This is a genomic window from Xenorhabdus lircayensis, from assembly GCF_016306625.1.
Classification (GTDB): Bacteria; Pseudomonadota; Gammaproteobacteria; order Enterobacterales; family Enterobacteriaceae; genus Xenorhabdus; species Xenorhabdus lircayensis.
Genome location: NZ_JACOII010000020.1, coordinates 1 through 57,671 on the forward strand (window position 1 = coordinate 1; position 57,671 = coordinate 57,671).

Annotated in this window: 39 protein-coding genes, 1 tRNA gene and 2 pseudogenes (1 of these 42 running past the window's edge); 10 read left to right on the forward strand and 32 right to left on the reverse strand. The window is 49.1% G+C overall.

Annotated features, from left to right (window positions below; translation table 11 throughout):
• From H8A87_RS02615 to tssB, 18 genes are all read right to left on the reverse strand, one after another.
• A partial coding sequence (locus H8A87_RS02615; RefSeq protein ID WP_198688450.1) for a PAAR domain-containing protein occupies positions 1-3,806 on the reverse strand: 3,806 nt, incomplete at its 3' end.
• Positions 3,807-3,818: 12 nt separating this feature from the next.
• A complete protein-coding gene (locus tag H8A87_RS02620; protein ID WP_198688451.1) occupies positions 3,819-4,238 on the reverse strand; it encodes a DUF1795 domain-containing protein in 420 nt (139 codons plus the stop codon).
• Positions 4,239-4,363: 125 nt separating this feature from the next.
• The gene (locus tag H8A87_RS02625; protein ID WP_198688452.1) at positions 4,364-6,352 is read right to left on the reverse strand and encodes a type VI secretion system Vgr family protein; all 1,989 of its coding nucleotides are present in this window, start codon (positions 6,350-6,352) and stop codon (positions 4,364-4,366) included.
• Between the two features lie 16 nt (positions 6,353-6,368).
• Complete coding sequence (locus tag H8A87_RS02630) at positions 6,369-7,748, reverse strand: VasL domain-containing protein (protein WP_198688453.1); 1,380 nt, start codon at positions 7,746-7,748, stop codon at positions 6,369-6,371.
• 119 nt (positions 7,749-7,867) lie between these two features.
• Positions 7,868-11,383, reverse strand: coding sequence for a type VI secretion system membrane subunit TssM (gene tssM, locus H8A87_RS02635; protein ID WP_232370045.1), 3,516 nt, complete (start codon positions 11,381-11,383; stop codon positions 7,868-7,870).
• An 89-nt stretch (positions 11,384-11,472) separates the two neighbouring features.
• Complete coding sequence (gene tssA, locus H8A87_RS02640; RefSeq protein WP_198688455.1) at positions 11,473-12,906, reverse strand: type VI secretion system protein TssA; 1,434 nt, start codon at positions 12,904-12,906, stop codon at positions 11,473-11,475.
• A 5-nt stretch (positions 12,907-12,911) separates the two neighbouring features.
• Positions 12,912-13,580: a type VI secretion system-associated protein VasI gene (gene vasI, locus H8A87_RS02645; protein ID WP_198688456.1), complete on the reverse strand. Its 669-nt coding sequence runs from the start codon at positions 13,578-13,580 to the stop codon at positions 12,912-12,914.
• Positions 13,577-14,374, reverse strand: a complete 798-nt coding sequence (locus H8A87_RS02650) for a Fis family transcriptional regulator (protein WP_198688457.1) — start codon at positions 14,372-14,374, stop codon at positions 13,577-13,579. Before H8A87_RS02650 ends, vasI begins: the two co-directional genes overlap by 4 nt.
• Entirely contained in the window at positions 14,374-17,136 is a 2,763-nt protein-coding gene (gene tssH / locus H8A87_RS02655) for a type VI secretion system ATPase TssH (RefSeq protein ID WP_198688458.1), read from the reverse strand. Before tssH ends, H8A87_RS02650 begins: the two co-directional genes overlap by 1 nt.
• A gap of 9 nt (positions 17,137-17,145) precedes the next feature.
• Positions 17,146-17,913, reverse strand: coding sequence for a type IVB secretion system protein IcmH/DotU (gene icmH, locus H8A87_RS02660; protein ID WP_232370039.1), 768 nt, complete (start codon positions 17,911-17,913; stop codon positions 17,146-17,148).
• A gap of 2 nt (positions 17,914-17,915) precedes the next feature.
• The gene (gene tssK / locus H8A87_RS02665; protein WP_198688459.1) at positions 17,916-19,268 is read right to left on the reverse strand and encodes a type VI secretion system baseplate subunit TssK; all 1,353 of its coding nucleotides are present in this window, start codon (positions 19,266-19,268) and stop codon (positions 17,916-17,918) included.
• 2 nt (positions 19,269-19,270) lie between these two features.
• Positions 19,271-19,825 (reverse strand): type VI secretion system lipoprotein TssJ, encoded by a 555-nt coding sequence (gene tssJ / locus H8A87_RS02670; RefSeq protein ID WP_198688460.1) that lies wholly within the window; start codon positions 19,823-19,825, stop codon positions 19,271-19,273.
• Positions 19,809-21,104: a type VI secretion system-associated FHA domain protein TagH gene (tagH, locus tag H8A87_RS02675; protein WP_198688461.1), complete on the reverse strand. Its 1,296-nt coding sequence runs from the start codon at positions 21,102-21,104 to the stop codon at positions 19,809-19,811. Before tagH ends, tssJ begins: the two co-directional genes overlap by 17 nt.
• Before the next feature lie 5 nt (positions 21,105-21,109).
• A complete protein-coding gene (gene tssG / locus H8A87_RS02680; RefSeq protein WP_198688462.1) occupies positions 21,110-22,162 on the reverse strand; it encodes a type VI secretion system baseplate subunit TssG in 1,053 nt (350 codons plus the stop codon).
• Entirely contained in the window at positions 22,126-23,958 is a 1,833-nt protein-coding gene (gene tssF, locus H8A87_RS02685; protein ID WP_198688463.1) for a type VI secretion system baseplate subunit TssF, read from the reverse strand. Before tssF ends, tssG begins: the two co-directional genes overlap by 37 nt.
• The gene (gene tssE / locus H8A87_RS02690; RefSeq protein ID WP_198688464.1) at positions 23,959-24,399 is read right to left on the reverse strand and encodes a type VI secretion system baseplate subunit TssE; all 441 of its coding nucleotides are present in this window, start codon (positions 24,397-24,399) and stop codon (positions 23,959-23,961) included.
• A gap of 2 nt (positions 24,400-24,401) precedes the next feature.
• Positions 24,402-25,880 (reverse strand): type VI secretion system contractile sheath large subunit, encoded by a 1,479-nt coding sequence (gene tssC / locus H8A87_RS02695; protein ID WP_198688465.1) that lies wholly within the window; start codon positions 25,878-25,880, stop codon positions 24,402-24,404.
• Positions 25,881-25,900: 20 nt separating this feature from the next.
• Positions 25,901-26,398 (reverse strand): type VI secretion system contractile sheath small subunit, encoded by a 498-nt coding sequence (gene tssB, locus H8A87_RS02700; RefSeq protein WP_198688466.1) that lies wholly within the window; start codon positions 26,396-26,398, stop codon positions 25,901-25,903.
• Between the two features lie 917 nt (positions 26,399-27,315).
• On the opposite strand from tssB, the gene H8A87_RS02705 reads away from it, so the two are divergent.
• The 6 genes and pseudogenes from H8A87_RS02705 to H8A87_RS20385 all read left to right on the forward strand — a co-directional run.
• Positions 27,316-27,834, forward strand: coding sequence for an Hcp family type VI secretion system effector (locus H8A87_RS02705; protein WP_198688467.1), 519 nt, complete (start codon positions 27,316-27,318; stop codon positions 27,832-27,834).
• A gap of 631 nt (positions 27,835-28,465) precedes the next feature.
• Entirely contained in the window at positions 28,466-30,136 is a 1,671-nt protein-coding gene (locus H8A87_RS02710) for a ShlB/FhaC/HecB family hemolysin secretion/activation protein (protein WP_198688468.1), read from the forward strand.
• A gap of 98 nt (positions 30,137-30,234) precedes the next feature.
• Positions 30,235-34,683 carry a hemagglutinin repeat-containing protein gene (locus tag H8A87_RS02715; protein ID WP_198688469.1) on the forward strand — a complete coding sequence of 1,483 codons (4,449 nt, stop codon included), beginning with the start codon at positions 30,235-30,237 and terminating at the stop codon, positions 34,681-34,683.
• A 176-nt stretch (positions 34,684-34,859) separates the two neighbouring features.
• Positions 34,860-35,837 carry an inner membrane protein YhjD gene (gene yhjD / locus H8A87_RS02720; RefSeq protein ID WP_198688470.1) on the forward strand — a complete coding sequence of 326 codons (978 nt, stop codon included), beginning with the start codon at positions 34,860-34,862 and terminating at the stop codon, positions 35,835-35,837.
• Between the two features lie 113 nt (positions 35,838-35,950).
• Positions 35,951-36,157, forward strand: coding sequence for a 2-hydroxymuconate tautomerase family protein (locus H8A87_RS02725; protein WP_198688471.1), 207 nt, complete (start codon positions 35,951-35,953; stop codon positions 36,155-36,157).
• 523 nt (positions 36,158-36,680) lie between these two features.
• Positions 36,681-36,814, forward strand: a pseudogene (locus H8A87_RS20385) (RHS repeat domain-containing protein); the annotation flags it as partial.
• Between the two features lie 100 nt (positions 36,815-36,914).
• On the opposite strand, the pseudogene H8A87_RS02730 reads toward H8A87_RS20385, so the two are convergent.
• The 11 genes and pseudogenes from H8A87_RS02730 to glyQ all read right to left on the reverse strand — a co-directional run.
• Positions 36,915-37,131 (reverse strand): annotated as a pseudogene (locus H8A87_RS02730) (IS982 family transposase); the annotation flags it as partial.
• Positions 37,132-37,243: 112 nt separating this feature from the next.
• Positions 37,244-38,713: a M16 family metallopeptidase gene (locus H8A87_RS02735; protein ID WP_198688472.1), complete on the reverse strand. Its 1,470-nt coding sequence runs from the start codon at positions 38,711-38,713 to the stop codon at positions 37,244-37,246.
• A gap of 106 nt (positions 38,714-38,819) precedes the next feature.
• Positions 38,820-39,527, reverse strand: a complete 708-nt coding sequence (locus H8A87_RS02740) for a HAMP domain-containing protein (protein WP_198688473.1) — start codon at positions 39,525-39,527, stop codon at positions 38,820-38,822.
• Between the two features lie 201 nt (positions 39,528-39,728).
• Positions 39,729-40,745: a dipeptide ABC transporter ATP-binding subunit DppF gene (gene dppF, locus H8A87_RS02745; RefSeq protein WP_198688474.1), complete on the reverse strand. Its 1,017-nt coding sequence runs from the start codon at positions 40,743-40,745 to the stop codon at positions 39,729-39,731.
• Positions 40,742-41,722 carry a dipeptide ABC transporter ATP-binding protein gene (dppD, locus tag H8A87_RS02750; RefSeq protein WP_198688475.1) on the reverse strand — a complete coding sequence of 327 codons (981 nt, stop codon included), beginning with the start codon at positions 41,720-41,722 and terminating at the stop codon, positions 40,742-40,744. Before dppD ends, dppF begins: the two co-directional genes overlap by 4 nt.
• A gap of 12 nt (positions 41,723-41,734) precedes the next feature.
• On the reverse strand, positions 41,735-42,637 hold the full coding sequence (gene dppC / locus H8A87_RS02755) for a dipeptide ABC transporter permease DppC (RefSeq protein WP_198688614.1): 903 nt from the start codon (positions 42,635-42,637) through the stop codon (positions 41,735-41,737).
• Between the two features lie 10 nt (positions 42,638-42,647).
• Positions 42,648-43,667: a dipeptide ABC transporter permease DppB gene (gene dppB / locus H8A87_RS02760; protein ID WP_198688476.1), complete on the reverse strand. Its 1,020-nt coding sequence runs from the start codon at positions 43,665-43,667 to the stop codon at positions 42,648-42,650.
• Positions 43,668-43,813: 146 nt separating this feature from the next.
• Positions 43,814-45,424, reverse strand: a complete 1,611-nt coding sequence (gene dppA / locus H8A87_RS02765) for a dipeptide ABC transporter periplasmic-binding protein DppA (protein WP_198688477.1) — start codon at positions 45,422-45,424, stop codon at positions 43,814-43,816.
• A 679-nt stretch (positions 45,425-46,103) separates the two neighbouring features.
• Positions 46,104-46,180, reverse strand: a tRNA-Pro gene (locus tag H8A87_RS02770).
• A gap of 167 nt (positions 46,181-46,347) precedes the next feature.
• Complete coding sequence (glyS, locus tag H8A87_RS02775) at positions 46,348-48,417, reverse strand: glycine--tRNA ligase subunit beta (RefSeq protein WP_198688478.1); 2,070 nt, start codon at positions 48,415-48,417, stop codon at positions 46,348-46,350.
• 9 nt (positions 48,418-48,426) lie between these two features.
• Entirely contained in the window at positions 48,427-49,350 is a 924-nt protein-coding gene (glyQ, locus tag H8A87_RS02780) for a glycine--tRNA ligase subunit alpha (RefSeq protein WP_198688479.1), read from the reverse strand.
• 195 nt (positions 49,351-49,545) lie between these two features.
• Here glyQ and H8A87_RS02785 point away from each other — a divergent pair, with 195 nt between their 5' ends.
• Both H8A87_RS02785 and H8A87_RS02790 read left to right on the forward strand, forming a co-directional pair.
• Complete coding sequence (locus H8A87_RS02785) at positions 49,546-50,109, forward strand: DNA-3-methyladenine glycosylase I (protein ID WP_232370040.1); 564 nt, start codon at positions 49,546-49,548, stop codon at positions 50,107-50,109.
• A gap of 242 nt (positions 50,110-50,351) precedes the next feature.
• Positions 50,352-51,608: a valine--pyruvate transaminase gene (locus tag H8A87_RS02790; protein WP_198688480.1), complete on the forward strand. Its 1,257-nt coding sequence runs from the start codon at positions 50,352-50,354 to the stop codon at positions 51,606-51,608.
• Positions 51,609-51,969: 361 nt separating this feature from the next.
• Here the strand turns inward: H8A87_RS02790 and H8A87_RS02795 are convergent, their stop codons facing one another.
• On the reverse strand, positions 51,970-53,631 hold the full coding sequence (locus H8A87_RS02795; protein ID WP_198688481.1) for a putative transporter: 1,662 nt from the start codon (positions 53,629-53,631) through the stop codon (positions 51,970-51,972).
• Positions 53,632-54,172: 541 nt separating this feature from the next.
• Here H8A87_RS02795 and H8A87_RS02800 point away from each other — a divergent pair.
• Positions 54,173-54,505, forward strand: coding sequence for a YceK/YidQ family lipoprotein (locus H8A87_RS02800; protein WP_198688482.1), 333 nt, complete (start codon positions 54,173-54,175; stop codon positions 54,503-54,505).
• 125 nt (positions 54,506-54,630) lie between these two features.
• Here the strand turns inward: H8A87_RS02800 and H8A87_RS02805 are convergent, their stop codons facing one another.
• Positions 54,631-55,920: a DUF3748 domain-containing protein gene (locus H8A87_RS02805; protein WP_198688483.1), complete on the reverse strand. Its 1,290-nt coding sequence runs from the start codon at positions 55,918-55,920 to the stop codon at positions 54,631-54,633.
• 135 nt (positions 55,921-56,055) lie between these two features.
• Here H8A87_RS02805 and H8A87_RS02810 point away from each other — a divergent pair, with 135 nt between their 5' ends.
• Positions 56,056-56,673, forward strand: a complete 618-nt coding sequence (locus H8A87_RS02810; protein ID WP_198688484.1) for a trimeric intracellular cation channel family protein — start codon at positions 56,056-56,058, stop codon at positions 56,671-56,673.
• 38 nt (positions 56,674-56,711) lie between these two features.
• On the opposite strand, the gene ligB is transcribed toward H8A87_RS02810, so the two are convergent.
• On the reverse strand, positions 56,712-57,671 hold the 3' portion of the coding sequence (ligB, locus tag H8A87_RS02815) for an NAD-dependent DNA ligase LigB (protein WP_198688485.1). Its footprint extends 807 nt past the window's final position; 960 of the gene's 1,767 nt are visible here — the last part of the coding sequence; the start codon falls outside the window, past its right edge — the gene reads right to left on this strand; the stop codon is at positions 56,712-56,714.

Consider the following 57,671-nt stretch of genomic DNA (forward strand, 5'->3'; position numbering starts at 1 on the left):
AATTTCAGCCCCGGGTTCAGTTCCGCATTTTCCCCCAACACACCCAGACGCAGCCCGTACAGGCTTTGCGGCGGCTGACGCCAGACCCGGTGCCCGGCGGTATCAAACAACGCCAGCGGTTCGCCCGTCGGAGCACAAACAGCATAGTGTGTCTGCACGTCCCCCGCCATCAGTTCATGGCGGCTTTCCGGGTTGGGCGTAAAGAACTGGATTTGCTGCGCCAAAAGCTGCCAGCCATCAAACACCAGATGGCGGATGCTGTACAGCCGATTGTGCCGGTATTCGCGGATTTCCGCCGGCACATCGCCGTCCCACAGGTACGTCGTCCGGCTGCCCGCCCGTTCGCACACTTTTTCCGTCCGCCGCCCGAAGGCATCGTAGCGATAGTCCCACTGCTGGCCGCCCGGGGTCTGCACCCCGATAAGCTGGTTCTGGCTGTTCCAGCGGAACCGGGTCAGTTGCGGGCGGTGGCCTTCCTGCCAGAGCTGCATGGCGGTCATCCGTCCGGCCTCGTCGTATTCGAACAGATGCTGACCCGCCTGCCGCAGCCGATGCCCTTTCTGGTACAGCCGCTCGCCGTCGATATCATTGACGCCGTCAAAACGGCGGGACGGGTAGCCGGACGCATCATACTGATAGTGCTCCCGCAAGCGCTCACCATCGCTGACGGAAGTCACCTGACCATTGCCATTGACCACATAGCGCAGCCACTGCCGTTCATCATTCGCCGCCACCAGATTGAGGGCTGCATCGTAGCGATATTCCCGGTCCAGACCGGCCAGCATCGGTTGCGGGATATCCGCCACTTCATGCGCCGCAAAAAACTCCGTATTGCGTCCCGCACGCTGGGCGGTCAGTTGCCCCATCAGGGAATGCGCCTGCCGCAGAATAAACCCTCTGTCTGACTGGCGGTGCCATTCGTGTCCGTCTCCGTCCCGTTCAAGGCTGAGGGTATGCTCGCCGTTGATGCTCAGCAGTTTGAGTTCACCCACGTTGTTGGCTTGTGTGCTTACCTGCCAACATCGGCCATCCGGAGTCTGGAGAGTTCTTTCTGCCGTGGCTCTGTCCGGGTAATCACGCTGGATTTCCCCGTAAGGCTGAACTTCTTTGACCATACGGTCTTTGTCGTCGTATTCAAACGTCAGCAGCTCACTGTCTGGTGCGGTGACTTCCAGCAGACGGCCGAGGATATCGTAACGGTAGGTGGTCGTGCCTTCCGGCATGTGCATCGCTGTCATCCGGCCTGCCGCATCGTATTCATAGCGGGTAATATTGTTCAGCGCATCGCGTTTTTCAATGCAGTTACCGTTGCCATCATACGCATAATGCCATTGTGTGCCCGCGTAGTCGGTTTCCGTTACTACCCGCCCCTCTGCATCCAGTGTATAACGATAACTTTCTCCCTGCGGGTTAATCACTTCCAGCAGTTGCAGGCTGTTGTGGTCATAGCGGTACTGCCAGCGGTTACCTTCACCATCCACACGAGCTATCGGCAAGTCAAACGGCCCGTATTCGATATGCCATTTCACACTGCGGGCATCGGTCCATTCAGTCAGGTTACCGTGGCGGTCATGGCGAAAACGTTCAAGGCTGTTGTTAGGGCGGTCACTTAAGGCCAGCCGGTGATGACGGTCATAATCCCACAGCCACAGCGCGCCGCCCCCCGAAGCAAGCCGCTGCAATCGGTCATGGCTGTCGTAGCCCAGCCGCAGGCTGCGGTTCTCTTCATCAAAAAGTTTAGTCAGCCGCTGATGGCTATCATATTCCCACGTCCGTTTGTGTCCCTCATCGTCTTCGGCGGCGATAACCAGCCCAAATTCATTACGGGTCAGGATAGTCTTGCTGCCATCGGGGGCAGTAAAACATTCCGCGTTGCCCTTGTCATCATACTGTTGCCACCAGACACGACCGAGCGGATCCGTCATGCTAATCAACAGATCTGCCTCATCATAGTGGTACTGCCACATGGCTCCGCTGGCATCTGTAAAGACCGTCACCAACCCCGTATCCGCCAGATAATCCAGCGTCAACACCTGCCCTTCCGGCAAAATCTGTCGCCGCAGGTTACCCCACTCGTCATATTCATAACGGGTGACATGACCACATGGGGTTTCCACCTGCGTCACCTGCTGCGCGTCATTATAATTCCAAGTGGTGGTATGGCCCTGCGGCGTGGTGGAACGGGTGATACCCGGTTCATAGGTCAGGTGAACGGGATAAAAGCCGCCACTGCCCACACTATCGGTACAGCGCCCCTGCGCATCATAACGATAATCCACCGCCGTCTGGTCACCATCGGACCAGCGGCTAATCAGCCCCTGTTCGTTATAGTCATAGAACAAGTGAAACTGCTGTAGACTGTCCGCATCCGCCAGCCAGCCGTTGTCATGATAACCATACCGCGCCATCACTTCATTGAGGCCATTGTCGCTGCGGCGGATGTCTGCCAGCAGCCCATCTTCACGGTATAACAACACCAGTTCAGGACCGTCGCTGTGAGTCACGTTCACCAACTGATACGTGTCATTATAGTGAAAACGCACCGCATTCCCGTTGCGGTCACGGTGTTCCGTCAGCAGCCAGCGCGGGGTGCCCGTTGACTCAGCTTTCTCCGTCAGGGCAGGCAAGGCAAAATATTTTCGCACCGGATTATTGCGTTCCGTCAGCACATAACCTTGTGTCTCACGACTCAGGGTAAAGTCGGGATGTTCCGGGTTGATGCTGTGGTCAACACTCTCCGGCAGGGCAAAATGCAGCGACGCCCCTTCTGTGGTGAGGATTTCTATCCGGTCCCCGGTCACTATCGCACAGTCCGAGAAGCTGTCCGTCCAGTTTTCTCCCAGCAGCCCCCGTTGTCCCGGTGACCAACTGCGTATAAATTGCAGCGGGACCGTTTGCCCCAGCTCAATATCCGTGCGCTGGTCAAACAAGACACCGGTTGTCACATCAATCGGGTCCCCGCTAAAGAATTTTTTCGTGCTGGCCCAGTAACGCTTCAAGCCCTTGGTTTCCTTGAAGGCGATTTTAGCGCAATTCAGCGTCTTGCCCCGCACGACATCACCAACTTTTTTCGCCCCCTTAACCGCGCCCCTCACGACAGCCTGACGGCCTGTTTTGGTCAGCAGTTTTCCAATCCCCTTTACCAGTCCCCGTGAAGGCGGCACCACAAATTCGACCGCGATCAACAAAGCCCGCTGCCAGCCTGAAAATTCTTCCTCAACTTCAAGGTAAGTCCCCTGACCGGAACCAATAAAGACGGTGCTCGCGCCCCCCTTAATGGTCGCACCGCAGACCAGTTTGTCATCCACCCGTGCCGCTGGCTGGTCGTTGATAAAGACCGATTCACTGCCCTGAGCTATCAAAGGCGGCGGATGTTTGCTACACACGGCTAAGTCCACGGTGGTTCGGGCCGCTGGTTTACCCTCAATGATGACATTCGGCGAACCACTGTCTATTGCCCCATCTGGGGGGCCGAAACTGTTCACCATATTCGTCACCGCCGAGCTGACATCACTGATAAGGCCCCCCAATGCCAATGTTCCCGCGGTACCGAGTGCCAGTACTGCCGCTGTTGCCAACCCTCCTGTGCCGACGACCAATGCGGACGCGGCGGCAAAAACGGCCGCACCAATCAGTGCACCGGCAATGACGCCCGCCAACGCGCCCAGAAAACTCGAATGCTGAATCGGATCCCCTTCGCGAGCTGCCGCCGGGCCTCTTGGCTGTGAGGGCGGCATCAGTTTCGTGCCTGCGTGAGTGGCACCCACGCGGGCAATCCGCGTCACAATTTCATCACTCAGTCCCATATTGGCCTCCCATTACACAACCTGAAAACTGGTGACCACCACCAGCAGGGCATCACGTTGCCCTTCATCAAACGGCTGGGGAGATGTCAGGTTAAAGGCCAGCAACTGGCTGCCCCGGATTTGTAACACCACGGTCTGGTGCATTTCTCCTTCCGGACTCTGCCATTGGTAATCCAGCCGCCAGGCAGGTTTGCCACTGAGTGTCATTTCAAGACGCTGATGCTCCTGATAACCCGGCAAGTGGGTACGAAACTGTTCTAAAGTCTGTTCATAATAGGCCACGGTATCGGTTCCCATAGGAACGGGCGTACGGTTAATCACTAGGTTGATTCCGCTGTCATCCGGCAACACAAAAACGTGCATGGATTCGTCACGCCAGTTGGCAGGAATGGTCAGGGTGCCTTCGTTCATCTGGTAAGGTTGTGCGCTCATGCTGTTTCCTTTTCGTTCTTTTTAACGTATTCAGTTCATTAGTTTGTTCGTTCAGCCCGGGCGTAATAAAATTTACCTAGCTGACTTCATTATTGTTATCGGTATGTTCGCCATCATGGACGACATCAGTTCAGGGTGATGACCTTCTGACCATTGATAATCACCGAGACCCCCGTGATATGGATATTTCCTTCCTTGTCTATCGAAATGCTCCCCTTGGTATTGCTAATACTGATACCGTCTTCAACAGACTGGAGGGTGATTTCTCCCTTGGCACTGAGCACACTCGTTTTCTCCACCGTTATTTGCCGCTCACCAATACTGCTCACTTCCTTGCCGATCACCTCCTTATGCCGCTCCTCACGCACGGTGATGACTTGATTGTGACCAACACTTTCGGTGTGGTCGTGTATCACACGGGTGGTACGATCATTGAGAACCGTCGTTTCCATATCCTTTTGCGCATGCAGCGACAGCTTTTCGCCGCCCTTCGCATCCTCAAACAGCAGTTCGTTGTACCCCTCCCCCTTGTGGGTCTTGGAGCGGAACGCCATCTGGGTCTTGCTGCCCGGCAGTTTCCCCGGCGGGATGTTGCTGGCGTGGTAGGTGCGGCCCGTCACTATCGGCTGGTCCGGGTCGCCGTGCAGGAAATCCACCACCACTTCTTGTCCGATGCGTGGAATGGCGAGCATGCCCCAGCCCTGACCCGCCCACGGCTGGCTGACGCGTATCCAGCAGGAGCTTTGGTCGTCGCTCTTGCCGTATCGATCCCACGGGAACTGGAGGCGGATGCGCCCGTACGGGTCACAGAAAATTTCTTCCCCGGCCGGACCCACCACTTTGGCAATTTGCGGGCCGTCCACCACCGGCTTCGGCAGCGGCGCCGGGCGCCAGCTCTGGTTATGGCGGATAAAGCTGAACTGGCTGTGCAGCGTGGTGCCGCTGTCGCCGCCGCCGGTTTCCCGCGCCTGCGGCTGGCTGCCGGTGTGGCTGGCACTGACCACCTGCCACGGCTGGTTCAGGTCCGGGCGCGGGTGGTTGGTCAGGGTGAATAATTTGCCCGGCTGCACCGCAATCGCCTGGCCGCTGCCCTGGCCCGTCACCGCGTCGTTGCGCAGGGCCTCTAACCGGTAGCGGGTAAAGGCTTTGCCGTGGGCTTCGTCCTTAAACCGGCCCGGGTAGTCGTAGTGCTCGTAGTACTGTTCCTGCAACGTCTCTTCTTTCATCTGCGCCCGGAACTCCGCCGCCCAGGCTGGGTTTTTGAAGGTGTAGTCCTTGAGCTCGACCTGCGCCGGACGTACCTGTGCACTGCAGGTCAGGCTGCCCACCGACGGCTCACCCAGGGTGCTGCCTTCCCCCGGCTGGTACGGGATAACCATGCCCGGCGGCACGGAGCCGGCGTCATCGGCAAACACCAGTGTGTTGCGCCCGTTGCCGCATTCAAAGAAGTAGAAAATGCCCTCTTCCGCCGTTAACCGTTGCAGGAAAGCAAAGTCACTTTCCTGATACTGCACGCAGAATTCGCGCGCCGGATGAGGATGGCGCAGGCTGAAGATCACATCGCGGATGTTGTGTTCTTTCAGAAGGGTGGTGGTGATGGTGGCGATATCCTGCTGCTGGAAAATACGCGAGTTCTGTCTCAGGGTCGTGCGCCACAGGTCAGGGCGGATAGTCATCTGGTAGGTGGTCTGGTGCAACCCGGTGTTGCCCTGCTCAAAACGCGCCACCATGCCCGTGAGGCTGCGCTGTTCGACCCCGTCCTGCAGGATGGTCAGGGTCGCGCTGCGGTCCAGTACCGCCGGAAAGTCGATGGCCGGGTCGGCACTGGCCAGCCCGACCGTCAGGCTGAACGGCTGGGAAAAACCTTCCGTCAGGGCGAAGTCGGTGACGACAAAGGTCTGCGGCGGCAACCCGCCCGCCGTCAGGGTAAATTGCAGGCCGCTCGGGGCCGTGAGCCCGCCGCCGCCCGGGATGACGCCCGGGGCACCTGCCACGCTTTTCCCTGCGCTGCCCAACATGCCGGCGGCCTGTTTCGCTATTTGGGCGGACTGCTGTCCCTGCTGAACCAAGGCCTGCCCTTTCTGAAGTTTCGCCATGCTCTTTTTCATTGACATACGAATGTCTCCCTGATTAATGCCCGCCGTCCGGTGTGACGGCTGGTTCATGGTGTGGGGTCTGGTGGCCCGCCTGATGTTCTGTCGCCTGACGCAGCCGGTCATAACGGCCGAGCAGGGCGTTAAAGCGGTCATCGATGCCTTTCAGCAGCACCGGCGGCGCGCTGTCCCCTTTTGCCGCGTAGACGCTCAGCTGGCGCAGCAGTTCTTCCAGCGGCACGTCGCTGCCGTGGCTGCGCTGGAGGTTATAGATGGCGGTTTTCAGGTAGGACAGCGTGAAGCTGCCCCGGGTCCGCTCCTGCAACAGGATTTTGTCTGACAGTTGCTGCAGCTGGTCGCGGGTGGTGTCCCAGCTGCCGCTCAGGGGCACGCTGTCAATGCGGGCCGCCACCTGCTGCTGCCATTGGCGGGTGGCCTGGCGCTGGGCCGCGGAGGCGGGCCACCACTGTTCAGCCGTGTCCGTCAGTTGACGGGCGGCATCCCAGGTCGCCAGGGGGGATGTCTCCGCCAGCCGCTCAAGCTGGTACGGATAGTTCTCCAGTTCTGGCCGGTAAAGCCAGGCCAGCCGGGCACCCGCCGGTTGCTCAGTCAGGGCGTTGAGCTGTTGTTGCACCGGCTTATAGAGCAACAGCCAGCCCCCCACCCAGGCCAGTACGCCCAGCAGGGCGCCGAGGCCAAAGCCCTGCCACGCACTGAAGCCGCGCGGGGGCGGGTCAGGCGGAAACTGCACCCGTACCCGCGGCGGGCTGTCGCCCGCCGGCTGGGGGTCATGACGCGGCGGCGGCGGGGTGTCCGGCTCGGCCTCCGACTGGGACAGGTAGACCAGCGGAGGCATCTGCACCGGTTGCACCACCGGCTTGGCAGCCTGCCGCGGTTTTTCCAGTTTTTTCGCCGCGTTCTGGAAGAACCACAGCAGGTTTTCCACCCGCGGCAACCGTTTCAGGTCGGATTGCTGCAACCGGTCGATAATCAGCTGGAGCGCCCGTTCCGCGCGGTAAATCATCCGCAGGTCGCCGGCGGCAAACTCCAGCTGACGCAGCACGCTGCCGGTCCGGGTGTGGAACCACTCCAGCAAATCCGTGCGCACCTGCGGCTGGAGCGGCCACAGAGTGTCCCATTCACTGACGATGACCCCCGCCAGCAGTTCGCAGCCCTCGGTGAATCCCGCCAGCCCGTTCAGCTGCATCCGGGCCAGGGTATAGTAAATCGCCGTCTGCAAATCGACGCCGTGGGTTTTGAACACCGTCAGGGACAGGGATTCCACCAGTGGCCAGTTCACTTCCGGCTGTGCCGGATGGCTGATTTTGTTGATTTCATCGCGGATAACGGCGAATTCCGGCAGGTTCAGCGGACTGCCGCCCGCCCGGATGATGAGATTTTCAGGGTGCCCGCTCATGGCTGGTTTTTCTCCTTAAAAAACCCCCGGCCCGAAGGCAGGGGGAGGTTTTGCTTGCAAGACTGACCCACTATTTTCCTCTCAATAGAGGCTCTTCCCCTCACCAGAGGCTTTTCACTTCAATAGAGGGTGTCCGGCAGTTTGAACTGGCTGAACAGCCCGCCCGCAAACGGGTTGTCCGATTCGTCCACGTAGATGCGGTAGGTCATTTCGCCGCCGTCCACACCAAAGCGCACGTCAAAGAAGCCCGGCTGGACGTGGGTCAGCTTGCCGCTGTTAATCAGCCGCAGCTGTGCCCACGGACCGGTGAAGCTGAGGGCGCGCGGGGCCAGATTGCTGCGGTCCGGCATCAGGGTCAGCTTGCTTTCGGTGCCTGCCCGCATGGAGTTCGGCCACACCAGACGCGCCACGGGGCTGCGTCCGTGGGCGTAATCCACCAGCTGGCCGTCGAGGTTCAGCAGGGCCCGGCGTTTGTTGCCGGTCAGGCTGACCGGTTCAATGGCAAACTGGGTGCCCAGCCCGTTTTGCGGCGTAAAGAAGGTGGTGCGGATGCGGTTCGCCACGCCCAGCTGTTTCATCACGTCCGGCCGGATGAGCTCCCGCCCGTCAGTGCCGGTGGTCAGGTTGTTCTCCACAAACGGTTTCAGGCTTTGCTGGTAGAAGGCATCCAGGGTGCCGCCCGGCCGGAAGAAGCGGTCAAACTCACTCAGCGGCACGTCTTCGGTGGCATTCGGGTTGAACGGATAACGGCCCGCCAGATAGGTCTTGTACTGTTTGACCACCGAGTCGTTCCATTCCACTTCCAGTGAACGCACCGCTTCCATCATCACCACGCGCCAGGCCTGCTCTGCCAGATCACCGACCCAGCGGTTCAGCGGCTCCGGCAGGTTTTTCGCCATCTGCTGCACTTCAAAAATCGCGTCACTGTTGTTTTTGTCCAGCCGCATCTGTACCGCCTGCAACGCCGCCTTGCCCGGCACCGGCGAGTTCTGGATCGCCAGCAGGTAACGGTGCAGCGCCATCAGTTTCTGGTAGACGCTTTGCAGCGTGCTGCCCTTGTCACCGTGCTCAACCAGCACCCCGGTTTCCGGCGCAAAGTCCCGGCTGATGCGGTTTAACAGTTTGTAATCTTCCTGCTGCAACAGCCCCTGTTTTTCCTTGTCGCTCAGTGAGCCGCCCATTATCGGCGGAGTTGTGTTGTCACTCAGGATTTGCAGGGCCCGCTTGATCGGCTGTTCGCCACTGATCACCTGTTCGATGGCACTGATGGCCTGCGGCAGATCCTCAAAGTCACGCACTTCCAGGTTATTCATCGCCGCCCGCCAGTTCGCGGTGTAGTCCGCCACGTACAGTTCGGTGATTTCACGCTGGATCCGCGCCTGATCCGTTTCACTGTAATTGTCTTTATTCGGCGACGGCGCGGCCTCGCGGGGTTTATCCTGACGCGCCTGCTTCAAGTTCAGCACCCAGCTGTCCATCTCCGTCAGTTCCACCAGTGCATTGCCCTGCCGGACGAAGTAATCCATCAGGCCGTGGCGGGTCAGGAACTGCGGGATCACCAGCCGTTTCTCGTTGCCGGCAATAAATACGCTGTCAAAGCTCGGGCCAATCTGGTCACGCAGGTTGACCGGCGCTGACAGCGCATCCTGGGCCTTGATACGCAGGTTCTGGTACACCCGCTGCTTGACGGAGAGGGTTTTCAACTCTTGCTGGGCCTGCCGGACCGGTTTGACAAACGGCGCGAAACTGTCAATGGCGTCCTTATTCCCCTTGTCACGCTGCGCTTTCCAGTCGGTACGATCGAGGGCGTAATCCAGATGGGTCAGCAACGCATCCTGCACATCACGCTGACCATTGAATGCCTGACTCCAGCGATCACGCATGTACTGGGCCACCAGGCCGCTGTTGCGCTGGCTCTTGTCTTCCATCATGCGCATGACCCGCAGGATTTCGAGTTTCTCCTCACTGCCCGCCGGGGCCTGATTCAGGTCATCCAGCAACCCCTGCATCAGGGACGGCAGGAAACGCTGTTCCAGCAGTTTCAGGTAGGTGTTCTCCACATACGGCCCGACACCGCCGCCCTGATACAACGCCATGTCCGTCAGGAAGGATTTATTCTCATGGTAGTTGCCGTAAGCCAGGGTCGCGTCCCGGATCGGGTTCAGCAGCGGCAACTGGAGATTGCCGTAGCGGTCATCGCCTTTCGGGGGCGGCACGGACAGGAAGTTTTTCGCCTGCGCCAGCACTTCTTCGCCCGCCCGGTAGTTTTTCTGGTAGAAGTAATGCCAGCCGCCCCACATCGCCATGATGACCAGGGCACTGACGGTGGAAAAGGTGTACAACTGACGGCGGTTACGGCTCAGCCAGAGTCGGTTTTCGGCCGCCAGATTGGGCTCTGCCAGCAGGACATCTTCGAACAGGGACTGGGTAAAGTACGGCAGGGTATCCCCCGCCGGCCAGGTGGGGAACGCCTGAGAGCCCAGGTGATACTGCGCCGAGGCGGACTGGGTGAACAGGTCATCCATCTGCCCCACCTGATGCGCCGAGGTCAGGTAGACCCCGCGCAGGGTCGGGCGGTGATGCTCGTCGTTATACAGGATATCGTCCAGCATCTGGACGATATAGCTGTACAGACCCTGAACCTGACGGGTGAAACTGAACAGGGCGCTGCGCTGGTTGGCATCCACGTTGTTCAGCATCATGTCGGGCATCGCCGCATTCAGGTTGTTCATCCACTGTTTCCAGAACTGCTCCAGCTCACTGCGCCACGCTTTTTCATCGCGGTTGTTGAGGCTGAAGGTGACCCCGAGGATCTGATCACGCAGTTTGCGATCCAGCGACTGGTACAGGGCGTCAAAACCGTGCAGCAGGTCAATTTTAGTCATCACCAGATAGAGCGGCAACTGGCTGTGGAAGGTCAGACGAATGTCTTGCAGACGCTGGTGAAGCTCCCGTACGTAACGTTCGCGCTGTTCGCGGTTATCCGTCATGAGACGCAGGATATCCACGGTCAGAATAATGCCGTTGAGCGGCTGGCGCTGACGGTTTTCGGTCAGCCAGTTCAGCAGCGCTTCCCACAGGCGGGGGTTGATTTGCGGTTTGTCACTGTTGAGTGGAACCGGCTGGTCAATCAACTGGCCTCTCGGATCGATGATGACCGCTTTTTCCCCCAACCAGCAGCGCAGCATCAGGGGCATATCCTCGTCCTGACGCAAATATTCCGGTGCCGCAATTTCAGACAGCTTATAGCCTTCCTTAATCAGTGAGGTTTTGCCGCTCTTCTGGCTGCCGATCACCATGTACCACGGACGTTCGTACAGGTAATTGTACGAGTCCAGATGGCGTTGTAACTGGGATTTCCAGTGATCGAGGTAACGATCCTGATGCTCAATATCCACCCGTACCGGATCAACGACTTTCAGTTCAACGTCAAGGTTAAGTTTTTCCAGTGTCCGCAGACGACGCCACGCTTTCATGCCAATCCAGAACAGCACCCCCATAATGATGATGGCGGTGGCCAGCCAGCGTGCCGCGAGGCTTTCCAGCGGATAGTCGTTGCGGATTTTCCATTCCGGCCCCCACCACCAGACGGCGATCAGGAGCAGGCAGGGGATAAGCGCCAGCACCAGTGCCATCGCTGCCTTGAGGCGGGGCAGGGACTTAAACTTCGCCAGCGCCGGTAAGGCCGATTTCAAGGGCGCCAAAGATGACAAAGAGGGCCATTTCATGGGTTAACGCTCCTGTTTGAAGCCGTATCCTTGAGAGGAGAAGGCAGTTTTTCAGCCAGTAAAGTCAGCAGGCTGGGTTCCCATTGAGTGAGTAACATGTGTTGTCCCGTGTGTAACAAGTTCCGGTAGTGCTGTTGGGCCAGCGCTGTCATGCCCGCTTCTTCAAGCAATTGGGCATTGAGCAACTGGCCGTAGAATTGATCCCGTGGCTCGGTAAGCTGTTGCTGATACGCTTCCAGCATTTTCAGGGCGGCTTCTAATCCCTGTTGCTGGAAACATTGCCAGAGTGCTTCCTGATCCGCGGAAACAGCCCCGTTGCCGGTTGCCACGGGTTCAGGGGCGAGCCAATCCAGGGTGTCTGGCGAAATAAACGGACTCATGTCGGAAAAACGTAAGGTTTTCAGCACGGGCAACCGATCCAGAAAGGCATTCAGTTCATCACGAATGGCCTGTGCGACGTTTCCATACCCCAATTGCGCCGCGGCCTGTGCGGCAATGGCATGCCCCTCCAGCCAGTAAGGGGCCAGTGTCAGGCTTTGCTCAATTTGTTGAAGCAATGTGTTGTCCGCCACCGGCAATCGCGCCAGATAGTCAGCGGTGCGATCCGCGGAAGCCGGTGCCAACGGCGTTTTGCCCGTGGCATTCGCCATCGGTGCGGTGGTGAGAGTGTGCCAGACCGCGTGACGGCGCAGGGAATAACCGAGGGGCGCTTCGGGATGCCGTTCACACAGCAAATCGGCGACGGTCATCAGGGTCTGTTTCCACGCTTTTTCGCTCGAACTGTTGACGTCCACGTCCGGCATCGGGGCCGCCTCAACGGTCTGAGATGTGGGTGTCGCGGCGTCGCCTGTGGATGTCGGCGCAGCCGGTTTAGGTGCCGCCGCGACGGCTTCTGGCTGACGGTTATAACGGGTACGCAGTTGATCGACTTCTTTGGCCAGATCCGGTTCATTGGCATGCCAGCATTGCGCGAGATGGGCTAACGCCCCTTGTGCCTCATCCCGTTCATTTTTGCTCGCCTGTTCGGTGAAACTGCCTTGCGCTGATTCAAAACGCTTGAGAACCTGCTGCGCCAGTCGGCGCTTTAACAGGGGCTTGGTCGGCCACGCACTTTCCCAGTAGTTTTTGACATACTCGGTCAGCAGTTCCAGGGCGAGGATCAACTCAGCGGCGTGGCCGGCATGTTGCAGGGTACGCAGCAGATGCACCATCAGGCGAAAGTCCTTGCTGTTTTCATTCAGCAGTTGCAAGGCCTGCCGCTGGATGGCTTCAACATCCAGCGAGCCATGCGACAGCGAGCCAAATTTGATCATTTCGCCGTCAATGTATTCCCATGCAGGTTCGCCGTCTGCCAGCGCCTTGCCAATCTGTTCGTCGGACAGGGGGGCCAGCAGGGCGCCGAACCAGTCGAATTGTGTTCTGATGTCCATGTCGATTACCAACGGCAGGCAGCGCGCAATGGCTTCGCCGCCTGCTCCAACTGAGAAAGGTTAAAGGTTATCGGGCTGCCATTGCTGCCGGTAATGCTCACCCGCTCGCTGTCCATCAGGCGCTTGATTTCCTCAATGCCCGGTAAGCCACGGCTGGATTCCCATAAATAACCGTGTTCCCGCACAAACCATTCGGTGCGGTATTGGGTTCTATCTGTCGCCACAGTGACAGCCCCTGATTCCACGGCCTTAGGCAGTGCCACCTGCAAACGGGTGATACTGTCAATGCAACTCAGCATTAATACGGGACGCGGGGGTGGCACCCCAATCGCAGGCGTGGTCAGAATAATGGGCGCTGCACCGTTCTCTCCCTGCGTGACAATGAAGCCGGTAGAGTAATCGGTGCGTTTCATCTCCTGTTCCATCGCCTGACGCCATAACGGCCCCATGTTCTCGATGGGAATGTGTACCGTTTTGAATCTAAGGTTATTCAACGCACTGTCATAACACGCCAGCCGGATAAGCGGAGACGGCTCAAAGCGGCATTTTTGCAGTTCATCTAAATTTTGCTCTTCCTTTACCGCGACCGAGTTCTGGGGGTCTACCCCCTCCGCAAGCGTGGGGTTTCCTGCCAATGACGCAAGCAATGAACTGATAATTAAAACAATATTCATAATCTACACCCGTATTTAGCCAGCTTGTAAACCAACGTTCGCTGGGGAATCCCCAGACTCTGCGCAATCAATCTGGTGTCGTTGCCAAACTGACGCTGACGTTGAACCAACACGGCGCTTTCAAATTCTTCTATGGCCTTCGGCAGATTATCGATATGACTGTAATCCACGGAGATACTGCTGACCGCCGCGGGGTTTTTCGATTCACTCAGCGAAGCCAGCAGTTCATCCAATTGTTTTTCTTTCTGGCGTTGAACCTGAAATACCTGACGGATTTGGCGTAACTGTCCGCGCAGTTGTTCGAGTTCCTGCAATTTTTTCAGGCGATGCTGCATAACGTGGCAATAGATGCCGAACATGTTTTCATTGTGGGTGAAAGGGGTAACATTTTCGGCAAAGATGGCGATCACGCCGCAAGCCTGCCCGTTGCAGTCAAACAGGGGAATGCCGTACAACCCGCAGTTATGCGGCAATTCCGCAATGAACGTGCGGAATTGGGGATCGTCAATGCGTGCCCCGTGATTAAGGGAATCCCAGACGGTCGGGGTTCCCTTGCGCAATACCTGTATCAACGGGTGATTGACGTCATCAATGTCCACATGCAGCCGGCGTGAGCTGGCTTGCTGAGATGCCGGCAGGTTGTAGCATTCCAGCCTGTTTTCGTTGATGTTAAGCAGAAAAACCAACAGGGCATCAAAACGCGAGCTATGGCTGACCAGCAAAAAATGGCCAACCAGGTGTTCTATAGTGTCATCTTCCAATAACGCTAACGCGCTTTTCAGCCGCTGTTTCATTATTCTGCCTCCTCAACCTCTGCCTGAAACGCGTGTTCTGCCACGGTTAAGCGAATAGCCCTGATGGATGTACCCTTGGCCATTTTCTGCAACAGCAGTAAGGAAACGGGGGGTAACAGTGCACCATCAATGATGGACTCCAACATACGGGCGCCGTTTTCCGCACGGGTAGCCCGTTGCAGGATCTCTTCCGAGACCTCATCGCTGATGGTGACTTCGGCATTGAAGCGTTGGGTCAGCAGCGTATCCAGTCGAGCCAGTTTGCTCTGAATAATGGTTTTCAGCGTTTCATAGCCCAGTGGCAGATAAGGGATCACTTCCATACGTGCCAGCAGTGCCGGTTTGAAGAACGCCGCCAGTTCTGGGTAAAGCAGGTCGTTGAGCTGATCTGACTGTTCAGCATTATCTACAATGGTTTGATAGCCCAAGTTCGAGGTCAGGAAGAACACGACGTTTTTACAGTCGATGGTGCGCCCTTCTCCATCCGCCAGTTCCCCTTTGTCAAAAGCCTGATAGAACAGGTTCAGTACATCAGGGTGAGCTTTTTCCACTTCATCCAGCAAAACGACGGAATACGGTTTCTGGCGGATGGCTTCGGTCAGCACACCCCCTTCGCCGTAACCCACGTAACCCGGAGGTGAACCAATCAGGCGGGAAACGGTGTGTTTCTCCTGAAATTCAGACATGTTGATGGTGGTGAGGTATTGGCGGCCACCAAACATCAGTTCTGCAATTTGCAGGACGGTTTCGGTTTTACCGACGCCACTTGGCCCCACCAACAGGAATGCCCCCAGAGGGCGCCCCGGACGGCGCAAGTCTGCGCGGGCGGTCAGCAGGTGTTTGTGCAGGCACTGGATCGCAATTTCCTGCCCTTTGATGCTTTGTCCCAAATGGATAGGCAGTTCGGTGACGATGGACAGTTCGCTCTGTGACAGACGGTTCAATGGAACCCCCGTCCACTCAGCGATCACCGCAGCAATCTGGGTTTTATCCACATGTGGTGAAACCAGCGTTTGCTTCTGCTGTAGCTCTGCTAATTGCGCGTTGAGTACCGTCAGTTTTTCGATCAAAGTCTGTTCGTCATCAATTGCAGATTCAGCTTGCTCAATAGCTTCATTTTCTTCTGCATTTTCGACAGTGTGTTCAGCCGTATTTTCCACCGCATCTTCCGCGATATCTTCAACCACTTTCTCGGCTGTTTCGGATTTCACTGATTCGGCTTCAACTGGCACATCGTCAGACAATAATTGGCTGCGCAGTCCGATGATTTGCGTCACCAATTCCTGCTGCTGTTGCCAACTACTTTCCAGTGCTGTGAGTTGCTCCTGAACCTCTTGTTGCTGATTTTGCAGTTCTGCCAATCGCTCCACATGGACGTTCAGCCCCATGCGCTGCTCTCTCTCCAACACGTCGATTTCCATTTGCATCTGGTGCAGTTCGGTAGTCAGCGAGGAGATCTGGCGTGGCGGCGAAGTCAGGTTAATGGCAACGCGGGCACAGGCGGTATCCAGCACGTCAATCGCTTTGTCCGGCAGTTGGCGACCGGAAAGATAACGGTCACTCAATACCGCCGAAGCTTTCAGCGCTTCATCATCAATCAATACGCCATGTGCCTGCTCGTAAATGGCACGCAGACCACGCATGATGACAGTCGCTTCATCCGCCGTTGGCTCAGAGACTTTCACCAGTTGGAAACGACGAGACAGTGCGGCGTCTTTTTCGAAATATTTTTTGTACTCGCTCCATGTGGTCGCAGCGATGGTTTTCAGTTCACCACGTGCCAGTGCGGGTTTCAGCAGGTTGGAGATATCCAGCCCACCTGCCTGATTACCTGCACCAATCAGAGTATGGGCTTCATCGATAAATAGGATGATTGGCTTTGGCGACTGGCTAATTTCAGCCATGATGCCTTTGAAACGTTTTTCAAACTCGCCCTTCACTGCCGCACCTGCCTGCAATGCGCCCAGATCCAGTGTCATCAATTCGCTGTTGCGCAATTTATCCGGTACGCGATCGTTAATGATGCGCAGTGCCAGACCTTCAATCAGGGCACTTTTACCCACGCCCGCCTCACCAACGACGATGGGATTGTTTTTGCGACGACGGCAGAGAATGTCGATCATCAGATCGATTTCGTTATCGCGGCACAGAACGGGGTCGAGTTTGCCCTGACGCGCCTGTTCGGTCATGTTCTGGGTAAAGCGAGCCAGCAGGCTGTCGCCATTTGCCGGATACCCATTTGCCGAATCCCCCCCCTGTCCATCTTTATCGCTGACGGCAAAAGGCTGCTCGGCAGAGCCATTTGTCCATTCTGCAAAGTTTTGGCGCAGTAATTCGCGGTTGATGCCTGCCAGCATGCGCGCAGTTTGTGGCGCCAGATAACGCAGCGGGCTGAACAGCAACGTAATCAACAGAACCCCACTGCGCAATTCGGTATGCTGCATCTCTGTGGTAGCCAGCAACCAACTATCCTGCAACCACTCCACCAGCATGGGGGAGAAATTTGGGTAAGTCTGCACAATCGACTGATGATGAGCCATCACTTGATCCAGTTGTTCTTTCAGCAGATCTTTATCGATGTCTACTTTATTCAGGATCAGTCGCACGTCACTGAGTGGCGTGTCGATCATGTGGAGCAGCAGTTGCGCAACGGTGATTTCAGGCTGTTGCTGGCTGACACAAGATGCTGCCGCCGCTTCCAGTGCATGGCGGGTCATCGGGTTTAAACGATTTACAAGAGTGGGCAGATCAATCTGAATCATGGCGACGTCCTATCTCAATAAGTTACTTAGCTGCTTTAATATGTCTTGGGTCTGATCACCGAGGCGAATGGCATAGAAGCTGTAAATAGCAACAAGCAAGCCCGCACTGATAAAGAACAGGTGCTTGATAGTCCACCGTCTGTTCAGACGATAACGCGCATCACTCTCGTTGATATTGACATACAGCGTGGTTGGCGGAGCGTCTCCGCGCAATGAGTGAAGCTGTTGCTGCAAACGGCGGAACAGGCGCTCAAAGTCATCGCTTTTCTGGGTGCTGACTTTGTAGCGTCCGCGATACCCCAGACAAAGGCTGAGGTAAATGAACTCCAGCAGATGCTGATAGCGCTGTGCCTCTCCCATCAAGCGTTCGAGCAATACGAAGACTTTCTCCCCTCCCCAAGTTTCATTGTGGAAGTGCACCAACAGTGATTGCTTCAACCAACCATTCTGACTGTTCCAGCCGTGCCCCAACGCGGTTTCATCAATGAAGGTGCACAGTACGTAACGGAATGAAACAATCGCGCCGGGTTCATAACCCTTGGTTTGCAGAAACTGCTCAATGGCACGAATATCAGTAACAACCTGTTGGTAAAGCTTGTCTGGCAGTGCCTGATCATTCATGTCCTGCAAACGCAACACCATCCCCAATAAAGGGGTGGCGGCATCAATCATTGGGTTGAGGCTTTCACCACGCAACGGTAGCTGGTACTGGTGCTGAAACGTTTTCAGCGTTTCAGACTTTTCCAGTGACAGACTGTCAACATTGATATCACTCATGATTATTCCTTACCGCCCCTGATAGCCCAGAGCTGCATATCTAAGTCAGGGAAATCCCCTGATACGTGGAACGCGATGGAATTTCCTTGCTGGATCTCTTTCCATGCCGGACTCTTCTGATCCAGACGGAAGTAGGTATATCCAGAATGATATGGCAACTGGCGAGGCGCTGCGGACAGTGCAATCAGTGGCACACCCGGCAACTGAACGCTGACCAGATCGCGGATTCTTTCCATCGAAGTGACTTTGGTTTGCTGGACGAACTGACGACGCAACTGTTCCTGCGGCGTACTGGCGCTGATTGCCAGTACGAATTCGGCTTTGCGCAGCAGATCGTTGTCGTGGAGCGTTGCCACACGAATGCCACCTTCGTTCTGTTTCAGCGCAATCGACGTTGCACGTGGTGTCAGAACGACGTTCAACGCATCACGGATTGCGTGCATTACGTCTTGGAAGGTGTCCGTCAGGTTATTGTGATCGTATGCGAGCACATTCCCCGGCAGGCGGCTTGCATCGGTGAAAGTTCTCAGTTCACCACAAGTCTGGAGTAGCTCGGTATATAAATACAGTGGGTGCAGGACGGTCTGTTTTGCATAATGGTTGTACAGAGGTTGAACGCGGTTGAGCAATTGCAGCATCATGAATTCTGCCACATCGGCAACGCCTTGCTGACCCGGTGAACCGATACGTTTAGCCAGTGTTCTTGAGCGCTCTGTCAGCAGACCATCGATTTCCACCATGAAACGCTTGAGTTTGTCGGCCACGAAGATCGACAAACACGTCGGAATAAATTCGTTATCCAGAACGATGGTGCCATCTTTTTGCTTTTCTTTGATGCGGCATAGTGGGATCGCAGTGTAAGCGCTCATGTCCTCAGAGCCTTGCATCAGGACTGGCGTCAATTGGGCAAGGTTGAGAGCGAAGGAATCACCGCCCTTGGTATGCAGGTCACGGATATCGGTAGGCAGTTCCCGATAACGCACGGCGCTCTGGATTTCGGCATCCCGATCAGCAATTTCCCGAATGGTGTCGCTGGACATCGGCAACGCCAGATAGATATCTTTGCTTTTCAGATCATTGATGTTTTCGATATCCAGCGGTTTTGGCAGCAAATCTTGGCTAGGCGCAGAAAATAGGGTGCCATCAGGCATAATGCCACTGGCTTCGGTAATCCCGATGCGCCCCAGTTTGAGCAAGTCATCATTGATGCTCAAAGAGCTGAAACCGTGAGCATAAGGTGTCAACACGGAAACCAGGCTATGTGCCAGATAATCAATATGTTTCTGTTGTTGCTGAAAATGTTGTGGTTTGATGAATAATCCTTCGTGCCAAATCACCCGATTTTTACCCGGCATGATTACTCCTCCTCTTTTCTAAGTTCGACGTCGTTATTTCTGACATGCACCAAGATGTTGTAATGGCGGCCGATGTCTTTTACTCGGATGATCTTTTTCCATTCAGATTGATTTGCATCTGCATAATGAACGATGACACCGATGTAGCGGTTCTTCTTTTCCAATGTGATTGTTTCCAGAGGCTTGTATTGCCCCGGCAACAGGGTGTAATCCTGATGATCTATGTAGTTTTTCCCCAGCGCTTTTTCGAGTTTGTCGCTTTCAAGCTGGTCGTAATCGGCAGCCAGAAAACGCGAGTCTTCACTGAGGTAAACCAGATTCATTTCAACAGGAGCCGCTTCACCACTTTCATTGGGGTTGATGTCGGGTTCGGCCAGCAATGTAATGTTGGCAACAGAGGCCTGATCATCAGGTTTACCTACCGGTGTGGAAGGATCCCAGATAACCTGGCCAACTTTCTTTGTTGCATTCCATGCACTGCTACAGCCGTTCAGCAACATCACTGACAGCAATAAAATCCCTACAGCCCATATACGGCGACTAGCGGAATGTGTCATTGCTAGATTCCTCTAAGCCCTGACGCAGTGCGCGGTCATAGGCCTGCTCATACACCTCACGGAACAACTTCTCGAACCCTTGCTGGCGGCTGGAAGCTAATTCGCGGTAATAGTTGGTGTACATTTCCCATGCCCAGGATTCATCTTTATTCTTGACTTCGTTGCTACGGCGATAATGTGAAAAACGGCGAAGCAATTGCTCTGGAGAAAAGGCTTCCAGCATCGTGTCCAGCGCGGCAGAAATAGCCGTACGGTTAGCCTGATAATGCAGTTGCAGGTTTTGCAGACTTTCCGCTACTGCCGACGGTGCGGACAGGTGAACCGGGCTTTTCTGATCCGAGAACATCACCTGCATGGTGGTGTCATAATCCATATTCAGGCGCAGTGGATTATCTTCGATAGGACGAAGTTGTTTATCACGCAGTCCATGCTGTTCGCGCTGGAGAGCCAATAGCCCTTCAATGGCGGCTTTCATGGTTTTGCCCATCTCTTGCAGAAAGTCATTCGCCTGCTGGCTATCGTGCAGGGGCAATCGAGCTTCCAGCCCACGCATGAGAGGAGTAATGGCAACATGATCAACATCCATATCTTCGTACTGCCGATCGGAAGCGATATCCGGTAAATCAAGGAACTCCTGATCCATAACACTGCCTCGGTTATCAGAAATAGGGTTGGCAAATGGGGGTGATTGGTGATGATCCGGCGGCAAAAGCTGTTCCGTATCATCAGCCTCAACCTGCGGTTTCAGCGTGGTCAGACTCTCGCTATCAAGTACCCTGAGTGGATCATCACTGAAACGGTGCATAACAGTCGGAGCAATGCTTTCATCGTGGGCAAACACGGATTTTTGTACCGGTACGCCTTCCATCATGGCATCCAGTGGATTGCTATAACTGGAAACCAATGATTCAGGCGATACGGTTGAAGGATCAACGCGATCTGCCTCAGAAAAGCTGATGTGGATCTTGACGGACAAATTGCCCACCTTGATCTGATCGCCTTGCTGTAAGCGGATCAAACTTGACTGAGGTGTTAATACTGCATTGTTGATCTTAACGGACTCAGTAAGCACTTGCAGGCAGAATGCCCCATCCTGCCACTTGATGGCGAATTGTGATGGGTGGATATTGCCCTGCTGATCTTGCACAGACCAAAGGTGGCTTTCACTGCTACCGACCGTACCGCCCTGTGTCGAGAACTGACCACCGGCTGCTTTACCACTTTCCAGTTGCTCGCTGTTAAGAACCCGCAACGAAAGGGTTGGTTGATGTGTTTCCATAGTCGTTATTCCATAACTGAAATTGTGACAAAGGGTTTCTTTTCCGGTTCGCCGAGAAAACTGGTCCACCCCAGATGGTTATTCTGCTTCGCCCCCAACACCATGCCGCTGACCTGATTTTCAGCCAGACCAAGACGCAGTTCCCAGGCAAACTGACTGCGCATGACGAAAGAAATGAACATCACCAAAGGGAGATAGTTCTTTCCCTCAGGCAGGAATGACAGGAACCGATCACGTGTCAGGTTATTGATACTGAGCAGGAATTTCCCGCTGTAATCGCCAACCCATGAACCGATGGTGAAGTTATGACCCAACACGGACAGCTCGGTGTCGCCAATTTTCTGCCCTTTATTGGTTCCCCCCAGACGGTTCTGCTGATCCATTGGGATCGTGACCTTCCGGAATTGCCAGCCGTGCAGCGTAACGTCCTGCAAATCAAAACAGTGGGAAACAAGGCTGCATATCACTTCCGGTGAACGGCCGGGACTTGCCAGCAATCCGGCATACGCCAGCATTTTGCTGTGATTGATGTTCAACATCCGGCGGTTGACTTCACTGCCCAAACCGACGAGAGAGAACATACGCTGGGAAAAGTTATCTTCCCCACTCTGCTTGAAGCAGATGTAATAGCGATATTTCCGCCAGATCTGATGCAGGATCGTGATTAAGCGATGGTTGAAAATGTTGAGAAAATCCGTCAGACGGTTTTCTCCCTGAGCATCTTCCCATGCCAGTGAATCCAGATAGTAGCCTGGCATCGGAGACTGGCTGCCGTGCAATCCCATAAAGGAAACTTCCAACTCGAAGTATCCCCGTTTAGACTGCGCAAGCGAGATGACATCACGAGTCGGAAATGCCAGACTGGCACTGGATCGGAAACGGACAGACTCCAGATCGGGACGATCTGTCTCTCCGGTGTTCTCCCACGCTACCGCCAGCCGGTTAAGCAACTCAACCAGCTGGTAAAAGTTGTATCGTGAGATGTCCAATGCCAGCGGTGTGGCAGGATCCTGCTCAGTGATTACATCAACGAGTGTTGACCTATCTGTACCGGCCATTCATAACATTCCTGATTATCTAAATTGATTACCTTCAACATATGAAAAGCATTGACGCTGGCATACAGTGAGAAAAATCGTGACAGAATCGTACTGAACAGATAAAGCTCGCCTTCTGAGCTGAATGCCTGTTGCCGGATATATAGCGTTGAGCGCAACCCACGCACAGGCTGCCCACGGAACAGACGATCTGTCGGCTCTGTTTCAATCTTTTCAATGGCATCGAGCCTTTTCTGCGATGAGCGCTTAGACTGCCGGTTGTGGATACTTGGGAAATCGTAGGTACGCAGTACCTGTTTCAACGCGTCCCTATCCAGCAATGACATATAGTTCAGCGACATATTTGACAGCAGTGACCAGTGCAAACCACCATCCAACAGAGGATAGAGAGGCACTGACGGCCGAGTGATATTGCGGAATGTCGCAAACGTCGGACTGCCGATGGAAGGGTAATTAATGTCGCCGACACGCAGCTCCAACGGTAATTCGCGGTTGGTACAGGTCAGGCTGATAGAGACATTCTCTTTCAGCTTGAGTCTGAGCAAATCTGACTCATCTCCCCGAACGAATGAGATGAAATGTTCCAATCCTCGGCGGAAAGGGGATTCTTTCACCCGAAGGCGGTAATAACGCATTGAACGTTCGTCTTCGTTATCAATCTGGTGATTGAAACTCTCAAACGGGGTATAAACCCTCGCACCAATACGTGCGCGGCTACGTTCACCATTTTCTCCGGTCAACCAACTTTCTACGCCATCAACGGAGAAAATATCGTAGTTATCCGGCAAACTGTAACTGGCTTTCAATGGGTATTCAGTCTGGCTACCATTGAGTTCGATCGCTTCACTGTCCATTGAGAACAGGTTGATCGCCGGTGTGCAGTGCAGACGGAAAGTGTCATGACGGATCTTCGCTTCTGGTGGAAGCGCCTGAGAAAAATGTAAATTCAGTTTGAAATCTTTGGTCTTGAGATCTTCAGGCAGTTTCGGGAAGCCTTTCACATCAAAAAACAAGAAGCTTTCTGCAAAACAGAAATATTCCTGCAAAATGCGATAGCCCATATAGGCGTTTTTCGGGTAAGGCAACAGCGCATCTTCCCGCTCAAATCCCACTGGCACAAAATCAAAATCCGGCAGAGGGATCACCATATCGCCCACCACCAATTCCGCTTTTCTAAAGTAATAGCAGAGCCAGAAATAGAGCTGGGACGTGGTATAGTCATCACCACTCAGATAAAAGCGCAGCTTATCCAGTTCCAATTCATGCAGGTTCAGCTCAGTTTTCGATGCAAAATTCAGGCCGATAATCCCGTTTTCATTACTGTTATTGACGGAGATGTCACGGATGGAAAACGGAAACAGCCAAACATCACGGCAGAGCGTGAAAGTACAGCGGCCGTGATCGTCTTTTTTACCACCCGATTTTTCGTTCGAATAAATATCATCTTGAGTGGATAGCGTGTGGCTCATAATCTGTGTGCCACGCTTGACCTGTGTCGCTTTCGTCACAACGCTCTCATCGGGGGTATACTCGATGATAGTCATGCTTGGGGTTGGACGCAGATAGTTCGGCCAGAGCATATTGAGCAGGCCGTGGGTCAATTCAGGGAACTGATCATCAATCTTTGCCCGCAGGTTGCCGGTCAGAAATGCAAAACCTTCCAGTAAACGCTCAACGTCGGGGTCAGAACCTTGTTCTGACAGAAATGCGGCAAGATGAGGGCGTTCAACTGCGGCTTCTTTCCCCAGTTGTCGCAGATAGTTCAACTCATCTCTGAAATATTTTTCAAATGACATTTATTGAGTTCGCTCCAGGCAATAGCGCCGGTTGTTATCCAACTGGATGCTAAATTCCACAAGGTCGTTGATATCATCCAGAAAGATTTCAGCGCTGATATGAAAGCTCAACAGCAACGGATCTGAGTCATCATTGATAGCGCTAACAGAAACCGCTGATATTCTGGGTTCGTAATTTCTGATGCACTCTTCAATCGCCCATTCGATACTTTGCTTGAAATCCACCGATGTCGCGGTTGCGTCATTGAGATCAATGACACCCAATTCAATGGCACTTTGACTGGCACCGGGACGGGAATTCAGCACTTCATTCAAATGCTTCTTGATAGAATCAAGCAGCCCACGCATCCTTGACTGACGGGAAGAGCCGGAGCCCTTCCCTTGAATGCGCTCGAACAGACTGGCAGAGCTGCCTCTGTTCCAACTGTACAGCGCAGCCATGATTATTCCTTATCCAAACGCCCGACCAGAGACAGCTCGAAGCTTGCACCCATGTACTTGAAGTGTGGGCGAACTTGCATCGCAACCTGGTACCAGCCTGGATCGCCTTCAACATCCAGAACCTTGATTTCCGCTGCACGCAGAGGACGACGGCTACGAACGTCAGTTGGTGGGTTTTCCTGATCAGCAATGTACTGTTTCAGCCACATGTTCAGTTCGCGTTCCAGATCCTGACGCTCTTTCCAAGAGCCGATCTGTTCACGCTGCAATACTTTGATGTAGTGAGCCAGACGGTTAATGATGAACATGTACGGAAGCTGCGTACCCAACTTATAGTTGGTTTCCGCGATTTTCCCTTCACGGGTATTTGGGAAAACTTTTGGCTTCTGAACCGAGTTTGCAGAGAAGAATGCTGCGTTATCGCTGCCCTTACGCATAGTCAGGGTGATGAAGCCTTCTTCTGCCAGTTCAAATTCACGGCGGTCAGTAATCAGAACTTCAGTTGGGATCTTCGCCTGAACCTGACCCATTGCTTCGTACAGGTGAACAGGCAGGTCACTCACGGCACCGCCGCTCTGTGGACCGATGATGTTTGGACACCAGCGATATTTAGCGAAGCTGTCAGTCAGACAACTTGCCAGCAAGTACGCAGTGTTGCCCCACAGGAAGTGCTCGTGGTCACGGCTGACATTTTCCTGATAGTTGAAGTTTTTGATTGGGTTTTCAACATTGGAATAAGGCAGACGCAGCAAGAAACGTGGTGCAGTCAGACCTAAGTAACGTGAATCTTCCGATTCGCGCAGCGCACGCCATTTAGTGTGTGAAGGGCCTTCGAAGACAGACTTCAGATCCTTGATGGCTGGCAGATCGGTAAAGCTATTAACACCAAAGAATTCAGGTGAAACAGAAGACAAGAATGGTGAGTGAGCCATTGCACCAACGGCACTGACGTACTGCATCAATTTAATGTCAGGTGAGGTATTGCTGAACGCATAGTTACCGATGACTGTAGCAACCGGTTCACCACCGAACTGACCGTAGCCTGTGGAGTAAACGTGCTTGTAAAAACCGGACTGAATAATTTCAGGCGAGAATTCAAAATCTTCCAACAGTTCATCTTTAGTGGCATGAATAATGTTGATTTTGATGTTTTCACGGAAATCAGTGCGATCCACCAGAATTTTCAGTGAACGCCAGGAAGATTCCAGTTCTTGGAATTGCTTAGCGTGCAGAATTTCGTCCATCTGCTCACTCAGCTTTTTATCCAGCTCAACGATCATTTTATCAACGAGAAGTTTGTTGATAGGTTCTTCGTTAGAGCCGGTATCCAGAATGCTACCGATAAACGCGGCAACACCTTGTTTAGCGATGTAGTAGCCGTCATTTTCCGGAGTCATTCTCGCTTGAGACATGATCTCATCAAGCAAGGAGGTCGTTGCGCCAGAAGCAATCGCTGTGCTGTTTTCTTCGTGCTGAGCCATTTAAAAATTCCTTTAACCAGTTATTTTTTATTGATGATTTCAAGTTCTTTCAGGAGTTGCTCACGAACGGATTCATCATCCAGCAGTGACTGCAAGCGAGTACGAAATGCTGGGATATTGCCCAATGGACCTTTTAATGCAACTAATGCCTCACGCAGTTCGAGAAGTTTATTTAATTCAGGAACTTTCTTTGCTACATTATCCGGTGAAAAATCACTCAGTGATTTTATTTCCAGATTAACTGGCAGATCTTCTTCACTTTTTTCATCGAGGCGGTTAGGAACGTTAAAAGTCAGGTTGATGTTCGCTTCATTCATTACGGCATTAAAGTTGTTCTTATTGACAGAAACAGTTTGCCGCTCTTCAATTGGCGTATCTTCTTTTTTTCCTTTCAAGTCACCCACAACCAGAAGATTCAGAGGTAATTCGACTTCTGCGGTCTGATCACCGGTATTAGGAACATACTTAATATTAATTCTTTCTTTCGGAGCTACGCTACCTGGACTATTCTTACTCATATTTGAATCCTTTGGCTAATACAACCATGAACTGTCTAACAACCCATTATTGGTGAGAGAATGATTCCAATGTTTACCCATATAACAAATACGGAAGATCTCCCTAAAAAAATAGGCTAAAGAAGACAACTATATTTGTAGATACGAATAGTTTTATATCAATATATAGTTAAATAATCAGATATACCCTATCCAGTTGTGGAAGTAACATCGATATGAAAAATCGTCAAGTTCGAGTTTGACACTTTATTTTTTTGATGTAAAGCCAAAACACAAATTGATAAAGTCCTCTATTCAAGCTTTTAAACTCTTTATGTCAACTCATAGCCAGTTATAAACAAATTTTTATTCTAAAATAGAGAAAAGTTTGGTTTTACTCTCTGTAAGAGTATGCAGACCTATTACCTATCAATTGTATAAAAAGGAACATTTTTCATCTTAACCTGAATAAAATATAACCTGCTAATGGTGACTGATAATTATCGTCAATATTATTTTTTATTTTATTTTGATTAATTATGTATCATTACCACCAGAATTATTTTCATTTTTTTGATCTAGATAACACTTTGCAAATGATCATAGAAAACATTTAAATAAAAAATAAAAAACCATTAAATATCAATAAATTAAAACAAAACAAAAATCGAAGCTCATTTTTAAACCAGTTAAACAAGCTTATTGTTTATGAAAAATCAGCTATAAATTTCACAACGGCAATGATTATAAAATTTTTATTTGTCATTGAATTAGAGCGTGTGTTGCATTTTTCAAATGACTTTGCATTAGACAATTTCAGCTTTATTATTCGCTCCGAGTGTTTGGCAAGCGATAATTTCATTTGATTTATAAATGGGATAATCACGCAAGGAACGAACACTTACACTTATATTGGTAAAATTTTATAGGATATTCATATGCCAACTCCATGTTATATTTCCATCAATGGTAAAACTCAAGGCAATATTACCGCTGGCGCATTCACTGCTGAATCCGTAGGTAATATCTTTGTTCAAGGTCACGAAGACGAAATGCTGGTTCAAGAATTTGACCACATCGTAACTGTTCCAACTGATCCACAGTCTGGACAACCTTCTGGCCAACGTGCACATAAGCCATTCCGCTTTACCGTTGCATTGAATAAAGCCGTTCCTCTGCTGTACAACGCACTGGCTTCTGGCGAAATGCTGCCTACCGTAGAATTGAAATGGTACCGTACTTCAATCGAAGGTAAACAAGAGCATTTCTTCACGACTAAACTGGAAGATGCAACTATTGTTGACATCGACTGCAAAATGCCACACTGCCAAGATCCAGCAAAAGCAGAATTCACTCAGTTAATTCGTGTTTCTCTTTCTTATCGTAAGATTAACTGGGAACACACTACTGCCGGTACTTCTGGTGCTGACGACTGGCGCGCACCAATTGTTGCTTAATATCTTATTCATTAAGTATTAAGTAATAACCTTTCAGCCAATGAATATTATTCATTGGCTGAATCAATCAGATATATCTTAAAATTTACGTCAATTTACTTTAATTCCTATTTTTCTCTTTTATATTTGTTTTTCTGATCTTTTCCCACTGTCAGATTTTTATATAGTAATTATTTTAATAATGAATAAAGATAAACCAGTGCATAATAACATGAGTGATTAACGCGCAAGAAAGCGTCTAACTAACAAAATACTCTATCTCGTGTTTTACATCTCCTTCTCTCCAAATCATTTCATCAAGATGACATAAGTAAAACTTTTAAATAAAAAATACAAAGTAAAAACAGATTCTAATCCCCCCTCATTATTCTGCTGAAATTTTAATTAAACCTAAATTCAATTTGATTTGGTTACTTAATAATAAGGTAGAAAATAATCAAAATTTGTTATTATAAGTCACTAAAGTAAATTAATAACTTCAAATGATAATTCAGAACAAAAATAAACCGTTAATCAGAGCAAAATAAAATATTTTCTATGCTCTAATGATTAATTAATAAACCATGAGGTTTAAACCTAACCCAACACGATACATTTATCCATCAACTATTATTGTCATTTGGGTACTCCCATGATTAAAAGGACGGCATTTTTCATCTTATTATGTACTTCACTTCAGGTAAGCGCATCACCTGACGTGCTGAGTTCAACTTTCCCTACAGATGAAACGAGAAGGATCTTACAGGACAGTTCAAGGGAAATAGATCAATTAATTGAAGAACGCCGCCATCAGGGGTTAATTAACCGCACTGATAGCGTTTCACCACAAACCGTCTCCCCTGTGCTGGTGGAAGCCCCGCCATGCCTGGCTATCAGTGGTGTTTATCTTCAGGGCATTACGCTGCTCTCTCTGAGTGAGCTGAATACACTCAGCGCATTGCCCGATAGTTGTATCACCAGCAATGACATCAATAAGCTGTCAGCAGAAATCACTAATCTTTATATTGCCAAAAGCTATATTACGGCGCGGGTACAATTTATTCCTCCCAACCCGAATGGCGAGCTGGGGATCAATGTTGTTGAAGGTTTTGTCGAGGCGATAGAGGGAGGGGATCGTTGGGTCAATAGCCAGATGCTATTTCCGTACCTGACGAATAAGCCGCTCAACCTGAACCAGCTTGATCGAGGGCTAGATCAGGCGAATCGTTTACAATCAAACAAAACAACCCTCGATATTCTGCCCGGCACAGTCAGTGGTGGTTCTATCATCAAACTGCACAATCGGCATTCCACCCCGTGGAGAATAACCACAACAACGGATAATTATGGGCAAAAAATCACAGGGAAGTGGATCACCCGACTCAATGCCAGCGTTGATAGCCCACTCGGATTATCTGACTTTGTTAGCCTCAGCGGCAGCAGTACCGTTGATAAACCCGATACCCAATACAATCGCGCCTATACCCTGCTCTATTCGCTTCCTTATGGAGCCATAACGTTCAGTGGATTCAACAGCTATTCCCAATACACCAGCCATCCCCATTTACAGAGATACTCACACAAACTGCATGGGAACTCACAGCAAACAGGAGTTCGTACCGATTGGGTCTTTCATCGTAGCCAATCGCAAATTAGCACATTAAGCACCCAGTTGGTTTATAAGAATTACAACAACTATTTCAAAGACGCCAAAATCACTGTCAGTAGCCAGACATTGAGTGTTCTCGAACTGGGTGTCAGCCATTTACAACTCATCCCTTCAGGGCTGATCTCCCTCAATATGAGTATTGAGCGGGGAATGCCGTGGTTTAGTGCTCAAGCCGCAACAGACAATCTGAATAAAAAGTTTACCAAAGGGAAGTTGTCGGCAAATTTACAGCAGCGTTTCACGCTCTTTGATATGCCTTACCGATTTAACAGCCAATTTTATGCCCAGTACAGCCAAAGTGGGCTGCCGGGCATTGAATGGCTCAATGTGACCGACCGTAATGCGGTTCGGGGATTCAGCAAAAATGTGTCATCGGCTGATAATGGCTGGTATCTGAAAAATACACTTTCCCACTCAATACCCATGCCCAAAGGCTCACTTTCGCTACGTGCCGGTGTGGATATCGGCCGAGTTAAAGGCTATAGCAGTCAGGATAACTGGAAAAGTAGTGCCGGATTGAGCGCGGGTCTGACACTGCGCTATCAGCACCTGTTTGCGGATGTTGAGGTCAGCCGAGGCAAATTTCTTTCTCACCAAAATAGGAACACGGATGAACCTATGCAACTGTTAACCCGCTTTTCTTACACTTTTTAGTTTTTTGAACCATTTGGTGTTTTTTAACCGCAGCCAGTTGGGGAATTATCCCTAGAAAGCTGCACATGGCAATAAAGAAAGTAGATAAAGGTAATAATATGAAAAGTAAAGGATTTAAGTTATCTCCAACAGGAAAACTCGCCGCATCCATGGCAATTATTCTGACAACCTGCTCAGTCAGTTTTGCCAATGGTATTACGCCTGGAGGTAATGCTGCACACAGCCCGGATGTTATCCAAGCTGACACCGGTGCGGCCGTGGTGAATATCGTTGCGCCTTCCGAATCAGGGTTATCACATAACCAATATCAGGATTTCAACGTCAGTCAGATGGGGGCGGTGTTCAATAACTCCTTGGAAGGTGGGCAATCACAACTGGCAGGCGACTTATCTGCTAACAGCAACCTAAATGGGCAGGTTGCAAGCGTGATCTTAAATGAGGTTATTAGCCGTAACCCCTCGTTCTTGCTCGGAGAACAAGAAGTGTTTGGCATAGCCGCCGATTATGTACTGGCAAACCCCAACGGCATCACCTGTAACGGCTGTGGTTTTATCAATACCAATCAAGCGTCATTGGTTGTCGGTAATCCGCTGGTGGAAAATGGCGTTCTACAAGGGTTCAGCACCTTTGACAACCAGAATGCCCTGAATATCAAAAACAACGGCTTATCCCATAGTGATGTTCTGAATCTGATCGCGCCAAAAATTGACAGCAATGGTCAGGTCGTTACGTCAAAAGCCCTCAATATCACGACGGGTAATAACCAGATTTCAGCCGATGGCCAGATCCTGAGTTCGCAACAAGCGAGCATTGGCACACTCGACAGCTATTATCTTGGCAGTATGCAGGCCGGACGCATTCGTCTGCTGAACACAGCGGAAGGAAGCGGTGTCAATCTACAAGGCAAGATGATCACCGATGACGGTATTGATATTGAATCCTACGGTGATGTGAAGTTGGAAGCCGCGACCCTGAAAGGCGGGGATATTACCTTGAAAGGCAATAACGTGCTGTCTCAAGGACGCCTGCATCAATCTTCATCAGACAAAACAGGCAGCGATAATCACCAAAACACCTTCAGTGGTATTTATACCGCACAAAAGCAAATCAGTGAATCTGTTGCCCGTACCCAATTAACAGGCAAGAACATCACTCTCGTCGCCAAACAAAACAATCAAGTGATGGCAACCGATATTGAAGGGGATAATGTCAAACTGACTGGTGCCAACCTGAAACTGGATGGGCAACAGCTTCACCAACTTGACAGTAATACCAGCAATAAATGGAAAATATCTTGGCAGTATGATGTCACCAATGAGAGTAAAAAGGATCAGAGAGAAGGCAATACCATTGATGCCCGTGGAAATGTTCATCTGACTGCCAGTGAAGGTAATGCAGAGGTACTTGGCAGTCAGATCAAAGCAGGAAATCAACTATCTGTATCCGCTGAGAAAGATGTGAAACTGGCGGGGTTGGTGGAATCAGAGATGACCACAGAAGAAGGGTATAAAAAGAACCATACTGCGGCATTGCAAACCGGTCACTGGAATAAGGTCAATACCTCTCAGAGAAGCGTCGGCAATGAGTTGAACTCAGGCGGGGATTTAGGCATCAAGGCGGGTGGAAATGCTGACATTACCGGAACTCACATTAACTCAGGCAAAAACCTGATTGTTTCTGCGGGTCAGCAAATCCACATTACTGTTCAATCCCTCGTTGATGATCAGATCCTTGCCAAGGATAAAACTTATTGGGGCGGTATTGCAGGTGGCAGCAAGAAAGATAATCATGATAAATCAGAAACCCATCATATTTCTGAAGTCACGGCGGGCGGGCATTTGCTGCTGACTGGCATGAATGGTGTCACCATTACGGGCAGTACAATCAAAGCCCAAAAAGGCGCCTATGTTGAAGCCAATGATGGGCAATTAACTATCGATAACGCAGTCAGTCACACTTATAAAGAGGTGGATGAAAGAGAGGGAACAATCTTCAACATCACCAAAAATACTAACCAAGAACAAAACAAGCAGCAAAAATCTTCCGGCAGTCATTTGGTTTCCGATGCAGATTTGAAATTACTCAGCAATAAAGATATCAACGTCATTGGTAGTCTGGCGAAAAGTGCCGGTGAATTGCAACTGAACACTTCAGGCAATATCAATATCCTGAACTATGGTGAGAAAAATCAGTACCAACAGGAAAAAACCAACCTTGACTTGCAGTACTACGCGAAGGATGTAAAAGATAGCCAATACCGTGCCGGTGTTGGTTTTGAACACATTCTCGATAAACAGAAAAACGAGAGTACGACTCAGCAATCATCAGAATTGCATGGTGGCAATCTCGCTGTAAATGCAGGCAAAAATGTTACTGTTACAGGCTCCAATCTGGGGACAACACAGGGCAATGCGAAAATCTCCGGGGATAACATTGCCCTGCTGACGGAGGAAAACAATACATCAACATCCACTGCACAAAAAAAACTTCGTAGCAGCGTGTTTATCACCGGCGGCATGGACAAATTCGGTAGTGGTGTTGAAGGAGTCTATAACAGTAATGGTCAATCCCAGAACCAGACAACGGCAGCAGTGACAAAAACTCAAGTCACTGGCAACCTTGAACTGAATGCAATGGGAGAATTGAAGCAACAAGGTACTGACCATCAGGTACAAGGTAGCTATCAGGCCAATGCCGGCAGCATTAAGAATGTGGCAACCGCCAACACGGAATCCAGCTCGACCAATCAATTACAGGTAGGCGGTGAAATCAGTGGCACAGCCGATTACAGTGCAACAACCCGACCTGTGGAAAAAACGGTCAAAGCCGCCGCAGATAAAAAACTGGATACCGCCATCACGAAGACAGGTCTGCCTAATGTGGGTATTGAACTGGCGATGAATGGCAACAGCCATTACACCAATAACCATCAATCCAATGCGGTGGTGACTACTGTTAAGGCTGGTGATATCAAGGTGACAACGAATGGCGATGTCTACGATCAAGGTACGCAATATCAAGCCAATAAAGGCAATGTATCGTTGACCGCCGGCAGCCACACCAGTGAAGCCACCCTCAATCGCCAGGACAGCCAGACTTCTGACACCACAGGCAACGCTAGCTTGCGTGTTTACACCACAACGGGCGCTGATATTTCCGTCAATGGCAAAGGCAATGGCAGCGATAAAGAAACATCTGACAGCAATACCACCGCCGTTACCAGCGGCATCAATGCCAAAAACGGTATTAATGTCCAAGTGACCAGAGATGCACGCTACCAAGGCACATCAATGGATGCGGGCAAGGGTTCAGCCAACGTTGATGCAGGTGGAAATATCCAGTTCAATCAAGCCACCAACCGCAGCGAGCAAAAAAACAACGGTTACAATGGGGAAATTTCCCTGACAGTAGGAACCAACCCGGATGGCAAGAATTTCAGCGGCAGCTTGGGGGGAGGTTATAATACCGACCACCAGAACAAAACTACCGCTCAAACCAGCACCATCAAAGGTGGGCAGGGTGTCAACCTGGATGCAGGCAATAATCTGGCCTTACAGGGTGCAAATGTTTCGGGCAAACAAGTAGATTTAACCGCACAGCGTGGAAAAATCGACCTGACCTCTGCTCAAGATACGGCCACTGCCAATGGTTGGAATGTCGGAGCTAAAGCTAAAGGCGGCATGTCTTCCACAGTCCGCAAAAATGAAGGTGGCAATACTGCAAGCGATAATGCTGCAATAGCTGCAACAAACGATCCGGCTAACAACATCATCGACAGTAAATATAACATTGGTGGTGAATTGAAATTCGGAGTTAACCATCTGGATCAAACCACTCACCGTAACACACAGGTTTCCGGCGGCAATGTCACACTGACCAGTGCGGGCAATACCTCACTCAAAGGCGCTAATGTGACTGCGGATCAGGTAACGGGCAAAGTCGGCGGCAATTTCAATGTCGAAAACCTCAAAGACCGCACTCATAGCCTGAATGTCGGTCTGGATGCTGGCTTGGGTTATAGCAAAACCGTAAAAGGAGATAATCTTTCTAAGCTGGCTCCTCCTACCGCAGCAGAAGGTTCATCTGAAAACGTGGCTACCGGTACAGCTGCCACCGATAATGCCAAAGCCAATGGCGAAGCACCAAGCCTGAAAGATCAACTGACAGCCGCTTTCAAGGGCTTCAATGGCAAACTCAAAGGCAATTACGATACTCTCGATCGGGAAGCGGTAGGTAAACAAACAACGCTGACCGGTGCTCAGGGAGTTGATCTGAATATCTCTGGGAACACTGACTTAACAGGTGGCAAAATTGACAGCGCACAGGGGCCTGTATCGGTAAATACCCAGCAGATTAATCAGCAATCTGTAACGGGATACGACAAAGGCAGAAACTTGGGGGTTAACGTACCAGATTCCATCGCGAGTCTGGCTGTCTCTGCCCAAAAAGATGTTTTCTCCGGTAAAGTACCTTTTGTAAAAAATGAAAGTCACGACACTGAGCTTCCAACTGTTCACAGTGAAGTTAAGGGTCGTCAATTAAATTGATCATCGTGATCTACGATTGATCTTCTGTACGGTAGCCAATCACACGGCTACCGTACTTTTTCATCCCCTTTCCCTTATTGCCTTTTCCATTTAGCCTGTTACTCTTTTTTCGCATACATATTTTTCGCATACATATAGTGAGTAACGTTAGGCACGACCAGATTTAAGGGGATGTAATGCCGAGTGACCATGAAAAAAAGGGACAACCCAGCACGGGAAAAGACCGCACACCATTAGAGAAAGGGCTACATAGCAGTAAAAAAGCGCTTTCAATGACGATTCGTATTGGCAACGCCATCCGCCGTATTCCTTTTATTGCCCACTTGATTCGGGCGGCACAACGTTTCAATGATCGAATGGGCAGCCAATTTGGTGCCGCAATCACCTATTTCTCCTTTTTGTCCCTGATCCCGATCCTGATGCTCTCTTTTGCTATCGCAGGTTTTATACTGGCTTCCAATCCCGACTTGCTGGCACGGTTGATCAATGGCATCGCCAATAGCATCAATGATCCTGCTCTCGCCAATACACTGAAAAATAGCGTAGATACTGCGGTCAATCAAAGAACGACGGTGGGATTGACCGGCCTGGCGATCGCGCTTTATTCAGGCCTGAACTGGGTCGGAAATTTACGGGAGGCGATTCTCGCCCAATCCCGAGAAATCTGGGAACGTAATCATGAGGATAAGGAGAAAATCTACTTTCAGTATATTCGCGATTTTTTCTCCTTATTCGGTCTTCTGTTTGCGTTGGTAATGACACTTTCGCTGACTTCTATCGCAGGCTCTGCCCAAGCCACCATCGTCCATGCCCTCGGGTTGGAAGGCATAGAGTGGCTCCGCCCTGCATGGACATCGATTGGCATGACTATTTCGATTGCTGCCAATTATTTGTTATTCCTCTGGATATTGTGGATCTTGCCGCGCCATCGGCCTGAAAGAAAAGCGCTGTTCAAAGGAACCTTAATGGCCGCCATTGGATTTGAGATCATCAAATATATTATGACTATGATGCTGCCACGCCTTGCCAGCTCCCCTTCTGGCGCTGCTTTTGGTTCAGTCATTGGCTTGATGGCATTCTTTTATTTCTTCGCCCGACTGACGCTGTTCTGCGCCGCGTGGATCGCCACCGCAGAAGAAAAGAAACCAGAGTAAACATCTACATATCAATGAGTAAGACTGTTTTTTTTGTTGTACCTACATTCCCGCACCAAAGCGGGGATGCTTCATCAGAAGCATTTCATAACTAACCAAAAAGGAGTCATTTTATGCCATTTGTGAACATCAAAATTACCCGTGAAGGTGCAACCCCTGATCAGAAAAAGCAACTGATTAAAGGTGCAACCCAGCTGCTGGTGGATGTACTGGGAAAAAATCCAGCTACAACTTTTGTGATCATTGATGAAGTAGAAACGGATAATTGGGGAATTGGGGGTAAAAGTGTGACTGAAGTCAGGGCAGCAGCGAAGAAGTGAGATGAGGTTTTCAGAAGGTATTAATGATAGGGGCGGATTGAACCGCCCTTTTTGGGTAATCATTGGAATATACGTATTAAAATACCTTTAATTTTAGTTTTGTTTAAAAATATGAATAAAGAACAACCAAAATATTATATCCAGATCCATGATAACATGCTTGTTAATTTATTTATTATTCTGACACATGGATATTCAAATCATACTTTTAGAATAAAGACATGTATTTAATCACTCACAAATAGGAATATATTAGAGTAACGTTGCCAGAGAAGATTTCTAAATTTCATCAAAGTAATAGTGTGATTTACTTCAAAAAATAATCATGGTATTACGAAACCTTAATGCCTTTATTTTTATTAAAAAAAAGCATTACAAAAAACACCCATTTAGATCGCCATCAATTTATATTATTTATTCAATCGACTGATTAATTACATATTTTCAGTGATAAACCAAAATACGTAATTGGATCTTGCGTAACAGTCTTCATGTGTGCTAATCCAATAAAGTGAATTAGCACATTGGCTGTAACTTACGTTTTATCAGGCAGTATGAAGATGAGGGAAGTGGGTTATACTATAACCGTTTTCTCTATTATGACCGGGAAACACACCGGATCCGATAGGGCTGGTTGGGGGATATAATCCTTACAGTTAAGTGCATAATCCCGTCAATTTTGTTGACCCTCTTGGTATTAGCGGGTGGAATCGATAAAAGCCAGTCCTGTTGGATTCCCTTTCACATGTGTTAATTAACTGCAAAACGGGACTAAAACGGATGAAACGACACCCAAAAAACGGGTATAACTGAGCAGAGTGGGAAAGTCTTTTTGATGGTATCGCCTGATATTCGCAGTAAAAGTTTTTTAAGTCCCGGTGAGTTGACATATGAAAAACGATTACGATGGTCATTATCTCGCTGCTGGCACTCATGCGGACATGACGTCGGCGCTTACGTCGTCCATCAGCAAGCAGTGAACCCAACTTCATCTGACCATCTGATTTTATCAACCAGGCATAGAGAGTTTATCGCATTTAGTTGAATTCAAGCCAACCCTCGGAAATAACATCGCTGAGTACACTCCTATTCCACAACTTTCTGCGTTTCAGACTCTTTCGATTTCTCTGGCACCGGCCCCGGGCGCATAATCTGGTTAAAGCTATTTTTGATTTGATTCACATCAACCGTTGCCTCACCTTTTGGTTGCACCAGAATAAAGGAGATTTCTTGAGACAACATTTCTTGCAATTTTTTATTCAAAAGCTGTGGCGTCAGGGAGGATAAAAATGCCTGCCTCAACCGCTGGAATTGTTCAGGGGCGATATCTGTCACGTTATTTTGCTGTGACAACAAGCGTTGGTTAATCAAGATATCGGTATCTGTGCGGGCATACATGGCGAATAGTTGCTGGAGCTGAGTCTGCTTCTGGGCATAAAGTTCATCAAATTGTTCCTGCGGTAGTCCATTTTCACGCAATGATGATAATTGGGAAGCCAGATAAAGTGTGGATTCCATCAGCTTGTCCGTGGGAACATCCAGATTTAATGAGCAGTTCGCCCGCTGATATAATACACGGCAATCCAAGCCTAACTGCATGTCATCCTGCTTTTCTTTAAGCCCCAATTGCAGGTAACGGTAAAGCGCTTCACGCGTCAGGTCATTTAGCCAGTATTGAATCAGTGTTTGCGAATCGTTAATCGGCAGCCAATTCAAATTCCAAGTTAAAGACAGGCGGTCTTGTTTGGCTTTATCACTCACTACACCAATCGTGGCTGCTTTCAGCGGCAACAGTGTTGGAACAGAAACCGGTGTCTGCCGTTTTCCTTCCAATGACGAAAATGCCTGATTAATCCGCTCTGACAGTAGCCGTCTGTCAACATGCCCCGCGATGTACAGTGTCATCGCATCCGGCGTGTACCATTGACGATAGAAGTTTTCGACTTTTTTCACGTCCACAGGCACGGATACCGGCATTCCAGGATCATGGTCGATCAGCGTTGAGCCTTTCAATCGCATACGCCATACCGGATCTTGGGTATCAGGTGGAAAAGTCGTAACAGGAGGCTCACCCGCTTTCATGGCCTGTGCCAATGTCTCCGGTGTAAATACAGCGCCACCAGCAATATCGGACAGCCATATCAACGCATCTTGTAGCAGGTCAGAGCGGTTATTCGGTAAGCTCAGGCTGTAGAGGGTGAAATCATATGAAACAATGGCAGGTGGGAAGGGGTTTTTGGTGTCTATCACGTTGTGCCATAGGTTTTCTAGTTTTTGCGATGATAAATCTTTACTGCTGGATAAGACAACTTTCGGGATAAGGTAGGTATAGCCCTGTTGTTGGTTTTTCTCAGTCAATGAGCCCGTTTTTACCAATAACCGTAACTGGATTCTGTCATTCGGCCGCTGTGGTGTTTGCAGGATTTGCCAACTGAAGCCATTTTCAAGTTTGCCTTGTTGCCAAGCCGGATCGGGTTGCAAGATTTCTGCCTGTGCCAAGCAAGTCGTCGCTAGAATCGCGCCACCAATAAGATATCCGATTTTGTTGCCCTGCATTCTCACTTACCCCTACCTGTTTAGTTTTATCCTTCAAAACCTAAGACAATCAGCAATATCTAGATATTATCACCGAGGATTAGACCATTATTCATCTTGTAAGGTTTCATTTTGATGGTGTTTTCTGCTTATTAACCTGACGATTATAGCCTTTGACCAGTAATCCCAATTCATCATCCTGATGGCTTTTAGGACAAGGCATGGGCACAGGCGGCTGTTCTTCGTTCAGTTCCCGCGCAACATCACGCAGTGGATGTATGATAATGCGATTTACACACCAGCTTATCGACACCGTAAGAATAAGTGCGAGTAATAAATAGGTGGTCAACATTAATGCAAGTGTATTTAAGGCAAAACGGTACACTCTATTGGAATCGACCTGCAAAATGAGGCGTCCCTGTGACTCTACGGTTTTTGGCGAAACACCATAAACGTAAAGAGGAATATTTACCTCAACCGGAATCCCAAAAATCTGGTTTGCCAGTTCAGGTATGGGACGATGAGTCGCAAAATTCAAGCTCATCACCCGAACGTTATCAGGCAATATCACATCGGCTCGGCCCAGAATGCCTGAGGTCTTTAGCCCAATCAACAGTGTTTTTGCTTTATTGAGGTCTGAACTCAGCAACGCTTCCGCCAAAGGGGTCTGGATCTGTACGGCCGCATTATTAAGTTGGCTGATGTAGTCATCTTTCCGTTGCTGCAATAGGTGCGATAACTGGATGGTGATGAAAATGGCAATAGTTACCAAAGTGACTCCTGTCACTGCGGCCATCTGTTTAATAGTTAACGAACGTTTGACGCGCAATTTCATCTTATCCAAACCGATAATTGTAAAAATCCTGACTACCACACCTTAACAATGTGACTGAGTATACTTGATTTTCCTTACGGCCGTCTTATTTTGATGAATTCAAAGTAGAAAAATGACCGAGGTATAACGGTTGCACTCATTAACGTGATTACATAACGTTTTTACTGCCACGCTTACACGTTATACCACGGTCAGATACGATTAGGTGGATGGATTTTCATCCTGTTCAACCGCAAAGCACGCGATCAGTTGTTCACCATATTGCTTTAACTTTGGCTGGAATTGGGTACATGAGCTAAATGCACGACGGCAACGAGCAGCAAAGGCGCATCCCGGAGGCGGGTTCATTGGGCTTGGTAATTCCCCCGTCAGCTTAATGCGTTCACAGCGCAATTCAGGGTTTAGGCGAGGAGTCGCAGACAACAACGCCTGTGTATAAGGATGGCGCGGATTGTTGAAAATCATTTCCTTACTGCCTTTTTCAACGCAGCGCCCCAAATACATTACCATCACTTCATCAGCAATATGCTCAACGACCGAGAGATCGTGGGATATAAAGACGTAAGACAGCCCCAAATCCTGCTGCAAGTCCATCATCAGGTTTAAAACCTGCGCCCGCACCGAGACATCCAACGCAGAAACGGGTTCATCCGCAATCACCACGTCTGGGTTTAACATCAACCCACGGGCAATGGCAATGCGCTGACGCTGACCACCTGAAAACATGTGCGGATAGCGCGAGTAATGTTCCGGCTTTAGCCCCACTTTTTCCATCATCTGCAAGACTTTTACCTTGCGTTCAGCCGCCGTGAGTGAGGTATTAATCCGCAACGGCTCTTCCAGGATCTGCCCTACTTTTTTACGGGGATTCAAGGAAGCATAAGGATTTTGGAATACGATCTGAATTTTCTGGCGACGCAGTTTTTCCGCTTCTTTATTTGGCACCAGTAGATCCTGTCCCAGATAATAAAGCTCTCCTTCGGTCGGTTTTTCGATCATGGTCAATAGGCGACCCAGCGTAGATTTACCACAGCCTGATTCCCCCACAACGGCCAATGTTTTGCCTTTTTCCAGCTCAAATGAAACCCCATCCAGCGCCTTAACCATGCGCTCAGGCGAAAATAGGCTCGTTTTTACCGGATAGTATTTCTTTAACTCTGTGGCTTTCAGCAATGGAACTGTGGCCTTTTCCTGTACGCGGTTTTGTTGATCATTCATACTGTCGGCCTCCCCTCATCATCCAGCGGCATATGACATTTAACCTGACGCCCTCCCACTGACTTCAATGGAGGCTCTTCCTGACGGCAATGCTCATTGGCATAAGGGCAGCGGGGATTGAGCAAACACCCTGTCGGACGGTCATATTTTCCGGGAACAACACCGGGCAACGATGCCAAACGAGATTTATCCACCGCAAATTCCGGTAATGCCCGTAATAATGCCTGTGTATAAGGATGGCGTGGCGAACAGAAGATTTCCGTTGCTTTGCCAATTTCCACCACCTGCCCGGCATACATCACAATAATATGATGGGCAGCTTCCGCCACCAGCGCCAAGTCATGGGTGATCAGGAGCAATGCCATGTTTTCCTGGCGCTGCAATTCCAGCAACAATTCGATGATTTGCGCCTGAATCGTGACGTCCAATGCCGTCGTAGGTTCATCGGCAATCAGGAGTTTCGGACGACAGGCAATAGCCATAGCTATCATCACGCGCTGGCTCATCCCACCAGATAATTGGTGCGGATAAACATCCAAACGCGAGGCTGGATCGGGGATACCCACTTGAATCAGCAAGTCGATTGCTCGCTGGTGTCGGGTTTTCCGATTGCCACCCTGATGGACTTTCAGGGCTTCCATAATCTGATAACCGACGGTGTAGCATGGATTGAGGCTGGTCATGGGATCTTGGAAAATCATCGCCACTTCTGCACCAACCAACTGGCGGCGCTCTTTTTCTGAAATTTTAGCCAAGTCACGGTCATCAAATTCCATTTTTTCCGCCATGACTCTGCCCGGATAATCAATCAGCCCCATAATCGCCAGTGAGCTGACCGACTTACCTGAACCGGATTCTCCAACAATCCCGACGACCTCTCCCTGCTCAACACGATAGCTGATACGGTCAACGGCGCGGAATGGCGCATCTTCATCCCCGAAGTGCACCGATAATTGATCTATATTCAACAATGCCATTTCACAATACCCCTACTGCTTGAGCTTAGGATCGAGTGCGTCACGCAACCCGTCCCCCATCAGGTTAAACGCCAGTACCGTCAACAGGATAGCCAGCCCCGGAAAGGTCACGACCCACCACGCACTCTGGGCAAATTGCAGAACATCTGCCAGCATGGTTCCCCATTCTGGTGTCGGTGGCTGTGCCCCCATTCCCAGAAATCCTAAGGCTGCCATATCAAGAATGGCGTTCGAAAATCCCAATGACGCCTGCACAATCAATGGTGCAAGGCAGTTTGGCAGGATATTGATGAACATCTGACGCATGGCTCCCGCTCCAGCCACTTGGGAAGCCGTCACGTAGTCGCGGTTCACTTCAACCAGCACGGCCGCCCTTGTCAGGCGGATATAGTGAGGCAAGGCAACAAAAGTCAGTGCCAATGACGCATTGACAATTGACGGGCCAAAGATCGCCACCAGTACCAATGCCAGCAGCAGGCTTGGCAATGCCAGCATAATATCGACGATACGCATGATAATGGCATCCACAATACCGCCGAAATAACCTGCCAGTACTCCCAGAGTGATGCCCATGATTAGTGACATCACCACGACCAGACAGCCAACCAGTAATGAAAGGCGTGCGCCGTACATCAGGCGGGACAAAATATCGCGCCCAACATCATCGGTGCCGAGGATAAAGTGCCAGCTTCCGCCTTCCTGCCATACCGGAGGGGTCAGCAAAGCATCACGGAACTGTTCTGCTGGGCCGTGGGGTGCTAATACTCCGGCTAATAACGCCACCAGCAGCATCACGACAATATAGAAAAAGCCAACCACCGCACCTTTGTTACGTTTAAAGTAGTGCCAAAATTCCTGCATCGGCGTCATCAATTTCGGCGCACCCGATACCACTGGCTCAGTTGTTTGAGTCATCATGTGCTCCTTATTTCTTATGACGAATACGCGGATTGACGATGCCGTACAGCAAATCAACCACCAGATTGACCAGAATGATCATGGTCGCCACCAGCAATACGCCTCCCTGAACTACTGGGTAGTCACGACGTTGCAGGGCGTCAATCAACCAGCGCCCCAATCCCGGCCATGAAAAAATAGTCTCGGTCAGAATCGCCCCCGCCAGCATGATACCCACTTGCAGACCAATCACTGTGACCACCGGTAACAACGCGTTACGCAACGCATGGACGATAATGACACGAATACGGCTTAAACCTTTTGCGCGAGCAGTGCGGATATAGTCCTCGCCCAGCACTTCCAGCATAGAAGAACGGGTCATACGAACAATCACCGCCAATGGAATCGTTCCCAGAACAATGGCAGGTAAAATCATATGCATCACTGCATCAATGAAATCACCGTCTTCCCCCCAAATCAGCGTATCAATCAGCATAAAGCCCGTCAGGGGATTGCTGTCATCAAGAAATACAATGTCGCTGATGCGGCCGGAAACAGGCGTTAGGTTCCACTGGACGGAAACCAGCATGATCAGCATGATCCCCCACCAAAAAATTGGCATGGAGTAACCCGTTAATGATAAGCCAATAGACGTGTGATCAAAGATGGAACCACGCTTGACCGCCGCCAATACCCCAACCGGAATACCGACAGATATGGCGAATAACATGGCACAGATGCCCAATTCAAAAGTCGCCTTAAAGCGCGGGACAAACTCATCCCATACAGGAATGCGGCTTTTTAACGAGATCCCCAAATCACCATGCAATACGCCATTAATATAATGAAGATATTGCTCCCAGAGCGGCTTATCCAGCCCCATTTCAGCCAGTAATTGGGCATGACGCTCAGCAGACATCCCACGCTCTCCCGCCATAATCAGCACGGGATCGCCGGGGATCATATGGACAAACGCGAAAGTCAGCAGCGTAATACCAATAAATGTTGGGATCACTAAACCCAAACGTCGAAGGATGAATTGCAGCATATCCTGAATTCTCTTTTTAAATACCAGTTACGGCTCTTCAGGCCGCTTGGTGTAATACAAGGGTCGACTTGCCCATCAGAGATGCGAAACCATCCCCCGCAGAAAAATCTGGGGGATGGTTAATCACAACGGCTCAACAGCAAAAATTATTCGAGATCAACTTTGTAAAAATAATGTTTACTGAAAGAATCAACCACATAGCCCTTCACTTCTTTGCGAATTGGCTCGTAAACCGTGGAGTGGGCAATGATCAATGCGGGTACCTGTTCATGCATCACAACCTGCGCCTGTTTATAAAGCGCCGTACGCTTGTTGATGTCAGCAGTTTCACGTGCTGGCTGAATAACTTCCTCAAATGGCTTGTAACACCATTTGGAATAGTTAGAACCTCTCTCTTTGGCAGCGCAGCTAAACAAAGTACCGAAGAAATTATCAGGGTCACCATTGTCTCCTGTCCACCCCATCATGACAGTCTTCGGTTCGCCATCTTTGGCACGTTTCAGGTATTCACCCCACTCATAACTGACGATCTTGGCCTTAACACCAATTTCCGCCCAGTCAGCCTGAATCATTTCCGCCATACGACGGGCATTCGGGTTATACGGGCGCTGTACCGGCATTGCCCATAAGTCAGTTTCAAAACCATTCGGGAAGCCAGCTTCTTTCAGCAGTTCCTTGGCTTTGGCAGGATCATAGGCGTAATCCTTGATGTCATCGTTATAACTCCATATGGTCGGTGGGATCAGGTTTTTCGCTTTCTGACCCGCTCCCTGATACACCGCATCAATGATGGCATCTTTATTTACCGCCATAGACAGCGCCTGACGAACTTTCTGGTTATCCATCGGCGATTTAGTGACATTGAAAGAGAGGTAGCCGACGTTCAAACCTGCCTGTTCTTTCAGGACAATGTTTTTATCCTGCTTCATGCGGGCAATATCAGCAGGGTTTGGATATGGCATCACCTGACATTCATTTTTCTGCAATTTCGCATAGCGTACAGAAGCATCAGGCGTAATGGAGAACACAAGGCGATCAATCTTCGCTGGACCTTCCCAATAATTCTTGAATGCCTGATAGAGAATACGGGAGTCTTTCTGATATTGCTGTAATTGGAACGGGCCTGTACCGATCGGATTAAGGTCAACTTTCTGCGGAGTGCCAGCCTTCATCATTACATCAGCATACTCTTTGGATAGAATCGAGGCGAAATCCATCCCGATATTAGCCAGGAAAGGTGCTTCAGGGCGGGATAGCACAAAGCGAATAGTGTAATCATCCACTTTTTCTACTTTGCTGATGATGTTACCCAGATCCATGCCAGTAAAGTACTCATAACTCCCACCTGACACTTTATGGTACGGGTGGTTTTTATCCTTCTGGCGCATGAAGGTAAAGATCACGTCATCAGCATTGAAATCGCGTGTTGGCTTGAATTCCTTATTGCTGTGCCACTTTACGCCCTTGCGCAAATGGAAAGTATACGTTTTCCCATCATCACTCACATCCCAACTTTCTGCGAGACTAGGAATTATCTTTGTTGTGCCTAACTTAAAATCCACTAAACGGTTATAGATTGGTACTGAACTGGCATCATAAGTTGTGCCAGAAGTAAATAACTGCGGGTTGAAGCCTTCAGGAGAACCCTCGGAACAGTAAACCAGCGTTTTTGCCTGAATACTGGCTGTTACAGCCAATGCGACAAGACCGACACCCAGTTTTAACAAACCGGACTGTTTTTTCTTGGAGATTGCCATTACTTGAACTCCGCTTGTGATGTTTATTGTGTCTTAGCCAGCCCAGAGTTTTCTTCCTAAATGCCACTGTCCCAGCTTGTTTTATTGTTTTTCGTTTATCAATTAAACAATTGTTATGCCCGACGTCAACATAATCAGACATAACTCCAGAAACATCAGAAAAACATAAAAGAAAAAATTTATTAACAATAATGGTTAAAAAGTATGACGAAGAGCACATTGAGTAGACAAATTCACTAAAAATTCATCCAATAAAAAGAATTAATCGCTAGTGATTATAATTTTGAATTTGTGACCAATTACTTAAATAATGAGCAGAAGAGCTTATAAAAAAGGCTAGAGTGCGTAAGATGTGGATACGATTCACCCAGAAGAAATAATTGAAATATAAACGATTAGAGCAAAACCAATCACGTCACTTGTTAAAGCAACAGTTTTTGCTATTAATTTGGCTTAAGTAAGATTCGAAAATAATGTCAGTATAGATGAAAAATTTTACGAAGCTGACCGTGATATACAGGAAATGTTTGAAGGATCTTTATAAAACGGCTTTTATTGGATACCCACGCACTGATTTGGTGGATAACGAATGATCTATCTTTAGGCAAAATGGCGAGAAGTATGATCCCCGAAGGGAAAAAGAAAAAACCCCGCTCATAAGAGCAGGGTTTCAGAATGCTGGTCGGCGAGAGAGGATTCGAACCTCCGACCCACTGGTCCCAAACCAGTTGCGCTACCAAGCTGCGCTACTCGCCGAAAACGAAGCGCATCTTACTGCCAGCGCCGCAAACCGTCAATACCTTTTTAAAGTTAAGTGTTTATTTGATGATAAATCAGCCAAAATACACGCTACGCAACATATCTCAGACAACAAAAACCTCGCCCTGTGACTGGCGAGGCTTTTGCATTAAATCAATCAGAGATCACTGGAGCAGTGAAATATCCGCTACACGCAAGAACAAATCACGCAGCTCACTCAACAGTGTCAGACGATTTATCCTTACTTGCAGATCTTCATCCATCACCATCACATTGTCGAAGAAGGCATCCACCACTTCACGCAGGGAAGCCAGTTCAACCAGCGCATCCTGATAGTTGCCTTCGGCAAACAAAGGTACCAGTTTTTCTTTCAACACGACAAGGTGCGTCGCCAGTTGGATCTCTTCTGCCGCTTTCAATACGGAAGCAAGAACACTGTCATTCAACTTCTCTTCTGATTTTGCCAGAATGTTGGAAACACGCTTATTGGCAGCCGCCAGAGAAATCGCTGCATCCAAGGTGCGGAAATGCGTTACCGCTTTCATGCGGGCATCAAAGTCTGCGGGTTGGGTCGGACGACGTGCCAGTACTGCCTGAATAGTATCAACGCTATAACCTTGCTCCTGATACCAAGTGCGGAAACGACCGAGCATAAACTCAACCACATCATCCACAACTTTCTCGTTAGTCAGCTTGTCACCGTACAGGCGAACAGCTTCTTCTGCCAAAGTCTGGAGATCGAGAGACAACTTTTTCTCAACAATAATGCGCAATACCCCCAAAGCGGCACGACGCAGCGCAAACGGGTCTTTATCTCCTTTTGGATGCTGGCCAATACCGAAGATCCCAGCCAAAGTATCCATTTTATCTGCAATGGCTACAGCGCAGGCAACACCAGTAGACGGCAACGCATCACCAGAGAAACGTGGCTGATACTGTTCGTTCAGTGCCAGTGCCACATCTTCCGCTTCGCCATCATGGCGAGCATAGTGCATCCCCATCACGCCCTGCGTATCGGTGAACTCAAATACCATGTTGGTCATTAAGTCACACTTGGACAGCAAACCTGCACGGGTTGCATGAGTGACATCTGCACCAATTTTTTCAGCAATCCAGCCAGATAGAGCTTGAATACGGTCAGTTTTATCGCGCAGTGTGCCCAGTTGTTTCTGGAACAGCACCGTCTCCAAACGAGGCAGGTTATCTTCCAGACGCTGTTTACGGTCAGTCTTGAAGAAAAATTCTGCATCAGCCAGACGTGGGCGTACAACTTTTTCGTTACCTGAAATGATTTGCTGCGGATCAGAAGACGCGATATTGGCGACAAAAATAAAGTTCGCCATCAATTTGCCGGAATGATCGTAAACCGGGAAATATTTCTGGTCGCCTTTCATGGTGTAAACCAGGGCTTCAGTAGGAACGTCCAAGAATTTTTCTTCGAATTTCGCAGTCAGAACTACAGGTAATTCCACCAGCGAAGTGACTTCTTCCAGCAAGCTGTCACTCAGATCAGCCACACCACCAAGCTGTGCCGCGGCCTGTTCTGCATCACGTTTGATAATCGCCTTACGCGCTTCATAATCCGCGATAACACGACCACGCTCCTGCAAAATAGTCGGATACTGTTCTGCGTTCTCAATGGTAAATTCCGCCTCACCCATAAAACGGTGACCACGGATAATGCGATCCGATTTAATACCCAGAATTTCGCCTTCCACCACTTCGCTACCCAGCAGCAAAGTGACAGTATGCACCGGACGAACAAATTGGGTTTCTTTATCACCCCAGCGCATTAATTTAGGGATAGGCAATTTGCTAAGAGAAGTGCTCACCATACCTGCCAGCAGTTCTTTTGCTTCACGGCCTTTGACCTGAGCACGATAGAGCAGCCACTCGCCTTTATCCGTTACCATGCGCTCAGCCTGATCAACGGTAATACCGCAACCACGTGCCCAACCTTCCGCAGCTTTGGTCGGTTTGCCTTCTGCGTCAAATGCCTGAGCAATCGCAGGGCCGCGTTTTTCAACTTCACGATCAGCCTGTGTCGCAGCTAGATTTTCCACTTTCAACGCCAAACGACGAGGAGCAGCAAACCAGCTAACTTCACCATGACCCAGATTGGCGTTATTCAATTCTGCTTCAAAATTGGCAGCAAAGGATTCCGCCAGTGAACGCAGCGCCTTTGGTGGCAACTCTTCTGTGCCGATTTCCACAAGGAAAGTCTGTTGAGTCATGATGGCCTCTCAGTCCTTATTACACATAGTCTTGTTACACATAGGGAAGCCAAGTACCTCGCGGGAGGCATAATAAGCTTCAGCAACTGATTTGGTCAGGGTGCGAATGCGCAGGATATAGCGCTGACGTTCAGTCACAGAAATCGCTTTACGTGCATCCAGCAAGTTAAAAGTATGACCCGCTTTCAGAATGCGTTCATAGGCTGGCAGTGGTAGCGGATTCTCCAACGCCAGCAATTCCTGTGCTTCTTTTTCATATTGCTCAAAGCAGGTAAACAGGAAATCCACATCGGCGTGTTCGAAGTTGTAAGTAGACTGTTCAACTTCATTCTGGTGATAGATGTCGCCATACGTGGTTTTACCCAGCGGACCATCGCTCCATACCAGATCGTAAACGCTATCCACGCCCTGAATGTACATCGCAAGACGTTCCAGACCGTAAGTAATTTCACCGGTGACAGGCTTACATTCAAGACCACCAACCTGCTGGAAGTAAGTGAACTGAGTCACTTCCATGCCGTTCAGCCAGACTTCCCAGCCCAAACCCCAAGCACCTAAGGTTGGGTTCTCCCAGTTGTCTTCAACGAAACGGATATCGTGAACGGTAGGATCGAGTCCCAACGCTTTCAAGGAACCAAGATAGAGTTCCTGAATGTTATCGGGAGATGGCTTGATGATAACCTGAAATTGATAGTAGTGCTGGAGGCGGTTTGGGTTTTCGCCATAGCGCCCGTCAGTCGGACGACGGGAAGGTTGCACATAAGCTGCTGCAATAGGTTCTGGCCCCAAGGCACGCAGACAGGTCATAGGATGAGAGGTTCCAGCACCGACTTCCATATCCAATGGTTGGACAATGGTACAGCCTTGATGCGCCCAGTAATCCTGTAGTGTCAGGATGATTCCCTGAAAGGTTTTGGTATCAAACTTTTGCATGTTGAATCCGCACGCGATACATATGAATTTAAACGAAAGGGGTCAGTATACCCTTTGACCGTAAGATATACAGCACAGATCGCCTCTCAATTTTGCCGCAGTATAAAAAAATCTTATTCAAATCTCTTTACTTGTATATTTATACAGTTAAACTTAGTGCAATTATTCACCATTATCTGTAAGGAAGTTCGATTCATGAGCAAGGAAATGACTCGCTGCGGTTGGGTAACATCCGATCCTGATTATCTGGCCTATCATGACAATGAATGGGGCAGGCCATTGAGAGATAGTCAGCAACTTTTTGAACTAATTTGCCTCGAAGGGCAGCAAGCTGGTTTATCATGGCTCACGATCCTGAAAAAACGGGAAGGTTATAGAAAGTGCTTCCATCAATTTGATCCCGTCAAAATCGCTAAAATGGATGAAACAGATGTTGAGCGGCTGATGAAAGAACCCGCCATCGTGCGTAATCGAGCCAAAATCAATGCAATTATTCATAATGCCCGCGCTTATCTGCAAATGGCCGAACAAGGGGAAAATTTCAGTACGTTTATCTGGCATTTTGTCAACGACTCTCCCTTGATTAATCACTGGGAAACGCTGACAGAAGTTCCTGTCAAAACAACCAATTCTGACGCCCTCTCCACTGAGCTGAAAAAACAAGGATTTAAATTTATTGGTAGCACCACTTGCTATGCTTTTATGCAAGCGGCAGGCTTGGTAAACGATCATGTCACCCATTGTTGGTGCCGGAAATAAGCTCCCTGTGTCAGAAAATAGGTTACCTGTAGCGAAAAATTAAAATTAGTGCATAAAAATAAACAGAAATATCACTTCAAAATATAAAACTGGATTAATCCAAAATATCCAGTTTTTAAATTCAATAAAAAGTCACATTTCCATATATACAAACATAGAATACCTATTTTTCCCCATTGCACCCTAGTAGTGAGCGGGGTATGGTGTATTCTTCTCATACAAAAACAGACGCAAACGCCGTTATGAAATTTTCGCAATTCGGAAACAAATTTACGCAAGATTCGGGAATTACCCGTCTGATGAATGATCTCAACCAAGGTCTGAGAACGCCTGGCGCGATTATGCTAGGTGGCGGTAATCCAGCACATATTCCTGAAATGGATGATTATTTCCAGCAGATATTGGCTGACATGGCGTCAAGCGGTCAATTGAGCGAAACCCTATGCAACTATGATGGGCCACAAGGGAAAAATACCCTGATAACGGCACTGGCCCAAGAGTTACAAGAAAAGCTTGGTTGGGATATCCATCCACAAAATATCGCCCTGACCAACGGCAGCCAAAGTGCCTTTTTCTATCTGTTTAACTTACTGGCTGGCCGCGCTGAAGACGGTTCAATGAAGCGCGTTTTGTTTCCTCTTACGCCAGAATATATTGGCTATTCAGATTCAGGTTTGGATGAAGGGTTATTTGTCGCCAATAAACCGAATATTGAATTGCTGCCCAACGGCCAATTTAAGTATCGAGTTGATTTCGATCACCTGAATATTTCTGAAGATATCAACCTGATTTGTGTCTCCCGCCCAACCAACCCAACGGGCAACGTCATCACCGACGAAGAATTGCTACGCTTGGATGGACTGGCTCAACAGCATCAGATCCCTCTGTTAATTGATAATGCTTACGGTGTGCCATTCCCCGGTATTATCTTCAGCGAAGCCACCCCACTGTGGAACCACAATATTATTCTGTGCATGAGCCTATCTAAACTTGGGCTACCGGGTTCTCGCTGCGGAATCATCATCGCCAATGAGAAAATTATCAGTGCAGTCAGTAACATGAATGGCATTATCAGCCTGTCTCCAGGCGGTATTGGGCCGGCTATCGCGCTGGAAATGATTAGACGCAATGATCTGTTCCGTCTATCGCAAAATATCATCCAGCCGTTTTATAAAAAACGGGTAGACAACGTGATTGAGATTATTCGCCGCCATATGTCGGAAGATCGCTGTCTCATCCATAAACCGGAAGGTGCAATATTCCTCTGGCTCTGGTTCAAAAACTTGCCAATCACGACGGAAGTCCTTTACCAACGGTTGAAAAAACGGAAAGTGCTGATGGTACCGGGTCATTTCTTCTTTCCGGGACTGGAACATCATTGGCCTCATGCCCATCAATGCATGCGCATGAACTATATCCCTGATGTGGAAAAGATCGAAGAAGGCATCCGCATTCTGTCTGAAGAGATTGAGATAGCGCACAAAGAAGCTGAACGTTGATCTGTGCAGCAAACAGTAATCAGCACAATAAAAAAAGCTCCCTCATTTAGGGGGGAGGGAGCAAGATGATAACGAGGACTTTTACCTGCGAACAGGACAGTAGTTATTAGAATCCCAAAAGAATTCTTCACACACAATTAGGAAAGGAAAACAATCCTTGTTTATACACCTTCCCTGAACTGAGTATATTAAACCAGAAAAAATAAGTTCTAATGGTTTGAATAAGCAGGGATTTTTTACTTTAAATTGCCTCTACTATCTCAAATTAAGATCAAATTGGAACAGTTGGGTGATATTCTGTGATCTAAAGCACATTTAATGAATCAAGTAAGCATACTTAAATAATTAGCAATGATCTCAATCATCCTAGTGTCCAGAAAATCACTGCCAAAATTTGGGGTGACATAATCCTAAAAAACATCACCAGTGGATAAACCGTCGCGTACGACAACGCCGCAGCTCCGCTGGTACTGTGAATCGTATTGGCAAAAGCCAGAGCAGGAGGATCCGTCATTGCACCGGCCAGCATCCCACACAAGCTGAGATAATTCATTTTGGCAACAAAGCGTGCCAACAGGCTCACGATCAATAGGGGAACTATCGTTATCAATGCTCCATAACCTATCCATGACAGCCCTTCTCCATGCACCAGTGTATTAATGAAATCGCCACCAGATTTCAGCCCAACAACAGCAAGAAACATGACAATACCCAACTCACGCAGTGCAAGATTTGCACTTGGAGGCATAAACCAATAGAGTTTTCCAATTGTGCCAATACGCCCCAAAATCAAAGCAATAACCAAAGGCCCACCCGCCAGTCCCAGGCGTAAAGCAGCAGGGAAACCAGGAATAAACAGAGGAATAGAACCCAACAAAATTCCCAGACCGATCCCAATAAATACAGGCAGCATCTGAACCTGCTGGAGTTTTTGCTGTGAATTACCCAGTAGCCTTGTGGCGGCTTCTACAGCTTCAGGACGCCCGACGATATTCAGGATATCGCCAAACTGCAAACTGGCATTATTGCTGGCAACCAGTTCAATCCCCGCACGATTGAGGCGCGTGACAACAACATCATATTTCTGTTTTAAGTTGAGTGACCCAAGCCGCTGGCTCAATACCTCATCATTCGTCACAACAACTCTGACCGATTGGAAAATACTGCCGGAGGTAGACAGAGATACATCAACTTCTTCACCAATCATCAAACGAACTTGGTTCAGCGCTTCCCGCTGCCCCACCAGATAAAGCAAATCCCCACTCTGGATCACGGTAGTTGGCTGGGGCACCATCAATAAGTCCGCTCGTTTCAGGCGTGAGCACACAACTTCGTCACTGTTGAGCAAGGGAATATCCTGCATCACTAATCCATTCAGATTCGGATTACGTACAGCGATATTCATTGTCTGGAGTATTTCCCGGCTATGATTATTTTGGCTATCAAACGCCTTGGCTTCGCGTTCAATGCTAATTCTGAAAAAAAGGCGTACCAACCACATAACCAGCAAGATACCGCAGATCCCCATGGGATAAGCCATCGCGTATCCCATGCCCATTTGGCCGACAAAGGAAGGCTCCGAACCCAAATCCACCAAAATTTGTTGCCCCGCTCCCAGCGATGGAGTATTTGTCACTGCACCAGAAAAAATACCCAGAATAATAGGCAAAGGAACATCAAACAATTTATGAATAATAGCAGCGACCAGACTGCCAATAATTACAATCAGAGCAGCAAAACCATTTAATTTAAGACCAGAAACCCGCAAAGAAGAAAAGAATCCCGGCCCGACTTGTATTCCAATAGTATAAACAAATAGAATTAAGCCAAATTCCTGAATGAAATGTAGCATGTCATTACTGAGAGATAGCGAATACGTCTGGGCGAAATGACCGACAATAATTCCGCCAAACAAAACGCCACCAATCCCAAGACCAATACCATATATTTTCCAGTTACCTATCCATAACCCCAATGAGGCAGCCAATGCCAACAAGCTCATTGTTAATGCAATATCACTCATGACCTGCTTCCTTTACCAAAGGTTAACAATCTAGGAAATTCGGCATATTCCCTTCATATGCCCCATGAATGACAAGATTGCCATCAATTGAATGCTTACATGAATTAACAAACAGGTATGTGTCTTAAACCACATATCGCACGCTTTTCCCATTTTTATGGGTAGAATTTTATTCAGGGAAATTTTTTATTTGCTGACTAAAAATCGACTACCAAATATATTCAATAAATAAATATCCATGAACACAATCAATATCACTTTGAATAATTCTGATCATTGTTACCAAATGTGATGAAATTATTTTTCTTCATGCCGACTCAAAAAAGTGGACATAAAAACGGAATTAAAATTTCCATCACAAAAAATTATTAAATTTAGCGATAAGTGCTATAGCAAACTGGATATTACCTGACTATAGTAAATAGTATTCATGAGTAAACAGTATTAAAGGTTTATCTTCATGCTTTGGAAAAGTGGCGTTAAAGAGCAAATTTAAAGTATCTGAACACTGGCAAATTAACTCATTGAGATCATGGAAACGATGAAAAACCGTAAAACGCTTCTATCATTATGTACCACATTGGGATGGCTACTTGTCACGGGCTGCTCCAGCATCATGACGCATAGCGGCCCCCATCAAGGTTACTATTCAGGAGCAAAAGCCAATATTGGCATGTTGAAAGATGACAAGACTGGATGGGTCATGAAACCTCTGCTCGCGGTTGATCTTCCATTTTCTGCCTTTTTAGATACGCTTTTGCTTCCCTATGATTATGCCCGCTCCAGTCAAGATAACGCAGATACATCCCCTAAGCATCGTATTGAACAGCTGGGGAAAAATTTAATCGCTGTACTTCCCGCCTCAGAAGCCTAGCTAACTATGTCACTGGGATGAGTGAACGCAGCCAACACAGCAACAAATCGAAAGATGAAGGATATAATCAGCATATTATTGGGCATCGCCATGAACCTGCGATGCTCATCTCAGTAATATCTGCCTCAATCAATCCCTGTTTCAACCACAAATATCTGCTGGTAACCGTCAATATTACGCATAAAAGCAACATAGCGATCATCCGGTGATATCACTATTGCATCTGCGGAAGGTGCATCATCTGTGCGCTCTGTTAAACGCCGCATTTCGCCATTTTGACTGTCACAGAGCACGACACTATTATCACAAACACAGGCAATAAACCGACCACGGCTATCCCAGCTAAATGCAGATTGTATATTGTCATGACTGTGGGTTATCTGCATTGGCTTACCGCCATTTGGTGAGATATACCATAGCTGGACAATCCCATCTTCATTTTTCATCAAAAAACAAATTTTGCTGCCATCCGGCGATGTTCTCAGCCAATGCCGTGGAATATTCACTACTCCCGGCCAGCGCTTATCATGCGTAAAGGTTAAACGCCTCTGTTTCACCCCCGCTGGCGGAGCTGGTAATGTTGTTTCAGTACCTGCCAAAGGCTGATTGCCCGCAATAACGTAATCGCCATCGTTTTCAGGTAAGTCAACGAGATAAATTTCCGGTATCTTTTCACCATCTTCAGCGCGTGTATCCCCAATAAAGGCCAACGCCCAGCGCTGCCATTGACCATTATCTTTAAGATACCCCCGCAGCCCAATCCATCCCTCTTCATAAGCCCGATTGATATCATCACTTCCGGGACGTGGATGTGCAGTGGTATTGCTGACAACAACCGAAAAATAGCTGCCATCATATTCTCTCGGATGTTTTTTCGCTGACATCACGGGCCCTAACGGAACTGCCACAGCAACATTACGTAAGTCGAGAGCAGAGTCTAACTTATGCATCACATGGTCGTTATAAGTGAAACTCAAGCGGCGGCCATCAGGACTGAAAACGTGAACATGCGTACCACCACGCAAAGCACCTGCGGTATAAGGAGGAGTAATATCCATTGCATCAATGTTAACCGCCACATTCGGCTGGATATCGGAAACAATCACACCACGACGATGATGGAAATCATACTGCCACTGTGCATCTGGTTTTTCTGGGCCGTGAATAAACGCATAACTCGCTGGCTCCTGAGGACTCACAGTCACAACACCGACATGAGCACCGTCTTTTGCCTGATAGATAATTTCAGTCTGTTCATTATCCACATGAATTTTTTCTATCGTTAAGCCAGTAAAAGACGCACCACTGGGACGAACGTCGTATACTAACCACTGACTGTCAGGCGTCCAGATATTTATATTAGTTATCTGATGGCTACGGCTGTCGAATGTAATCTGGCGTTCCTTAAAAACCATTTTCCTACCTTATCTTGCGGGGTTTCGGATAATAAAAACTAATCTTATTAAAGTTTGGCTAAAAAATTTCAGTCGAGACGTTACTATTTCGACAGTACTCTTTACGTATACGTTATATTCCATTTGATTAAATTTATGCTACTCAGTGTCCTTTATATCATTGGTATTACGGCTGAAGCCATGACAGGGGCGTTAGCCGCCGGTCGTCGAAAAATGGATGTATTCGGCGTTATCATTATTGCTTCCGTGACGGCCATCGGTGGTGGCACCGTCCGTGATATGATTCTGGGCCACTACCCGCTCGGCTGGGTAAAAAATCCAGAATATATCGTGACCGTTGCCTGCGCTGCCGTAGTCACCATCTGGGTTGCCCCCATGATGAAACATCTACGCCGTTTATTTCTCATTCTCGATGCGATTGGTTTAATCGTTTTCTCCATCATTGGCGCACAAATCGCGTTGGAGATGCACTATAGCCCGATCATCGCAGCCATCGCTGCCGTGATTACCGGTGTTTTTGGCGGGGTATTGCGCGATATGTTTTGCAATACCATTCCTCTGGTATTCCAAAAAGAAATTTATGCAGGAGTCTCTTTTGCAGCCGCTTGGCTCTATATCGCTTTATTACATACACCATTGCACCCGAACAGCGTAATCCTGATTACGCTTATTGCAGGACTAGCTGCACGGTTAATTGCTATCCGTTATCGACTTGGTTTACCCATTTTCCATTACGATAACTCAGACCACTGACATTATCATGAGCCTCTGGGGCAACCTCTTGCCCCACTTCACTGAGTCTTATCCAGCGGCGCCACGCTTTGCTCCTCAATCTCTTGTTGCTCCTTGATCCCCTGCAAAGCTAAGGTATGAATTAACGCCTTAATCTCCGGATGCTGTAAAAAGGCTGATGTTTTTTCTCTTTGTTTTGCTGTTAATGAATTTTTCGCGTTCATATTTGATAACTGCGCTTCCCACTGCCAACCCATATTATTCGTAAAGCGATTGGCATGAGGCAGACCAATGGCTTCACGCCATAATGAAAGTGGCCGTAATTTTGCCTGCTGGAATTGAGAGAAGATCAATTTGGCACGCTTAGTGCCAATGGTCGTTACTGTCTCAAGCTGCCCTTGATCCAATTCCAGCCAATCCGTTAAATTCGCCACTAATCCATGTCTTACCAAAGCTGACCAAGTTCCTTGCCCAACGCCTTTCATTTTCAATTTTTCCCCAAGCCATGTCAGACGGGCAATAAACTGTTGCTGGCAGCGATTATCATTCAAATCATTTGCATGATTGAGTGCCAGACAGCTAAGGAAATGATAATCCTGCTCATTGGGTGGTTGAATATCAGGACGTTCCGTAATGCGCCACACCACGTTATCAAGTTTAGGTATACCATGCCCTGCCAGCGCCACTGTGATTCTATCCCCCGGATAAACATTCCACTGTTTCCAACGTTTGACGGAACCGATATTGACGCGACTAACCTGCCTATCGTCTAACTTTACTTTCTCCAGCTCTAATACAACGGATATTCTTCCTGTCCGGCCTATCGTGAAATTGACATTTTTTACGACTGTCAATTGCTGCCGTAATGGGTATTTCCATGCAATCGCCCAACTACTTGATCCTGCCCGCCACTGTCGGCCAGTGGGCTCAATTTCCTGTCGTAGAACAACGCCATCCGTGGCAAAAGGGAGAGACTGAACAAAATAATCTTTCCATCTTTTTTCGGCGTCCTCTGCGGT

What these genes read in the sequence shown, in the direction of transcription:
- H8A87_RS02620 (WP_198688451.1), bottom strand. Translation starts at nt 4,238, where the DNA reads ATGAGCGCACAACCTTACCAGATGAACGAAGGCACCCTGACCATTCCT.
- H8A87_RS02625 (WP_198688452.1), bottom strand. Translation starts at nt 6,352, where the DNA reads ATGTCAATGAAAAAGAGCATGGCGAAACTTCAGAAAGGGCAGGCCTTG.
- H8A87_RS02630 (WP_198688453.1), bottom strand. Translation starts at nt 7,748, where the DNA reads ATGAGCGGGCACCCTGAAAATCTCATCATCCGGGCGGGCGGCAGTCCG.
- tssM (WP_232370045.1), bottom strand. Translation starts at nt 11,383, where the DNA reads ATGGCACTGGTGCTGGCGCTTATCCCCTGCCTGCTCCTGATCGCCGTC.
- tssA (WP_198688455.1), bottom strand. Translation starts at nt 12,906, where the DNA reads ATGGACATCAGAACACAATTCGACTGGTTCGGCGCCCTGCTGGCCCCC.
- vasI (WP_198688456.1), bottom strand. Translation starts at nt 13,580, where the DNA reads ATGAATATTGTTTTAATTATCAGTTCATTGCTTGCGTCATTGGCAGGA.
- H8A87_RS02650 (WP_198688457.1), bottom strand. Translation starts at nt 14,374, where the DNA reads ATGAAACAGCGGCTGAAAAGCGCGTTAGCGTTATTGGAAGATGACACT.
- tssH (WP_198688458.1), bottom strand. Translation starts at nt 17,136, where the DNA reads ATGATTCAGATTGATCTGCCCACTCTTGTAAATCGTTTAAACCCGATG.
- icmH (WP_232370039.1), bottom strand. Translation starts at nt 17,913, where the DNA reads ATGAGTGATATCAATGTTGACAGTCTGTCACTGGAAAAGTCTGAAACG.
- tssK (WP_198688459.1), bottom strand. Translation starts at nt 19,268, where the DNA reads ATGCCGGGTAAAAATCGGGTGATTTGGCACGAAGGATTATTCATCAAA.
- tssJ (WP_198688460.1), bottom strand. Translation starts at nt 19,825, where the DNA reads ATGACACATTCCGCTAGTCGCCGTATATGGGCTGTAGGGATTTTATTG.
- tagH (WP_198688461.1), bottom strand. Translation starts at nt 21,104, where the DNA reads ATGGAAACACATCAACCAACCCTTTCGTTGCGGGTTCTTAACAGCGAG.
- tssG (WP_198688462.1), bottom strand. Translation starts at nt 22,162, where the DNA reads ATGGCCGGTACAGATAGGTCAACACTCGTTGATGTAATCACTGAGCAG.
- tssF (WP_198688463.1), bottom strand. Translation starts at nt 23,958, where the DNA reads ATGTCATTTGAAAAATATTTCAGAGATGAGTTGAACTATCTGCGACAA.
- tssE (WP_198688464.1), bottom strand. Translation starts at nt 24,399, where the DNA reads ATGGCTGCGCTGTACAGTTGGAACAGAGGCAGCTCTGCCAGTCTGTTC.
- tssC (WP_198688465.1), bottom strand. Translation starts at nt 25,880, where the DNA reads ATGGCTCAGCACGAAGAAAACAGCACAGCGATTGCTTCTGGCGCAACG.
- tssB (WP_198688466.1), bottom strand. Translation starts at nt 26,398, where the DNA reads ATGAGTAAGAATAGTCCAGGTAGCGTAGCTCCGAAAGAAAGAATTAAT.
- H8A87_RS02705 (WP_198688467.1), top strand. Translation starts at nt 27,316, where the DNA reads ATGCCAACTCCATGTTATATTTCCATCAATGGTAAAACTCAAGGCAAT.
- H8A87_RS02710 (WP_198688468.1), top strand. Translation starts at nt 28,466, where the DNA reads ATGATTAAAAGGACGGCATTTTTCATCTTATTATGTACTTCACTTCAG.
- H8A87_RS02715 (WP_198688469.1), top strand. Translation starts at nt 30,235, where the DNA reads ATGAAAAGTAAAGGATTTAAGTTATCTCCAACAGGAAAACTCGCCGCA.
- yhjD (WP_198688470.1), top strand. Translation starts at nt 34,860, where the DNA reads ATGCCGAGTGACCATGAAAAAAAGGGACAACCCAGCACGGGAAAAGAC.
- H8A87_RS02725 (WP_198688471.1), top strand. Translation starts at nt 35,951, where the DNA reads ATGCCATTTGTGAACATCAAAATTACCCGTGAAGGTGCAACCCCTGAT.
- H8A87_RS02735 (WP_198688472.1), bottom strand. Translation starts at nt 38,713, where the DNA reads ATGCAGGGCAACAAAATCGGATATCTTATTGGTGGCGCGATTCTAGCG.
- H8A87_RS02740 (WP_198688473.1), bottom strand. Translation starts at nt 39,527, where the DNA reads ATGAAATTGCGCGTCAAACGTTCGTTAACTATTAAACAGATGGCCGCA.
- dppF (WP_198688474.1), bottom strand. Translation starts at nt 40,745, where the DNA reads ATGAATGATCAACAAAACCGCGTACAGGAAAAGGCCACAGTTCCATTG.
- dppD (WP_198688475.1), bottom strand. Translation starts at nt 41,722, where the DNA reads ATGGCATTGTTGAATATAGATCAATTATCGGTGCACTTCGGGGATGAA.
- dppC (WP_198688614.1), bottom strand. Translation starts at nt 42,637, where the DNA reads ATGACTCAAACAACTGAGCCAGTGGTATCGGGTGCGCCGAAATTGATG.
- dppB (WP_198688476.1), bottom strand. Translation starts at nt 43,667, where the DNA reads ATGCTGCAATTCATCCTTCGACGTTTGGGTTTAGTGATCCCAACATTT.
- dppA (WP_198688477.1), bottom strand. Translation starts at nt 45,424, where the DNA reads ATGGCAATCTCCAAGAAAAAACAGTCCGGTTTGTTAAAACTGGGTGTC.
- glyS (WP_198688478.1), bottom strand. Translation starts at nt 48,417, where the DNA reads ATGACTCAACAGACTTTCCTTGTGGAAATCGGCACAGAAGAGTTGCCA.
- glyQ (WP_198688479.1), bottom strand. Translation starts at nt 49,350, where the DNA reads ATGCAAAAGTTTGATACCAAAACCTTTCAGGGAATCATCCTGACACTA.
- H8A87_RS02785 (WP_232370040.1), top strand. Translation starts at nt 49,546, where the DNA reads ATGAGCAAGGAAATGACTCGCTGCGGTTGGGTAACATCCGATCCTGAT.
- H8A87_RS02790 (WP_198688480.1), top strand. Translation starts at nt 50,352, where the DNA reads ATGAAATTTTCGCAATTCGGAAACAAATTTACGCAAGATTCGGGAATT.
- H8A87_RS02795 (WP_198688481.1), bottom strand. Translation starts at nt 53,631, where the DNA reads ATGAGTGATATTGCATTAACAATGAGCTTGTTGGCATTGGCTGCCTCA.
- H8A87_RS02800 (WP_198688482.1), top strand. Translation starts at nt 54,173, where the DNA reads ATGAAAAACCGTAAAACGCTTCTATCATTATGTACCACATTGGGATGG.
- H8A87_RS02805 (WP_198688483.1), bottom strand. Translation starts at nt 55,920, where the DNA reads ATGGTTTTTAAGGAACGCCAGATTACATTCGACAGCCGTAGCCATCAG.
- H8A87_RS02810 (WP_198688484.1), top strand. Translation starts at nt 56,056, where the DNA reads ATGCTACTCAGTGTCCTTTATATCATTGGTATTACGGCTGAAGCCATG.